At 39.4% G+C, this 57,671-nt stretch carries 61 protein-coding genes and 1 riboswitch (2 of these 62 only partly in view); of the genes, 58 read left to right on the forward strand and 3 right to left on the reverse strand.

Translation table 11 applies throughout. From position 1 onward, the window contains the following. A protein-coding gene (locus tag DKZ56_RS09460; RefSeq protein WP_208649766.1) for a pyridoxal-phosphate-dependent aminotransferase family protein crosses the window boundary here: on the forward strand, positions 1-874 show its 3' portion. It extends 383 nt beyond the left edge of the window; the window shows 874 of its 1,257 coding nt (coding positions 384-1,257); its start codon lies off the left edge, out of view; it ends in the stop codon at positions 872-874. Next, on the forward strand, positions 867-2,177 hold the full coding sequence (gene allB / locus DKZ56_RS09465; RefSeq protein ID WP_245989400.1) for an allantoinase AllB: 1,311 nt from the start codon (positions 867-869) through the stop codon (positions 2,175-2,177). Before DKZ56_RS09460 ends, allB begins: the two co-directional genes overlap by 8 nt. Before the next feature lie 98 nt (positions 2,178-2,275). On the opposite strand, the gene DKZ56_RS09470 is transcribed toward allB, so the two are convergent. Then, entirely contained in the window at positions 2,276-3,208 is a 933-nt protein-coding gene (locus DKZ56_RS09470; RefSeq protein WP_208649768.1) for a DUF1385 domain-containing protein, read from the reverse strand. Positions 3,209-3,341: 133 nt separating this feature from the next. On the opposite strand from DKZ56_RS09470, the gene DKZ56_RS09475 reads away from it, so the two are divergent. The 28 genes from DKZ56_RS09475 (at position 3,342) to DKZ56_RS09610 (ending at position 27,433) form a co-directional block, all read left to right on the forward strand. Beyond that, entirely contained in the window at positions 3,342-3,794 is a 453-nt protein-coding gene (locus tag DKZ56_RS09475; RefSeq protein WP_208649769.1) for a hypothetical protein, read from the forward strand. 34 nt (positions 3,795-3,828) lie between these two features. Next, complete coding sequence (gene aroQ / locus DKZ56_RS09480) at positions 3,829-4,275, forward strand: type II 3-dehydroquinate dehydratase (protein ID WP_208649770.1); 447 nt, start codon at positions 3,829-3,831, stop codon at positions 4,273-4,275. Continuing rightward, complete coding sequence (locus tag DKZ56_RS09485; protein WP_208649771.1) at positions 4,272-5,333, forward strand: M24 family metallopeptidase; 1,062 nt, start codon at positions 4,272-4,274, stop codon at positions 5,331-5,333. Before aroQ ends, DKZ56_RS09485 begins: the two co-directional genes overlap by 4 nt. A gap of 16 nt (positions 5,334-5,349) precedes the next feature. Continuing rightward, positions 5,350-5,910, forward strand: a complete 561-nt coding sequence (efp, locus tag DKZ56_RS09490; RefSeq protein WP_208649772.1) for an elongation factor P — start codon at positions 5,350-5,352, stop codon at positions 5,908-5,910. A gap of 151 nt (positions 5,911-6,061) precedes the next feature. Beyond that, positions 6,062-6,265, forward strand: coding sequence for a hypothetical protein (locus DKZ56_RS09495; RefSeq protein WP_016837737.1), 204 nt, complete (start codon positions 6,062-6,064; stop codon positions 6,263-6,265). A gap of 3 nt (positions 6,266-6,268) precedes the next feature. After that, on the forward strand, positions 6,269-6,646 hold the full coding sequence (locus DKZ56_RS09500) for a hypothetical protein (RefSeq protein WP_208649773.1): 378 nt from the start codon (positions 6,269-6,271) through the stop codon (positions 6,644-6,646). A gap of 11 nt (positions 6,647-6,657) precedes the next feature. Then, the gene (locus DKZ56_RS09505; protein WP_208649774.1) at positions 6,658-7,569 is read left to right on the forward strand and encodes a stage III sporulation protein AE; all 912 of its coding nucleotides are present in this window, start codon (positions 6,658-6,660) and stop codon (positions 7,567-7,569) included. Beyond that, positions 7,566-7,703: a hypothetical protein gene (locus DKZ56_RS09510; RefSeq protein WP_208649775.1), complete on the forward strand. Its 138-nt coding sequence runs from the start codon at positions 7,566-7,568 to the stop codon at positions 7,701-7,703. Before DKZ56_RS09505 ends, DKZ56_RS09510 begins: the two co-directional genes overlap by 4 nt. 69 nt (positions 7,704-7,772) lie before the next feature. After that, positions 7,773-8,171, forward strand: coding sequence for a hypothetical protein (locus tag DKZ56_RS09515; RefSeq protein ID WP_208649776.1), 399 nt, complete (start codon positions 7,773-7,775; stop codon positions 8,169-8,171). Next, positions 8,168-8,710, forward strand: coding sequence for a SpoIIIAH-like family protein (locus DKZ56_RS09520; protein ID WP_208649777.1), 543 nt, complete (start codon positions 8,168-8,170; stop codon positions 8,708-8,710). The genes DKZ56_RS09515 and DKZ56_RS09520 overlap by 4 nt, the downstream gene beginning before the upstream one ends. A gap of 175 nt (positions 8,711-8,885) precedes the next feature. Further along, entirely contained in the window at positions 8,886-9,413 is a 528-nt protein-coding gene (accB, locus tag DKZ56_RS09525) for an acetyl-CoA carboxylase biotin carboxyl carrier protein (protein WP_208649778.1), read from the forward strand. Positions 9,414-9,433: 20 nt separating this feature from the next. Beyond that, entirely contained in the window at positions 9,434-10,810 is a 1,377-nt protein-coding gene (accC, locus tag DKZ56_RS09530) for an acetyl-CoA carboxylase biotin carboxylase subunit (protein ID WP_208649779.1), read from the forward strand. Positions 10,811-11,059: 249 nt separating this feature from the next. Next, the gene (locus DKZ56_RS09535) at positions 11,060-12,049 is read left to right on the forward strand and encodes an LLM class flavin-dependent oxidoreductase (RefSeq protein ID WP_208649780.1); all 990 of its coding nucleotides are present in this window, start codon (positions 11,060-11,062) and stop codon (positions 12,047-12,049) included. Positions 12,050-12,160: 111 nt separating this feature from the next. Then, entirely contained in the window at positions 12,161-12,574 is a 414-nt protein-coding gene (locus DKZ56_RS09540; protein WP_208649781.1) for an Asp23/Gls24 family envelope stress response protein, read from the forward strand. A gap of 142 nt (positions 12,575-12,716) precedes the next feature. Then, complete coding sequence (gene glpK, locus DKZ56_RS09545) at positions 12,717-14,207, forward strand: glycerol kinase GlpK (protein WP_208649782.1); 1,491 nt, start codon at positions 12,717-12,719, stop codon at positions 14,205-14,207. Positions 14,208-14,263: 56 nt separating this feature from the next. Then, entirely contained in the window at positions 14,264-14,404 is a 141-nt protein-coding gene (locus tag DKZ56_RS09550; RefSeq protein ID WP_245989402.1) for a YfhE family protein, read from the forward strand. A gap of 210 nt (positions 14,405-14,614) precedes the next feature. After that, positions 14,615-15,001 (forward strand): transcription antitermination factor NusB, encoded by a 387-nt coding sequence (gene nusB, locus DKZ56_RS09555; RefSeq protein WP_208649783.1) that lies wholly within the window; start codon positions 14,615-14,617, stop codon positions 14,999-15,001. A gap of 48 nt (positions 15,002-15,049) precedes the next feature. Next, a complete protein-coding gene (folD, locus tag DKZ56_RS09560; RefSeq protein ID WP_208649784.1) occupies positions 15,050-15,904 on the forward strand; it encodes a bifunctional methylenetetrahydrofolate dehydrogenase/methenyltetrahydrofolate cyclohydrolase FolD in 855 nt (284 codons plus the stop codon). A 108-nt stretch (positions 15,905-16,012) separates the two neighbouring features. Then, entirely contained in the window at positions 16,013-17,368 is a 1,356-nt protein-coding gene (gene xseA / locus DKZ56_RS09565; protein WP_208649785.1) for an exodeoxyribonuclease VII large subunit, read from the forward strand. After that, positions 17,361-17,588 carry an exodeoxyribonuclease VII small subunit gene (locus tag DKZ56_RS09570; RefSeq protein ID WP_208649786.1) on the forward strand — a complete coding sequence of 76 codons (228 nt, stop codon included), beginning with the start codon at positions 17,361-17,363 and terminating at the stop codon, positions 17,586-17,588. The genes xseA and DKZ56_RS09570 overlap by 8 nt, the downstream gene beginning before the upstream one ends. Positions 17,589-17,592: 4 nt before the next feature. Beyond that, on the forward strand, positions 17,593-18,477 hold the full coding sequence (locus tag DKZ56_RS09575) for a polyprenyl synthetase family protein (RefSeq protein ID WP_208649787.1): 885 nt from the start codon (positions 17,593-17,595) through the stop codon (positions 18,475-18,477). Positions 18,478-18,568: 91 nt separating this feature from the next. Continuing rightward, complete coding sequence (gene dxs / locus DKZ56_RS09580; RefSeq protein ID WP_208649788.1) at positions 18,569-20,476, forward strand: 1-deoxy-D-xylulose-5-phosphate synthase; 1,908 nt, start codon at positions 18,569-18,571, stop codon at positions 20,474-20,476. Then, positions 20,473-21,291, forward strand: a complete 819-nt coding sequence (locus DKZ56_RS09585) for a TlyA family RNA methyltransferase (protein ID WP_208649789.1) — start codon at positions 20,473-20,475, stop codon at positions 21,289-21,291. The genes dxs and DKZ56_RS09585 overlap by 4 nt, the downstream gene beginning before the upstream one ends. A 103-nt stretch (positions 21,292-21,394) precedes the next feature. Then, positions 21,395-21,844, forward strand: a complete 450-nt coding sequence (ahrC, locus tag DKZ56_RS09590; protein WP_208649790.1) for a transcriptional regulator AhrC/ArgR — start codon at positions 21,395-21,397, stop codon at positions 21,842-21,844. Between the two features lie 15 nt (positions 21,845-21,859). After that, positions 21,860-23,563, forward strand: coding sequence for a DNA repair protein RecN (gene recN, locus DKZ56_RS09595; RefSeq protein WP_208649791.1), 1,704 nt, complete (start codon positions 21,860-21,862; stop codon positions 23,561-23,563). Between the two features lie 129 nt (positions 23,564-23,692). Then, positions 23,693-24,643, forward strand: a complete 951-nt coding sequence (locus DKZ56_RS09600) for a SpoIVB peptidase S55 domain-containing protein (protein ID WP_208649792.1) — start codon at positions 23,693-23,695, stop codon at positions 24,641-24,643. Positions 24,644-24,896: 253 nt separating this feature from the next. Continuing rightward, positions 24,897-25,688, forward strand: a complete 792-nt coding sequence (gene spo0A, locus DKZ56_RS09605) for a sporulation transcription factor Spo0A (protein WP_208649793.1) — start codon at positions 24,897-24,899, stop codon at positions 25,686-25,688. Positions 25,689-25,864: 176 nt separating this feature from the next. Continuing rightward, positions 25,865-27,433, forward strand: a complete 1,569-nt coding sequence (locus tag DKZ56_RS09610) for a flagellar assembly protein A (RefSeq protein WP_245989403.1) — start codon at positions 25,865-25,867, stop codon at positions 27,431-27,433. Positions 27,434-27,483: 50 nt separating this feature from the next. Here the strand turns inward: DKZ56_RS09610 and DKZ56_RS09615 are convergent, their stop codons facing one another. Then, positions 27,484-27,744, reverse strand: a complete 261-nt coding sequence (locus tag DKZ56_RS09615; RefSeq protein ID WP_208649794.1) for a DUF2627 domain-containing protein — start codon at positions 27,742-27,744, stop codon at positions 27,484-27,486. Positions 27,745-28,032: 288 nt separating this feature from the next. Here DKZ56_RS09615 and DKZ56_RS09620 point away from each other — a divergent pair, with 288 nt between their 5' ends. The 9 genes from DKZ56_RS09620 (at position 28,033) to DKZ56_RS09660 (ending at position 39,496) form a co-directional block, all read left to right on the forward strand. Continuing rightward, complete coding sequence (locus DKZ56_RS09620; protein WP_208652223.1) at positions 28,033-29,133, forward strand: Glu/Leu/Phe/Val dehydrogenase dimerization domain-containing protein; 1,101 nt, start codon at positions 28,033-28,035, stop codon at positions 29,131-29,133. 38 nt (positions 29,134-29,171) lie between these two features. Next, positions 29,172-30,599 (forward strand): dihydrolipoyl dehydrogenase, encoded by a 1,428-nt coding sequence (lpdA, locus tag DKZ56_RS09625; RefSeq protein ID WP_208649795.1) that lies wholly within the window; start codon positions 29,172-29,174, stop codon positions 30,597-30,599. 28 nt (positions 30,600-30,627) lie between these two features. Beyond that, complete coding sequence (locus DKZ56_RS09630; RefSeq protein ID WP_208649796.1) at positions 30,628-31,623, forward strand: thiamine pyrophosphate-dependent dehydrogenase E1 component subunit alpha; 996 nt, start codon at positions 30,628-30,630, stop codon at positions 31,621-31,623. Between the two features lies 1 nt (position 31,624). Then, positions 31,625-32,608, forward strand: coding sequence for an alpha-ketoacid dehydrogenase subunit beta (locus tag DKZ56_RS09635; protein WP_208649797.1), 984 nt, complete (start codon positions 31,625-31,627; stop codon positions 32,606-32,608). Between the two features lie 10 nt (positions 32,609-32,618). Continuing rightward, positions 32,619-33,896, forward strand: coding sequence for a dihydrolipoamide acetyltransferase family protein (locus DKZ56_RS09640; protein ID WP_208649798.1), 1,278 nt, complete (start codon positions 32,619-32,621; stop codon positions 33,894-33,896). A gap of 131 nt (positions 33,897-34,027) precedes the next feature. Further along, positions 34,028-35,719 carry a methylmalonyl-CoA mutase family protein gene (locus DKZ56_RS09645; RefSeq protein WP_208649799.1) on the forward strand — a complete coding sequence of 564 codons (1,692 nt, stop codon included), beginning with the start codon at positions 34,028-34,030 and terminating at the stop codon, positions 35,717-35,719. After that, positions 35,716-37,863, forward strand: coding sequence for a methylmalonyl-CoA mutase (gene scpA, locus DKZ56_RS09650; RefSeq protein WP_208649800.1), 2,148 nt, complete (start codon positions 35,716-35,718; stop codon positions 37,861-37,863). The genes DKZ56_RS09645 and scpA overlap by 4 nt, the downstream gene beginning before the upstream one ends. Further along, complete coding sequence (meaB, locus tag DKZ56_RS09655) at positions 37,860-38,948, forward strand: methylmalonyl Co-A mutase-associated GTPase MeaB (protein ID WP_208649801.1); 1,089 nt, start codon at positions 37,860-37,862, stop codon at positions 38,946-38,948. The genes scpA and meaB overlap by 4 nt, the downstream gene beginning before the upstream one ends. A 110-nt stretch (positions 38,949-39,058) precedes the next feature. Then, positions 39,059-39,496 carry a BrxA/BrxB family bacilliredoxin gene (locus tag DKZ56_RS09660; RefSeq protein ID WP_390260893.1) on the forward strand — a complete coding sequence of 146 codons (438 nt, stop codon included), beginning with the start codon at positions 39,059-39,061 and terminating at the stop codon, positions 39,494-39,496. A 226-nt stretch (positions 39,497-39,722) separates the two neighbouring features. Here the strand turns inward: DKZ56_RS09660 and prli42 are convergent, their stop codons facing one another. After that, complete coding sequence (gene prli42 / locus DKZ56_RS15970) at positions 39,723-39,818, reverse strand: stressosome-associated protein Prli42 (protein WP_208649803.1); 96 nt, start codon at positions 39,816-39,818, stop codon at positions 39,723-39,725. A gap of 125 nt (positions 39,819-39,943) precedes the next feature. On the opposite strand from prli42, the gene mce reads away from it, so the two are divergent. The 19 genes from mce to DKZ56_RS09760 all read left to right on the forward strand — a co-directional run. Beyond that, positions 39,944-40,360: a methylmalonyl-CoA epimerase gene (gene mce / locus DKZ56_RS09670; RefSeq protein ID WP_208649804.1), complete on the forward strand. Its 417-nt coding sequence runs from the start codon at positions 39,944-39,946 to the stop codon at positions 40,358-40,360. Next, positions 40,360-41,907 (forward strand): acyl-CoA carboxylase subunit beta, encoded by a 1,548-nt coding sequence (locus DKZ56_RS09675; protein ID WP_208649805.1) that lies wholly within the window; start codon positions 40,360-40,362, stop codon positions 41,905-41,907. The genes mce and DKZ56_RS09675 overlap by 1 nt, the downstream gene beginning before the upstream one ends. Before the next feature lie 216 nt (positions 41,908-42,123). Then, positions 42,124-42,302, forward strand: a riboswitch (cobalamin riboswitch). A gap of 130 nt (positions 42,303-42,432) precedes the next feature. Continuing rightward, a complete protein-coding gene (locus DKZ56_RS09680) occupies positions 42,433-43,182 on the forward strand; it encodes an energy-coupling factor ABC transporter permease (RefSeq protein WP_208649806.1) in 750 nt (249 codons plus the stop codon). After that, entirely contained in the window at positions 43,183-43,476 is a 294-nt protein-coding gene (locus tag DKZ56_RS09685) for an energy-coupling factor ABC transporter substrate-binding protein (RefSeq protein WP_208649807.1), read from the forward strand. It begins immediately after the preceding gene. Beyond that, positions 43,473-44,255: a cobalt ECF transporter T component CbiQ gene (cbiQ, locus tag DKZ56_RS09690; protein WP_208649808.1), complete on the forward strand. Its 783-nt coding sequence runs from the start codon at positions 43,473-43,475 to the stop codon at positions 44,253-44,255. The genes DKZ56_RS09685 and cbiQ overlap by 4 nt, the downstream gene beginning before the upstream one ends. Next, complete coding sequence (locus DKZ56_RS09695) at positions 44,256-45,110, forward strand: energy-coupling factor ABC transporter ATP-binding protein (protein ID WP_208649809.1); 855 nt, start codon at positions 44,256-44,258, stop codon at positions 45,108-45,110. Between the two features lie 8 nt (positions 45,111-45,118). After that, a complete protein-coding gene (gene cobJ / locus DKZ56_RS09700; protein ID WP_208649810.1) occupies positions 45,119-46,714 on the forward strand; it encodes a precorrin-3B C(17)-methyltransferase in 1,596 nt (531 codons plus the stop codon). A 9-nt stretch (positions 46,715-46,723) separates the two neighbouring features. Beyond that, complete coding sequence (locus tag DKZ56_RS09705; protein WP_208649811.1) at positions 46,724-47,653, forward strand: sirohydrochlorin chelatase; 930 nt, start codon at positions 46,724-46,726, stop codon at positions 47,651-47,653. Continuing rightward, positions 47,650-48,426 carry a precorrin-6A reductase gene (cobK, locus tag DKZ56_RS09710; RefSeq protein WP_208649812.1) on the forward strand — a complete coding sequence of 259 codons (777 nt, stop codon included), beginning with the start codon at positions 47,650-47,652 and terminating at the stop codon, positions 48,424-48,426. Before DKZ56_RS09705 ends, cobK begins: the two co-directional genes overlap by 4 nt. Continuing rightward, positions 48,423-49,061 (forward strand): precorrin-8X methylmutase, encoded by a 639-nt coding sequence (locus DKZ56_RS09715; protein WP_141600765.1) that lies wholly within the window; start codon positions 48,423-48,425, stop codon positions 49,059-49,061. The genes cobK and DKZ56_RS09715 overlap by 4 nt, the downstream gene beginning before the upstream one ends. Positions 49,062-49,066: 5 nt before the next feature. Then, the gene (locus DKZ56_RS09720; protein WP_208649813.1) at positions 49,067-50,176 is read left to right on the forward strand and encodes a cobalt-precorrin-5B (C(1))-methyltransferase; all 1,110 of its coding nucleotides are present in this window, start codon (positions 49,067-49,069) and stop codon (positions 50,174-50,176) included. After that, the gene (gene cbiE, locus DKZ56_RS09725) at positions 50,166-51,374 is read left to right on the forward strand and encodes a precorrin-6y C5,15-methyltransferase (decarboxylating) subunit CbiE (protein ID WP_208649814.1); all 1,209 of its coding nucleotides are present in this window, start codon (positions 50,166-50,168) and stop codon (positions 51,372-51,374) included. The genes DKZ56_RS09720 and cbiE overlap by 11 nt, the downstream gene beginning before the upstream one ends. Further along, positions 51,367-52,071: a precorrin-2 C(20)-methyltransferase gene (gene cobI / locus DKZ56_RS09730; protein ID WP_141600762.1), complete on the forward strand. Its 705-nt coding sequence runs from the start codon at positions 51,367-51,369 to the stop codon at positions 52,069-52,071. Before cbiE ends, cobI begins: the two co-directional genes overlap by 8 nt. Further along, positions 52,068-52,847, forward strand: coding sequence for a precorrin-4 C(11)-methyltransferase (cobM, locus tag DKZ56_RS09735; protein WP_141600761.1), 780 nt, complete (start codon positions 52,068-52,070; stop codon positions 52,845-52,847). The genes cobI and cobM overlap by 4 nt, the downstream gene beginning before the upstream one ends. Next, positions 52,844-53,992: a cobalt-precorrin 5A hydrolase gene (locus DKZ56_RS09740; protein ID WP_141600760.1), complete on the forward strand. Its 1,149-nt coding sequence runs from the start codon at positions 52,844-52,846 to the stop codon at positions 53,990-53,992. The genes cobM and DKZ56_RS09740 overlap by 4 nt, the downstream gene beginning before the upstream one ends. Continuing rightward, on the forward strand, positions 53,992-55,353 hold the full coding sequence (locus DKZ56_RS09745) for a cobyrinic acid a,c-diamide synthase CobB (RefSeq protein WP_208652224.1): 1,362 nt from the start codon (positions 53,992-53,994) through the stop codon (positions 55,351-55,353). The genes DKZ56_RS09740 and DKZ56_RS09745 overlap by 1 nt, the downstream gene beginning before the upstream one ends. Before the next feature lie 68 nt (positions 55,354-55,421). Continuing rightward, positions 55,422-56,204, forward strand: a complete 783-nt coding sequence (gene cobA / locus DKZ56_RS09750; RefSeq protein ID WP_208649815.1) for a uroporphyrinogen-III C-methyltransferase — start codon at positions 55,422-55,424, stop codon at positions 56,202-56,204. A gap of 19 nt (positions 56,205-56,223) precedes the next feature. Beyond that, positions 56,224-56,820, forward strand: a complete 597-nt coding sequence (locus DKZ56_RS09755; RefSeq protein ID WP_208649816.1) for a cob(I)yrinic acid a,c-diamide adenosyltransferase — start codon at positions 56,224-56,226, stop codon at positions 56,818-56,820. A gap of 14 nt (positions 56,821-56,834) precedes the next feature. Then, positions 56,835-57,671 carry the 5' portion of a cobyric acid synthase gene (locus DKZ56_RS09760; RefSeq protein ID WP_141600757.1) on the forward strand. Its footprint extends 687 nt past the window's final position, so 837 of the gene's 1,524 nt are visible here — the first part of the coding sequence; its start codon is at positions 56,835-56,837; its stop codon lies beyond the right edge, outside the window.

Here is a 57,671-nt window from a genome sequence, read left to right on the forward strand (position 1 = left end):
TGCCAAAGTAAAGGAAGTAAAGCCGAAAATCGTTGCCATTGTACATGGCGAAACCTCTACAGGATGTATGCAGCCGCTCAATGAACTGGGGCCTGCATGCCGCGAATTAGATGTACTATTAATTGTCGATGTGGTGGCATCCATTGGAGGGGCCAATGTAATGGTGGATGAATGGTGTTTAGATGGAGTGATTGGCGGCACGCAAAAATGTTTATCTGTTCCATCGGGCATGGCACCGATTACTTATAATGACCGCATCGAAAAAATTATTTTATCCCGAAAAAAAGTCGAAGCGGGCATTGCAACGGCAGAGGATATAGCATTGGGAAACAAGAAGAACCGTATCCATAGCAACTACTTCGATTTGGCCATGCTGCAAGATTATTGGAGTCCGAGAAGATTAAACCATCATACGGAAGCAACATCGATGCTTTACGCACTGAGGGAAGGGCTTCGACTTGTATTAGAAGAGGGTTTATATGAACGATTCGGCCGCCACCAATACCACGAAAAGGCGCTTATAGCAGGGTTGAAAGCGATGGGGCTTGAAATATTTGGCGATGAACATCATAAACTTCCGACGGTCACTTGCGTCAAAATACCTCTTGGAATCGATGGAGATTGGGTGCGGCAAATGATGCTTGAGCAGTTTGGCGTTGAAATCGCTTCTTCTTTCGGGCCTTTACATGGTAAAATTTGGCGTATCGGAACGATGGGTTACAGCTGCCGAAAAGAAAATATATTATCCGTATTATCTGCACTGGAAGCTTGTCTAATACGTGCGGGGGCAACTATACATCGGGGTGAAGGATTGCAGGCAGCCCTTGATTATTATGAAGCCCCGATTGCGGCAAAGGAGAATGCCAATGTTTGATTTGTTAGTGAAAAACGGAAAACTTGTTTGTGAGAAGGAAGTTATTTTGGCCGACTTAGCTGTAAAGGATGGGGCCATTTGTGCGATTGGCAAAAATTTAGGGGAAGCTGTCCAAACAATCGATGCTCAAGGAAATTTGATTTTCCCGGGCGGAATTGATGTGCATGTGCATTTCAATGAACCCGGAAACGAAGAATGGGAAGGATTTGAGACTGGTTCCCGCTTACTTGCAGCAGGCGGCATTACCCGTTATTTTGAAATGCCGCTAAACAGCAATCCCCCGACTATTGATGTTGGAGCCCTTCGTTTAAAGAAAGAGCTAGCAAAGGAAAAGAGCATTATTCCTCCTTACTTTTGGGGAGGCCTTGTCCCGGGAAATGTCCAGCAGTTGGCAGCTCTTGCGAAAGAAGGGGTTGTTGGATTTAAAGCGTTTTTATCCAATTCCGGCTTTGAACCTTTTCCGTCAGTGGAAAAGGAAACATTGCTTGAAGGTATGCGTGAAATTGCCCGCCTCGGAAAAATTTTAGCATTGCATGCGGAAAGCAATGAATTAACGGATTTTATGCAGCGGGAAAAACGGAAGAAAGGAAAAACAACGCCTCAAGATTATGCGGAGTCGCGTCCTATTATAGCTGAAGTGGAAGCGGTCCATCGTGCGCTCTATTTTGCAGAGTTGACAGGATGTTCCCTACATTTTGTTCATATTTCTAGCGCTAAAGCAGTGGAATTGATTCAAGAGGCAAAATCACGCGGAATGGATGTGACGGTTGAAACATGCCCCCATTATGTATGGTTTAATGATGAAGCATTGAACGAGCGCGGAGTACTAGCAAAATGTGCGCCTCCTTTACGGCCGGAAAAGGAGCGCAAACAATTGTTGGATTGTCTCTTGAATGGCCAAATCGACATGGTTGCATCCGACCATTCCCCATGTCCCCCTTGGATGAAAGACTTAAAGAATCAGAATTTCTTTGAAGCATGGGGAGGTATCAACGGTGGACAATTTACACTTCTTGCCTTGTTGACATTATGCGACCAACATCAAGTTTCCTATGTCAATGTAGCCAAGTGGCTGAGTGCTAATCCAGCAAAACGTTTTCAACATGAAAGGGTAGGCCGTTTAGAAGTCGGGTGTGATGCGGATTTCACCATTGTGGCAAAAAAGCCGTTTACAGTGACACAGGAAAATCATTTTGCGAAACATAAAGCGACCGTTTATGAAGGTGAAACATTTCACCATACGATTGTTGCAACCTATTGCAAAGGGCGATGTGTTTATGAGGAAAGTGGGCATCCTATTTAACTTTTGTATGATGACACAACACACTTAGAAAAGTGGGTGTTGTGTTTTTTTTATTAAAAAAGCTTAGAAGCTGAAAAATCAACTTCTAAGCCTTTTTCTTAGTCATGGTGAAGCTCTGTAATGATTTCTGGATTTTTCTCAATTTCATGAAGCTTTTTAAATGATGCGATGGATACTTCCACCATATCGTCTTCCGGTTCCTTTGTCGTTAATAATTGAAGCCATAATCCAGGATAGCCTAAATAGCAAAGCACCGGAACATCTCTTAAAGAATTGGTAAATTGCAGCACTTCATAAGAAACGCCGATGACAACCGGAATCAGCAAAATGCGAATGACGACGCGGAACCATAATGGGTCAACCGGGAAGAATAAATAAATGAACATTCCGATGATGACCGTAAACAAGATAAAGCTGGAGCCGCAACGGTAATGCAATCTGGATTGTTTTTGAACGTTTTCAACGGTCAATTCAAGGCCGTTTTCGTAGCAATTAATCACTTTATGTTCTGCGCCGTGGTATTGGAACACTCGGCGAATAATTGGAGTCAATGAGATTAAATATAAATAAACAAGAAGCAAAACAAGTTTAAAGCCTGTTTCTAAAAAGATTTGCGGGTATTTTCCAGTAACCCATGGCGAAAATAATTCCGCAAGAAATACCGGAACGAGCGTAAAGACAAATTTTCCAAACAGAAAGGAAAGGACGCCGACAATAGCCACACCAAAAATCATTTCCAGTTTCGATAACTCTGCGCCTTCTTGTTCTTCCCCCGGATCTACGTCATAGCGTTCGCTTGCAAATTGTAAATGTTTTGAACCAATTCCTGCCGATTCAATGATGGCAATATTGCCTCGTATAAAAGGAATTTTTTTCAACTTCTGCATCCAAGGTTTTGTTTCTTTTTTCGCATAGTAATATTCGATGGATTGATCGTTTCGGCGAATGGCAGAAACGGTATGTTCTTTTCCCCCAAACATGACACCTTCCAAAAGTGCCTGTCCTCCATATATAGGTGTTTGATTGCTCAATGCTGACACCACTCTCTAACAAAATTTCATTCTACTAACTTTTTCATTTTACTAAATTTTCTTCAAAAGTACTACGGTTACGCATAGGAAAATTCCATAATGGAAAAAATATATAAAAAAAGGAGTGGGAATTATGTTGTATTTGGCCTTCATTACTAGTTTGTTCGGTTCCATTTTTCTTACAGCGAGTATAAAAATGCTATCCGTATTCCATTTCATAGACTGGAATCCTATTGGGTTTGCAAAAAAGTATTATCTGTTTGAAGAAAGCCACCCCTTTATTAGTTGGCTGTTTTTGGCCGTCGTAATTTTTCTGATCAATTTTATTATTTACTTAATCATGCAATATGTTCATCAAGTGCCTGCATTTATCACTTCCTTAGTTATTGGAGGGTTGATTGCTGTCATTGCAGAATGGTTCATCTATGATTTGCCTGCCGAATTATACTCTTTTAAAAAACTATCAATTCCTTTTATTGTCATGGTGGTTATCACCGCAAGATTTATTTTTGAAACGGCTTCCTTCCATTATCAAGCGCAACTGGAACGAAATAGGTTGCCGTACAAGGAGTCTGTGATAAAATAAAAATGGAATTTTCTTAAAAAAAGGGGACTTGTGCATGAAATTATTAGTGTTGAACGGGCCGAATTTGAATCGGCTGGGCAAACGGGAGCCTGAAATTTACGGAACGGAAACGCTGGAAGATGTAAAAGAACGATGTGTTGCCTTGGCGAAAGAATTCAACGCAGAGATTGAATTTAAACAGTCCAATCATGAAGGGGAGTTAATTGATTGGATTCATGAGGCGGAAGATGTTGGAATCGATGGCATCGTTTTTAATCCGGGAGCCTATACGCATACAAGCATTGCCTTAAAAGACGCCATTGCAAGCGTAAAGGTCCCGGTTATTGAAGTTCATATTTCCAATATACATAAAAGGGAAGAATTTCGTCATAAATCCCTTCTTGCAGCCGAATGTATCGGACAAATTTGTGGGTTAGGAACTTTTGGATATGAATTGGCATTGCGCAAGTTTTTACAAGATAAGGAAGGAACAATAGGATGAAAAGAATTGAAAAATTAAGAAAAGAATTAGAAAGCCGTCAAGTGGATGCAATGCTTATTACAAATCCGTACAACCGCCGTTATATGACAGGGTTTACTGGAACAAGCGGGGCAGCCGTTGTATCCAAAAACGATGCGGTATTCATTACGGATTTTCGCTATACAGAACAGGCAAAAAAACAAGTGAAAGACTTTCGCATTATTCAGCAGGAATCTTCCATACTAAAGGAAGTAGCGAAAATTGCAGATGAATGGAAAATCAAAACTTTAGGTTTTGAAAAAGATACAATGACTTACGGAGAATTTGAATCCTATGAAAAAGTATTAAATGTGGAACTTGTCCCATTATCCGGTGTAATTGAAAAAATTCGCTTGATTAAGACCGATGAAGAGATTAAGATTATAAAGGTTGCATGTGAAATTGCTGATGCTGCATTTTCACACATTTTAAACTTTATTAAACCTGGCGTAACTGAGCTAGAAGTATCGAATGAGCTGGAATTTTTCATGCGCAAGCAAGGTGCATCGTCTTCTTCCTTCGATACCATTGTGGCAAGTGGTCTACGAAGCGCATTGCCTCACGGTGTTGCCACAGATAAAGTGATCGAAAAAGGCGATTTTGTCACCCTCGATTTCGGTGCAATATATAACGGCTATGTTTCCGACATGACGCGAACAATTGCCGTTGGACAGCCAAGTGCAAAATTGGTTGAAATGTATAACGTGGTGTTAGAAGCCCAATTGTTGGCTATTGAAAAAATCAAACCGGGCATGAAAGGCATCGAAGCGGACAAAATTGCAAGGGATTATTTGGCAGAAAGAGGCTATGGTGAGGCTTTCGGCCATTCTACAGGTCATGGAATAGGTTTAGAAGTCCATGAAGGTCCGAACTTGTCTTACCGTTCCGAGCAAGTTTTAGAGCCGAATATGGTAGTGACGGTCGAACCGGGCGTTTACTTGCCGGGTATTGGTGGAGTAAGAATTGAAGACGATATTGTCATTACGGAAACTGGCAATGAAAGATTGACTCATTCGCCGAAAGAATTAATTATCTTATAATGATGGAGGAATATTGATGATTTCAGTGAACGATTTTCGCACAGGGTTAACAATCATTGTTGATGGAGAATTATATCGTGTACTTGACTTCCAACACGTAAAACCTGGTAAAGGTGCAGCTTTTGTCCGCTCCAAATTGCGCAACTTGCGCAACGGGAACGTTGTAGAAAAAACGTTCCGCGCTGGTGAAAAAGTGGAAAAAGCGATGATTGAAAACCGCAAAATGCAATATTTATATGCACAAGGCGAATCTCATGTTTTCATGGACATGGAATCTTATGAACAAATCGAATTAAATGCGAACCAAATCGACTATGAGTTGAAATTCTTAAAAGAAAATATGGAAGTTTACATCATGACTTATCAAGGCGAAATGCTTGGGGTTGAACTTCCAAACACAGTAGAATTAAAAGTGGTTGAAACAGAACCAGGCATTAAAGGAGATACAGCTTCAGGCGGTTCAAAACCTGCTACTCTTGAAACTGGTCTTGTGGTGCAAGTGCCATTCTTCGTTAACGAAGGCGATATATTAGTGATCAACACTTCTGATGGCTCTTATGTATCTCGTGCCAACTAATGGAATGCAATGTTCAAGGACGCGCTCTTTGCGTCCTTTTTTTATTGGGGATGAAAGATTTTGTGGACGTGAAAAGCACGTCCATTTTTTTTAGGTTCTTGGTCTATTTAATTGAACAAGCTCATATATTGCTTTCACAAGGAGGAGTCAAATGGAATTACAGGACGTATTAAGGGTGGCAGGAGTAGGACTAATCATAGCACTGCTGCACGTCTTTTTCGATCAAGTAGGGAAGAAGGAATTTACGTTCTATATATTCTTCATCGCATATTTATATATGGCTGCAGAACTGATCAGATTCTTACGGCTTTTTTTCGGCGAAATAATGTTATTTTTCCAGTGGCTGACGAATTAAGCGATGACGATTTTAGTGTATGCCGTAATTTTACTACTGATTTTAATACTGATTAAAGAAACGGTTCCAAAACTTTATTCACTCATTGCCATCATTTTCTTCTTTATTATATTGCATTTTCTTATATCCCAATCTGTACTTCCATTAATTGGACAAATCCTCTCCTATGTAAATTCAGTGCCCTATGTTCCTCAACTCGTCTATTCAGCTCTGTTCTATCAATTAGGGATATTTTTTAAAATGCTCTTCGAAGAACGGGAGCATGAGACGATGGGGGAATTTGTGATGTTTTCGGTCCGGATCGTATTGCTCACTTATTGGGTTAATGAATTTGCAAAAGTGCTGTCAAGCTTTACCTCAATATTAGATAAGCTTCAATAAGGGGCTTTCACATGGATGAACTATTAAATATTTTTCTCGATCCATTAAAAATTGCAGGCAAATCGATCATATTGGTCCTCACCTATTCCATATTGTTTCTCACTTTGGAAGCCTTTGTACCGCAATTTAAAAAATGGGGAGATACTTTATTCATTGTTGTCCTCGTGTTGACACTTGGACAAACTGTAATGGAAGCGTTCAGTTTAATGGGAGATATTGTGAATATTGCGAGTGACTTCTTTTTATCTATCACTCCAATCTTAATGTCGATTATCGTTGTGTTAAATGCAGTGTTTTCCTTTATTGCTTGGAGCCCGATTGTCATTGCCATTTTTGAATTTTTGATATTGCTTTGCCAAAAGGTATTGCTTCCGGGAATTGTAATCGCCATGTTGCTTGACTTTTGTACAAGATTTATTGGGGAAATGTCCTTCTCAAAAGCTTCGGATTTAATCCGCGGCACGGTAATGACGCTAATTACCGCATCGCTTCTATTGTTAGTTGCCTTTTTATCCTTTGCGGGAGTGGCCTTTTTTACGGTGGATAAAGCCATTGCAAGCCCTGTAAAAAAGGTGATTGAACAGACAATTCCGATTGTTGGTTCATTAATAGTGGAAGGATTTTCAATATTCCAAAAATACCAATCGGCAGCAACTACTTTTGCAGGATTCAGCGCTATGACCGCCTTTTGGATGGCTGCTTTTTATCCTGCTGGAAAGCTTTTGATTCACGCCATGACTTTTAAAATTTTGGCTGCCATTGTAGAGCCATTTTCAGGAGGAACGATCAGTGGGTTTCTTGATGATATTGGAAAGTCGCTGCTCATCTTGTGTGCATCCGCCATTTTGTTGGGGATTGCCTTCGTCTTCATGTGGCTCATCTTTATGATTATCTTGCAGCTAGGGGTGGGGAAAAGTTTTTGATCAAATTAATCGCCATTATATTAATTGGAAAATGTTTGCTGCTGCTCGCTGGTGAAAGTGAGATTATGGTTTATGTCAAACTAGCAACCTTTTTAATCGTCATCACCACTTTGTTAGATTTTCTAAATCTATAAAGCATAGAGCTTGTACTTTCTTCATACAATGTTTTGAACATTAGGGAAAGGGGGCGCTAAGAACGTGAGGTGGAAAAGAAATGGACAAAGTTAAACTTCTTAATCATTCCGATTGCAGTTCTAGCGTTCATTCTGTACATTTCATCAACAAGTGATTCTGCCAGCGGGTTTGAAACTCTTTCGCCTGAAGGTAGACTTGAACAAGCTTTAAGTGAAATAGAAGGTGTTGGAAAAGTAAAGGTTTACTTTCATTATGATGAAAACCCATCGAAATCCAATGAGACATTAAGCAACTATTTCCGCTCAACCAATCAAACCACTACTATATCAGGATTGCTCATCGTTTCGGAAGGGGCCAAAAATCCAGCAATTCAAAGGCAGCTTCTTGAAACGGTCAGCAAAGTCATGCAAATGCCTGCTCATCGAATTATGATTGTACCGATGGAAAGTAAAGGAGATGAACAATGAAGGTTAAAAGAAGAACAGTATGGCTATTAACATTATTAAGTTTAGCGGCTGTGATTTCAGTGTATTATGTATTTGAACCAAATCGCAATGTGAATTTAATGACTATCTTTACGGATGGAACACTTGAAGAAACAACATTGACAAGCGTTGATAAAGAAGAAACAACAACGACTACTGTATCAGAAAGCCATTTATTTGAGGATTTGAGAATGGAAATTGCTAATGAACGAAGCCAATTAAGAGAGCAGTTGACACAAAAAATTGCATCCGATGATTTAAGTACAGAGGAAAAGAATGAAGCTTTTAATGAAATGAATGAGCTCATTAAGAAAGAATCAGCAGAAGCAATGCTGGAAATGCTTATTGAATCCTTAGGCTATTCCGATGCATTAGTCCATGTTCAGGATGATAAAGTGACAGTAACAGTGTTATCAGATGAAATTTCAAAATCTCAAGCAGATGAAATTATTTATCTTGTTCGCCAAAAAGTAGAAGATATTAGTAATGTGACAGTAAGTGTTCAATCAAATTATTATTAAAATAATAATATTGATGAAAAGTATGTTCTATAACAGAAGGCGCGCAGTGCTTCGTTTACGCAACGAATGCACTGTTTTTTGCGCGTTTTATAGAAAAATTAAAAATATTGTTTCAAATTTTGTCGAAAGGATATAAAATGTTTATTGTACTGAAAAAAAAGAAGGGGTGTCTATCTTGTTTAAAGTACAAGAACTTCGTGAGATTATTAAACTCGTTGACTCATCATCTCTTGACGAATTTGTTTATGAAGTAGATGGTGCAAAATTGAAATTAAAGAAAAATAAAGGTGTTGTGACAGAAGTTATTACTCCACAAGCACCGGCTGTTGTACAACAAGCTCAGCCACAAGCAGCACCACAACCAAAAGAAGAACCAAAAGCTGAACCAAAAGTGGAAGTAAAACAAGAAGAAAAAGCAGCTGCTCCAGCTGAAAAATCAAGCAAATTAGATGATCCTACACTATATAAAATTACATCTCCAATGGTAGGAACATTCTATCGTGCTCCATCTCCAGATTCACCTCCATATGTACAAGTAGGTGACAAAGTAGAGCCAGATACAGTGGTTTGTATCGTTGAAGCAATGAAACTATTCAACGAAATCGAAGCAGAAGTAAAAGGCGAAATCGTTGAAATCCTTGTAGAAAACGAACAACTTGTTGAATTTGGACAACCACTATTCCTAGTGAAACCTACAGAGTAATGTAAGGGGTGCCTACCTAAATGTTAAAAAAAGTATTAATCGCTAACCGTGGCGAGATTGCGGTTCGAGTTATTCGCGCTTGTAAAGAATTAGGAATTCAAACAGTAGCTGTTTATTCTGAAGCTGACCGGGATGCTTTGCACGTAAAACTTGCGGATGAAGCATACTGCATTGGTCCAAAATTATCAAAAGATTCCTACTTGAGTTTTCCAGCTGTATTAAGTGTTGCTGAAAAAACAGGTGCTGATGGAATCCATCCGGGTTATGGATTCCTTGCTGAAAATGCTGACTTTGCGGAAGCATGTGAAAATGCGGGAATTAAATTCATTGGACCTTCTTCTAAATCCATTCACATCATGGGTATAAAAGACGTTGCCCGAGCGGAAATGCAAAAAGCTGGAGTGCCTCTTGTTCCTGGTACAGGCATTGTTCCTGATATTGAAACAGGTAAAAAATGGGCAGCTGAAATAGGCTATCCAGTCATCATTAAAGCAACTGCTGGCGGTGGCGGTAAAGGTATCCGTGTTGCTCGTACGGAAGAAGAATTAGTAAAAGGTATTGAAATTACTCAAAAAGAAGCTCAAGCAGCTTTCGGAAATCCTGGTGTATATTTGGAAAAATACATCGAGTTCTTCCGTCACTGCGAAATCCAAGTATTGGCAGATGCGTATGGAAATGTAATCCATTTAGGAGAACGTGACTGTACAGTACAACGCCGTATGCAAAAATTAGTAGAGGAAGCTCCATCTCCTGCCCTTTCACCAGAAAGACGTGCTGAGATGGGTGAAGCGGCAGTAAAAGCGGCAAAAGCTTGCGGCTATGAAGGTGCTGGTACAATCGAATTTATTTACGATTATAAAGAGGACAAGTTCTACTTCATGGAAATGAATACGCGTATCCAAGTAGAACACCCAGTTACTGAAATGGTTACTGGCATCGATCTAGTAAAACAACAATTATTAATTGCTTCTGGCGAAAAATTAACAATTAAACAAGAAGATATTCAATTAAAAGGATGGGCAATTGAATGCCGCATCAATGCAGAAAACGCATACAAAAACTTTATGCCAGCTGCTGGTACAGTTGAAACATATATTACACCTGGCGGCCCTGGAGTGCGCATTGACTCTGCGGTGTATCCTGGCTACACAATCCCGCCATACTACGATTCCATGGTGGCAAAATTAATTGTCCATGCGGATACTCGTGAAGAAGCAATTGCCCGCATGAAACGTGCATTAAGCGAATTTGTTGTGGAAGGACCTGGTATCCATACAACAATTCCTTTCCATTTAGCATTAATGGATAACGAAGTGTTTAAATCAGGAAAATTCAATACGAAATTCCTTGAAGAAAACGATGTGCTTAATGTGAAAAAAGAAACAATGAAAAACTGATGGTAATAGAAGAGTCTTCCTAAGGGAGGCTCTTTTTTTTTGCAAATAAACAGGAAATTCTAGAAATTACTAAAACTATGTCATCAACGATTGCAGTTAGAATATTTGCTCCATCATTCTCCATAATCTAAAATGGATTTGCTAGTAGATTATAAGCGCAATCAGAAATTTTCCTTTATTGGAAAAATATTAGTCAAAAGAATTGGATAAGTTTATACTTTTGTTATGCATAGAAAGGAAGTGGAATAGATGTCTCCAAAATTTTCCGTCCTTGATTTGGCTCCTGTTTTGGAAGGTGAGACTCCGGCGGATGCTTTTCGCCACAGCCGGGATTTAATACAAGTAGCAGAAAAATGTGGATATTATCGGTATTGGGTGGCAGAACATCATAATATGGAGGGCATTGCCAGTTCCGCCACAGCGGTTCTCATTTGCTACTTGGCGGGGGCAACGAATAAAATCCGCGTCGGTGCAGGAGGTATCATGCTTCCTAACCATTCACCTTTAGTTGTTGCGGAACAATTTGGAACATTGGAATCCATGTTCCCGGGAAGAATCGATTTAGGATTGGGCCGGGCTCCTGGAACGGATATGTTGACTGCAAGAGCGTTAAGACGGGATGAAGCGGGCGCCTATCAATTTGATCAATTGGTGGATGAATTGATGAGCTATTTTGAAGATGAAGAGCGGGCAGTGATTGCCGTGCCGGGCAAAGGCTTAAACATCCCTATTTGGCTGTTGGGTTCCAGTTTATACAGTGCAAGACTTGCCGGCATTTTAGGGTTGCCTTTTGCTTTTGCCAGCCACTTTGCACCAGACTTATTAGATGATGCCATTGATTGCTACCATCGCCATTTTACACCTTCAGAATATTTACAATCCCCTTATACGATGGTCAGCATCAATGCCATTGTAGGAGAAACGGATGAAGAAGGGGAATTTTTGGCAAGCACCCTCTATCAGCAATTTTTGCGAATGATTCGGGGTAAAAAAGGGAAAACGCCTCCTCCTGCCAATATGGAATTATTATGGAATGATTATGAGAAACAACAAGTGATGCACACATTGAAATATACCTTTGCTGGTTCAAAAGAAACCGTTTTTCGCAAAATTATGGACTTTTGTTCCGAAAGAAACAAACCGATTGATGAAATTATGGTGAACTGTCCAATCTTTGACCAGAAGAAAAGACAGCAATCTTTAGAATACCTTGCCCAAGTTTTCAAGGAACATTCATAGAAACTTCTATGAATTCCTTTGTTTCTGTACAGGTATGTGAAAAAATTTTGTATAATAATAAACACAATGGTTTTAGTGCCAGTTTTGAAAAGAAAAGAGAGGATGAAAGAGATGGCTGAGAAGTCTGGAAAAGCGTTTGTACAACCTGCTCCTTCCGGAAAAGAAGAACTTGGAACAATCGAAGTGGCCCCTGAAGTAATTGAAGTGATTGCAGGGATTGCCACCAATGAAGTTGAAGGGGTTGCATCGACTCGCGGCAATTTTGCTTCTGGCGTTGCGGAGCGTTTCGGCAAAAAAGTGCATTCCAAAGGTGTGAAAGCGGCGATTACGGATGAAGGCGAAATCATTATCGACGTTTATTGTACGGTAAAATTCGGCTATTCGATTCCAAAAGTGGCAAAAGACATTCAAACAGCGATTCGACAAGCGATTTATAATATGACTTCCATCGAAACAAGCGAAGTCAACGTCCATATTACAGCGATTCAATTTGAAACAAATGCTGAAGAGGAATCTTCCATATAAAAATAAATTTCAAACAACATCAAGGATGACCTTTTCTGGAATCCTTTGATGTTTTTTATTTTTTCTTTTCCGAAAAGGAATATGAAAAATCATCGAGAATAAAATACATAAATCTAAAGGAAATGGCGGAAGGAGAAACTTTATGGAGAACTATATTTTGGCTCTTGACCAGGGGACGACGAGCACAAGGGCGATTTTATTTAATCAAAAGGGGAAAGTTGTCCATATTGCTCAACAGGAATTCAAACAATATTTTCCGAAAACTGGATGGGTGGAACATGATGCGAATGAAATTTGGAGTTCTGTCCTGGCTGTTATTGCGCAAGTTTTAACGGAAAAAAACATCCAGCCTGAACAAATCGCTGCCATCGGAATTACTAATCAAAGGGAAACAACCGTTGTATGGGATCAAAAGAGCGGCAATCCGATCTACAATGCCATCGTTTGGCAATCAAGACAAACAGCTGAAATTTGCGATAAGTTGAAGGAAGATGGGCATGCTGAACTTTTCAGAAACAAAACAGGTTTATTAATAGACCCTTATTTCTCCGGTACGAAAGTGAAATGGATTTTGGATCATGTGGATGGTGCGAGGGAAAAAGCGGAGAAGGGCGAATTATTGTTTGGCACTATTGATACATGGATTATTTGGAAACTGACGGAAGGGGCAGTGCATGTAACGGATTATTCCAATGCTTCCAGAACTTTAATGTACAATATTTATGATTTAAAATGGGATGAGGAATTGCTAGAATTATTAGATGTGCCAATTGCCATGCTTCCTAAAGTGAGGCCATCTTCCGAAATTTATGGTTATGTTTCCAAAAAGAATTTTTTTGGCGTTGAGGTGCCCATTGCCGGCATTGCTGGGGATCAGCAAGCAGCCCTTTTTGGCCAAGCCTGCTTTACACCTGGAATGGTCAAAAATACATACGGTACAGGCTGCTTTATGTTGATGAATACCGGAGATAGAGCAGTAAAATCGAAGCACGGTTTACTGACAACCATCGCATGGGGAATTGATGGAAAAGTGGAATATGCTTTGGAAGGAAGCATTTTTGTAGCGGGTTCTGCCATTCAATGGTTAAGGGACGGACTGCGCATGTTCCAGCATTCCAGCGAAAGCGAAAAATATGCAGAAAGAGTCGATTCGACTGAGGGCGTTTATGTCGTACCAGCTTTCGTCGGACTCGGAACACCGTATTGGGACAGCGATGTGAGAGGTGCTGTTTTCGGGTTGACCCGGGGAACAACGAAAGAGCACTTTATTCGTGCAACACTGGAATCATTGGCTTATCAAACGAAAGATGTGTGCAGCGCCATGGAAACGGATTCAGAAATTCAATTAAAGTCTTTGCGGGTGGATGGCGGAGTGGTAAAAAACAATCTGCTCATGCAGTTCCAGTCCGATATTTTAAATGTGCCTGTTGAGCGGCCATCTGTCAATGAAACAACCGCTTTAGGAGCCGCTTATCTTGCCGGCATTGCTGTTGGTTTCTGGAAAAACAAAGAAGAGATTGAAAAACATTGGAACTTGGAACGCAGATTTGAGCCGACGATGAGCGCAGAAAAACGGGAAGAATTGTATCAAGGCTGGAAAAAAGCAGTCAATGCAGCAAGAAGTTTTAAATAATATCTCTCCAAATGAAGCTCAAACTAATGAGGAAACCATTTGAAAGGAGAGAGATGATGAAAAAGCCGATTCATGAAAGATTGACGGAGAAAAACAACGGGCTTACAAAAGCGCAAGAAGTGCTTTATCAAAGAGATTTTAAACAGGCAAAAGAAACGGCAAAAAATATTGAGCATGAAAACAAAATCAATATGTAATTTGTTTTTTAAGCTCCATTTGTCCAAAAAGACGGATGGAGCTTTCCACTGCTCAATTTAAAATTTTTTATCAATACTAACAGAACTCTTTTTTGTAGTCATGTTATAATAGTAAATGTTGTATTTCTAAGAAATTGTGATTTACTAATGTATTTTTTGAAAACAATAGTTATAATTAGGTACGAATGTTAGAAATGAAGGAGTTATAATATGAAGCGGCACGAAATTCGTGAGAAAGCGTTGCAAGTTTTATTTCAACTTGATAATACAGATTTAACTTTAGAAGAAGCTATCAGCCATATTTTTGAAGAAGATCAGGAATTGAATCCTTTTTTCAAAACGCTTGTCTATGGCGTGGCAAAAAATCTTGAAGAAATTGATGAACGATTGAAACAAAAATTGGAAAATTGGTCTTTATATCGTTTGCCAAAAATCGAAAGAACGATTTTGCGAATGGCATTATATGAACTGAAGTACATGGAAGAAACGCCGCCAGCAGTAGTATTGGATGAAGCCATTGAACTTGCCAAAACTTATGGAGATGAAAAATCCAGCAAATTTGTCAATGGTGTGCTCTCAAAATTTGTTGAACAATAATTTTAATATATATGTTTTTCAATTCTCTGATATTGGGAGGAAATAAGAATGGCTCAACTCATTAATGGGAAAGAAATCGGACAACAAATTCGAAAAGAAATTGCAGAAAAAGTGGCTGAATTGAAGAATAAGGGAGTCACACCAGGGCTTGCGGTCATTTTAGTTGGTGAAGATCCTGCTTCTCAAACATACGTTCGCAACAAACATCGTTCCTGTCAAGAAATCGGAATTTATTCCGAAGTAATTAAATTGCCAGAGAATACAACGGAAGAAGAATTGTTGGAACAAATCCAGACGTTAAATGAGCGCAAGGATATCCATGGAATTTTAGTGCAATTGCCACTTCCAAAACATATTAATGAAGATCACGTGATTGCTGCGATTTCACCGGAAAAGGATGTAGATGGTTTTTCTCCGGTGAGCGTTGGGAAAATGATGCTTGGACAAGATACATTCTTGCCATGCACTCCATTTGGCGTAATGAAGCTATTAGAATATTCCGGAATTGAAATAGCAGGCAAGCATGCGGTCGTTGTAGGTCGCAGCCATATCGTGGGCAAACCAATGGGGCAACTGTTACTGCAAAAAGATGCAACGGTTACATATACCCATTCTAAAACGAAAGATTTGCCTTCCATTACAAAACAAGCAGATATATTAGTGGCGGCAGTTGGACGTCCAAAATTTATTACAAAAGAGCATGTAAAACCGGGAGCTGTTGTGATTGATGTAGGCATCAACCGGGATGAAAACAACAAATTGGTTGGAGATGTGGATTTTGAAGAGGTAGAACCAATTTCTTCCTATATCACACCAGTGCCAGGTGGAGTAGGCCCAATGACGATTACAATGTTATTGTATAATACTGTAAAATCAGCTGAAAAAACTTTAGGCGACAAATAAAGATGAAACAGGTACAATAAATGTGGAAGCTGTTTTTCTAGGAAAACAGCTTTTCTATTGGTTGTAATATTTGTACTATAACAGCCATTTAAAAAGGAGAGATTCTTCATGCCATCTTCTTATTTAACGGTCAAAGCTTTAACAAAATATATTAAGAGAAAATTTGATGCGGATCCCCATTTGCGCGACGTCTATGTGAAAGGTGAATTATCAAACGTGAAAATTCATCCATCCGGCCATATTTACTTCACCTTAAAAGACGATGCTGCTCGAATCAATGCGCTCATGTTCCGCTCTCAAGCAAGCCAATTAAAGTTTAAACCAGAAGATGGCATGCAAGTGTTTATACGTGGAGATGTCAATGTTTACGAGGCTCAAGGTTCTTATCAATTATATGTACTTTCCATGGAACCAGATGGCATTGGAAGCCTTTACATCGCCTTCCAGCAATTAAAAGAAAAATTACATAAAGAAGGTTTATTTGATCCTAGATTCAAGCAGCCGATTCCAAACTTTCCAAAGACAATAGGTGTTTGTACAGCAACTTCTGGTGCAGCCATCCGGGATATTTGCACAACTATTAAAAGAAGATATCCCTTGGCAGAAATCATCATCTACCCGACCCTCGTTCAAGGGGTTGGGGCGGCTGAATCCATTGCCAAAAATATTCAGCTGGCAAATAAGCATGGTCTTTGCGATGTGTTAATTGTCGGCAGGGGCGGAGGATCCATTGAAGACTTATGGGCTTTCAATGAAGAAATCGTAGCAAGAGCCATTTTTGAAAGCCGAATTCCGATTATCAGTGCTGTGGGGCATGAAACCGACACAACGATTGCTGATTTTGTGGCTGATCTCCGCGCCCCGACGCCAACTGCTGCAGCAGAACTTGCTGTACCGAACATTCAAGAGTTGTATCAACGGATTTTAAGCATTCAATCCCAGATGCATCAAATGGTTAGAAGCAGGCTGATTTATGAAAGAAATCGGCTCAAGAAGCTGCAAGAATCTTATCCTTTATCTCATCCTGAGAGATTGTACCGCCCTTTTACGGAGCGGCTCATTCAGGCGGATATGAATTTGCAGAGAGCAAGCCAAATGTACTTGATGAAAAAGAGAAATGAATTGTCACAATTGGATGGCGCATTAAAAATTCATTCTCCTTTAAATTCCATTGTCTATTATAAAAAACAAGTGGAACAACTATCGAATATGTTATCCCGGTCAGCTTTTCAACTGCTGAATCGAAAAAAAGACCATTATTTATATGCCATTCGAACCTTGCAAGCTCTAAATCCATTGACAATCATGGAGAGAGGCTTTAGCGTTACATATAAAGATGGTATGGTCGTTAAATCAATATCTCAAGTGAAGAAGCAAGATGAAGTTTCCGTTCAGTTCCATGATGGCTTTGTGGAAGCCAAAGTAATTGAAATTCGAGAAAAAGTTGGTGAAAATGATGACTAAACATACTTTTGCCGAGGCAATGATTGAATTAGAAGAGATTGTGCGAAGATTAGAACAGGGAGATGTTCCGTTAGAGGAAGCCATTGATTTGTATAAAAAAGGAATGGAACTATCGAAATTTTGCCACGAAAAACTGCAGCATGCAGAAGAACAATTGATTTCAATTGTCAATGAAAACGGCGAGAAAAAGCCTTTTGAACCAACTAATGGAGAGGAATAAACGAATGAGCAATCGATTAAAGCAATTTATCAACGAACATCTTGAAGCGATTAACCGGGAGATTGTTGACCAAGTGGAGCGGCTCCATGCACCGCAAGCATTGAAAGATTCAATGTTATACTCGTTAAAAGCAGGAGGAAAACGAATCCGCCCACTTTTTGTCGTTGCGGTTTCAGAAATGTTTCATAATAAACAAAAGGAAGTCTATACAGTCGGGGCTGCTGTGGAAATGATTCATACATATTCCCTGATCCATGACGATTTGCCAAGCATGGATAATGATGAATTGCGCCGCGGCAAACCGACAAACCATGTTGTATTTGGTGAGGCGCTGGCAACCCTTGCAGGAGATGCTTTAAACACATTAGCTTTTGGCGTGTTAGCCAGAATGGAAAATGTCTCCCCAGAGAAAAAAGTGGAGCTCATTAACTTATTAAGCATTGCAAGCGGTGCGGAAGGCATGGTTGGTGGACAAGTGCTAGATTTAGATGGGGAGAATCGAGAGTTGAATTTATCGGAACTGGAGCAAATTCACCGCAATAAAACGGGCGCCATTTTAAGATTCAGCATTGAATCAGGAGCAATATTGTCCGATGCAACTAAAGAAGCAAGAGAAGCGTTAATAGAATATGCCCATCATATTGGAATCGCATTCCAAATTCAAGATGATATTTTAGATGTGGAAGGCACTTCTGAACAATTGGGAAAAACGGCTGGAAAAGACGAAGAAAGCAATAAAAGCACATATCCGGCATTGCTTTCGCTGGATGGAGCAAAACAAAAATTGCAGGAACATTACCAATTCGCATTGAAAGCATTGAATCGTTTATCAGAAGATACAACGCTTTTAAGAGAATTTGCCAACTATATTGTTTCACGAAATCATTAAATGCAAAATGAATTGCTTTTGCCACACAGTTTCCCTTGTTATAATAGTGAAAACTTCTACGTGAATAAACTGAAGAAAAGGTGTGTGAGAGATGGATTTAACGACAATTACTGGTCCATCCTTTTTAAAAAAGCTGAATAGACAACAGCTGGAAGAACTTGCTCAAAACATTCGAGATTTTTTAATTGAAAAATGCTCAAAAACCGGCGGACATATTGGACCAAATTTAGGTGTTGTAGAATTGACGATTGCATTGCATCGAGCTTTTAATAGCCCTTTTGATAAATTGTTATGGGACGTTGGACACCAAGCTTATGTGCACAAAATATTGACAGGAAGGGCGGGGCAATTTGATACCCTTCGTCAATATAAGGGATTGAGCGGGTTTCCGAAACGGGCGGAAAGCGTCCACGATGAGTGGGAAACGGGCCATAGCTCCACTTCCCTCTCTGCTGCGATGGGCATGGCTGTTGCGCGGGATATCAAAAAGGAAAATAATTATATTGTGCCCATTATCGGAGACGGCGCCTTAACTGGCGGTATGGCATTAGAAGCGTTGAACCATATCGGCCACGACAAACGAAGAATGATTGTCATCCTAAATGACAATGAAATGTCCATTGCACCAAATGTAGGGGCATTGCACAATATTCTAGGTCGTTTGAGAACTGCCAAGGAATATTCAAAGGCAAAAGAAGAGTTGGAATCATTAATGAAGCGTGTTCCAGTTTTCGGAGGAAAACTGGCTCAAGCCGCTGACCGTGTAAAAGACAGTTTAAAATATTTAGTCGTTTCCGGCGTGTTTTTTGAGGAAATGGGCTTTAAATATTTGGGTCCGATTGATGGCCATGATTTCGACGCTTTAGAAAAAACGTTGGAGTATGCAAAAAAAGTAGAAGACCGCCCTGTGCTTGTCCATGTTGTCACGAAAAAAGGGAAAGGGTACAAGCCGGCGGAAGAAGATAAAATCGGAACATGGCATGGGACGGGGCCATATAAAATTGAAACAGGCGCTTTTGTAAAGAACAATGCCAAAGGCCCTTCTTGGTCTAGCTTAGTTTCAGAGACGGTCAGAAAATTAATGAAGGAAGACAAACGAATTGTTGCCATTACCCCTGCGATGCCAGTAGGTTCTAAAATGGAAGGCATTCAAAAAGATTTCCCTGACCGCTTTTTTGATGTAGGCATTGCAGAACAGCATGCAGCGACAATGGCGGCGGGGCTTGCAACACAAAAAATGAAGCCGTTTCTAGCGATTTATTCCACATTTTTGCAACGGGCTTATGACCAAGTTTTGCATGATATCGCACGCCAAAAATTGAATGTGTTCATTGGCATCGACCGGGCAGGGCTTGTTGGTGCAGACGGCGATACCCATCAAGGTGTATTTGACATCGCCTTCTTGCGGCATATTCCGAATTTAGTCATTATGATGCCAAAAGATGAAAATGAAGGTCAACATATGGTGAAAACGGCCATTGAGTATAATGATGGACCGATTGCTCTTCGATATCCGCGCGGGAATGGTCTTGGGGTTCCTCTAGATGAAGAATTGCAAACGATTCCAATCGGCACATGGGAAGTGTTGAAAGAAGGAAAAGACGCAGCTATTATAACGTTTGGTACAACCATCCCTATGGCAATGGAGGCGGCGGCGGAACTCGAAAAGCAAAATATCCACGTAAAAGTGATAAATGCAAGATTCATAAAACCGTTGGATGATGAAATGCTTCATGATCTCATGAGGCAAAATATCCCGATTTTAACGATTGAAGAAGGGGTTTTAAACGGCGGTTTTGGCAGTGCTATATTGGAATTTGCCAGCGATAATAAATACAATCATGTTGAAATTGAACGGATGGGCATCCCTGACCGTTTTGTCGATCACGGCAGCGTTGATTTATTGCTCGAAGAACTGCACATCACGAAAGAAGAAACGATTGCCCGCATTGAATATTTAGTGAAAAATCAAAAGAGATTAGGTAAGAAAACAGTATGACAAAGACGCAAAAAGAACGAGTAGATGTGCTGCTTGTGGAACGGGGATTATTTGAAACCCGTGAAAAAGCAAAAAGAGCAATTATGGCGGGCATAGTTTTTTCAAAGGAAGTTCGGATTGATAAGCCGGGGGAAAAAATCCCGATTGATGCGCCTTTGGAAGTAAAAGGGGAGCACTTAAAATATGTAAGCCGCGGCGGGTTGAAGCTGGAGAAGGCATTAAAAGAATTTGATTTAAATGTGGAAGGAAAATTAATGTTGGACATCGGCGCTTCCACAGGAGGATTTACTGATTGCGCTCTTCAAAATGGTGCAAAACATTGCTATGCCTTGGATGTAGGATCAAACCAACTCGCTTGGAAATTGCGGAAGGATGAACGGGTTACAGTAATGGAGAAAACCAATTTCCGCTATTCCAAACCGGAAGATTTTACAAAAGGCTTGCCGGATTTTGCGACGATTGACGTATCTTTTATTTCTTTATCGCTGATTTTGCCTGTTTTATATAATATATTGCTTCCGGATGGTGATGTGGTAGCCCTTGTCAAACCGCAATTTGAAGCAGGAAAAGAAAAAGTCGGCAAAAAAGGCATTGTACGCGATCCAAAGACCCATCTTGAAGTGTTGGAAAACACGGCAAAAATGGCAACAGAAACAGGATTTGTCGTGAAAAATGCAACTTACTCGCCGATTACAGGTGGAGAAGGCAATATTGAATTTTTATTCCATTTGAAAAAAGCGCAGGATGGACACGAAATCACGCCATTTACAGACTATAAAAAAGTCGTAGAATTGGCGCATCAAGAATTGAAATAAGCAAAGCAGGGAATGGCATCGGTCATTCCCTATTTTTACTTGAGGTATTATAAAATATAATGTTAGTATAAATATACATTTATATTCATTAAGAGGTGTATCTATGAGCAAAGGTCAAAGGCATATGAAAATTCGTGAAATCATTGCGAATAATGAAATTGAAACGCAAGACGATTTAGTGGAAGCTTTAAAAGAAGCTGGATTTAATGTGACTCAAGCAACGGTTTCAAGAGACATAAAAGAACTTCATTTAGTAAAAGTTCCGCTTCCAGATGGCCGATATAAATACAGTTTACCTGCTGACCAACGATTCAACCCATTGCAAAAATTGCAAAGAGCATTAACCGATTCTTTTATCAGCATCGACGGGGTGGACCATTTTTTAATGCTAAAAACTCTTCCAGGCAACGGCAATGCGGTTGCAGTATTAATTGATCATCTGGAATGGCCGGAAGTCTTAGGGACGCTATCAGGAGACGATACGATTTTAATTATCGTCAGGGAAGTGGAACATCGAGAAGTTATTAAGCAGCGAATTTTAGATTTACTGTAATTTGAGGTGGTCCGTTTGTTAAAAGAATTAAATATACGAAATTTCGCCATTATTGAAGAATTGACTGTGCATTTTGAAAATGGCTTAACCGTTCTTACGGGAGAAACCGGGGCAGGAAAATCCATCATTATCGATGCGGTTCATCTCCTTTGCGGCGGACGAGCCAGCCAGGAATTTGTTCGACATGGTGCGAAAAAGGCAGAACTAACCGGACTATTTTTTGTTCCTGACCATCATCCTGCCTTTGAAAAATTGACGGAAGCAGGAATTGAACAAGAAGAAGGAACCATCATTTTGCGAAGGGATATTAATGATAATGGAAAAAGCATCTGCCGTGTGAACGGAAAATTGGTGCCATTATCCATTTTGCGGGAAATCGGCTCAACTCTTGTGGACATTCACGGCCAACATGAAAACCAAGAATTGATGGATGAAAAGCGCCACATCGATTTGCTGGATCAATTTGCCGAGAAACAATTGCAGCCGATTAAAGAAAAATATCAGCGTTTATATGAAGAATATCGGGCATTAAAAAAAGAAATGAACGCCATTAATATAAATGAACAACAAATAGCCCAACGCATTGATTTATACCAATTCCAAATTCAAGAATTGGAAGATGCCAAATTATCGGTAAAAGAAGAAGAAGAGCTGCTCGAAGAACGGAAGCGGCTTCAAAACTTCCATAAAATATACGAACATGCCATCAATGCCTATGAAGCCATCTCCGGTGAAATGAAGGGGCTTGATTGTATTGGAGATGCCATGAGCGCTTTAGAAGATATCGTTCCGTTAGATGAACAGTTCAGCGATTCTTTTGAAGCGGTCTCCTCTTCCTTCTATGCCCTGCAGGATGCTTCTTATCAAATAAAAAATATTATTGACGAACTTGAATTTGATCCGGAACGTTTAAATGAAGTGGAATCCCGTCTTGCTCAATACCAATTATTAAAAAGAAAATACGGAAGCACGGTAGAAGAGATTATTTCATATTATGAGAAAATCAAGGAAGAATTAAATACCCTTTTACATCGTGATGAGGCCATTCAGCAAAAAGAACAGCAGCTGAGAAAAATGGAAGCGGAATTAGACTATTTATGCGATGAATTGACAAAAGTGCGGAAAAAATGTGCAGCAGTATTAAGTGAAGCGATTATGAATGAACTTCGTGATTTACATATGGAAAAAGCGAAATTCATCGTCCAGTTCGAGCGTTTACATAATTTCGACATCAATGGGAAAGACTATATATCATTCTATATATCCACCAATGTTGGCGAACCGCCTAAATCTTTGCCAAAAATTGCTTCTGGTGGAGAATTGTCGAGAATGATGTTGGCATTAAAAACGATTTTTTCATCTAAATCACAAATTACATCTATTATTTTTGATGAAGTGGATACTGGTGTGAGCGGAAGAGTAGCTCAAGCAATCGCTGAAAAGATTGCCAATATTTCTTTAAACTCTCAAGTATTATGTATTTCCCACTTGCCGCAAGTAGCCGCTATGGCAGACCAGCATTATTTAATTTCAAAACAAGTGGATCATAACCGTACCTTCACAACAGTTGAAAAAATTGAAGAAGAAAAACGCGTCGAGGAAATTAGCCGCATGATGAGCGGTGCTGAAATTACGGAATTAACCCTTCAACATGCTAAGGAATTATTGCAATTAGCAAGCGAAAAGAAACGTACAATTCGCCAATTGGCATCCAATTAAGTTCCGGCTGAATGAAAATCGTTCACCTTTTTACTGAATTTGAAAGTACCTAAGCGACAAATATTTACCTCACATTATTAAAAGGCCAGCTACACATAGTAATGTTACAAACAATTTAGGAGGTGGACTATGAAATGCCGTTTGCGTAACTTGCTTGCTTATCTATTGTTGATGTTCGCCCTTTTATCACCTTCTGCTGTAGCTGAAGCCAAAAAATTAATACCAATGGGTGAATCGATTGGAATACAAATGGAATTGCCATTTGTCTATGTTGCCCACGATGTGTTGCTGCCAAATGGCCAATGGCTGAAAAAAGGGGATATTATAAAAGAAGTCAACGGCAAAAAGATTGATTCGCTGGAAAAGTTTGAGGAATTCATATCAGGAGAAGAAATCACCCTGACCATCGAAAAAGGTACCAATCAAAGCAGAACGATTAAACTGACGAATGATCAGGCAAATAATATTCTTCCCTTTCTAAAAGATGAAACGGATGGCATTGGGACATTGACCTTCATCGATCCTGAGTCGAAAGAATACGGAGCATTAGGTCATCAAATTATCGATGGTGTTTTAAACAGGCCACCTGAATTTACAGATGGTTCTATTTTTTTAGCTTCCATTGAGCAAATCAAAAAGTCCAGCCCAGGGAACCCCGGTTATAAAATATCAGTCATCAATACGGATGATATTCGCCTTGGAAATATTGACTCGAATGAATTGTACGGCATTTTTGGCCACTGGGAATCTGATATAAATCAAATTATGCGTAAACCTATAGAGATTATGTATGATGACGAAATTCAATTAGGAAAAGCTGAACTATTAACTGCCATTGAAGGGTCAAAGGTCGAATCCTTTCAAATAGAAATCGTAAAAATTGAAGACAATTATTTGCAGTTTGAAATAACGGATCAAAACCTGTTATCTAAAACCGGCGGCATTTTGCAAGGGATGAGTGGAAGTCCGATTTTACAAAATGGAAAGTTTGTAGGCGCTGTAACCCATATGTTTGTCGAACAACCTGCTAGAGGTGCAGCCATTACCTTATCAGAAATGCTAAAGAAGAAACCGGATTAGTATTGAAAGACTACATCAGCGGTATCTGATGTAGTCTTTTTTTGATTTTTTTATTGAAATTATACGATGGAAAATTTTCTAAAAGAACAAAATTTGTCAAATCTGAGAGAATCTTTACGACTACTTGCTTATTTTTCTGTTTGATGGAAGGTATTACTAAAAAAATGTCGAAAAGAATATTGTCAAAACTATGACATATTGATGTAATAAAAATGCATTTTTTGGGAGAAGGTCTAATAAGGGGGAATTTGCATTGTCAAAAATTAGGGTTGCTATTGCCGATGATAATCGTGATCTAGTAAAAACAATGGAACAATATTTCGAAAATCATTCAGACATTGAAATTGTTGGGACTGCATCGAACGGGAAATTGTGTCTAAATATGTTAGAAGAATGCAAACCGGATATTTTATTGCTGGATATCATTATGCCTCATCTGGACGGTTTAGGAGTACTTCAAGAAATGCATAAAGATGATTGTTTCCTCGATACACAAGTGATCATGTTGACGGCTTTTGGACAAGAAGACGTCATGAAACAAGCCGTTACATACGGAGCTTCCTACTTTATGTTAAAACCTTTCGAGTTTGAACAACTTGTACAAAAAATATTGCATTGTGCAAATCAAAAAAGAGAATCTATCAAAAGACATAGTGTTTTACAGCCTGAAACAACAGGAAAAGTCAATCAGCGACAATTGGATACAACCATTACATCCATTATTAAGGAAATTGGCGTTCCAGCGCATATCAAAGGCTATGCTTATTTAAGAGAAGCGATTCAAATGGTCTATCACGATATAGATTTATTAGGTTCTGTAACGAAAATTTTGTATCCAGAAATTGCGAAAAAATTTGGAACAACACCATCTCGAGTGGAGAGAGCCATTCGTCATGCTATTGAAGTGGCATGGAACCGTGGAAATTACGAGTCCATCTCTCAAATGTTCGGATATACTGTCCACCATTTAAAGTCGAAACCTACGAATTCAGAATTCATTGCAATGATTGCTGATAAAATTCGCCTTGAATTAGTAGCTTCATAAAATGTTTCAAACCGTATTATGTGTCTTTTCACCTAAAGAAAGCGAGAAATGTTTCAAATTAAATTTTTAAGGGGTACTTTTTGCTTATGGTCACCTCTTTTTTGGGGTGACTTTTTGCTTTTCTAAAAATGACGATTTTATATTATATTAAAAGCAAGGAAATATGAGGTGACTTTATGGTGCGAATATTTTCTAATGAGTATTTCGAATTGGTTCAAGAAAACGAAAAAGTCTTTATTCGAACCTTTCAGAAAGGTTTTCCCTTAAAAGATTTTGATAAAATCATTCGAATGGTCGCAAGGTTTAAGTTAACAAATTTTTCTAACTTAAAAAATGCATTGCAAGATGAAACACAGACATTGATGGAAATCGGGATATGGCTGCCGCCAATGGAAATCGATATTTCCAAAGATAAAATGAAAGCATATTTAGTTGTACACGATTCCGAAATTTTAAAAAATGAAAAAGAATTTTTAAAAAATTTAAACGATTTACTTGAAAAAAATAAAATTGTTTATGGCATTAAAAATATTGATATTAGTTCAATTGTTCCCGGCAAAGCGATTCTTATTGCAGAAGGAACCGAACCAGTTAAAGGTGAAGATGCCAAAGTAACTTATTTAAAGTTGCCAGAAAGAAAACCGGTCATTCGCGAAGATGGGCGTGCAAATTATTTTGATATGAATTTCATTTTTGAAGTTAATGAAAATGATTGGTTAGGAGAAAAAATTCCAGCAAAACCGGGGATTACTGGAAAGAATATTTATGGTGAAGAGATACCTGCACCACCTGGAAAAGATAAGCCCTTAAAATATGATCGTCATTCTGCTTATGAAGTGGAAGAAGACGGAAAAATTGTCATCCGTGCTTTAAATAAAGGGGTAGTAGAAGAAAAACAAGGATTATTATATATCAATAATCATTTGCCTATTTATGGCGATGTTGGATTGGAGACGGGAAACATCAATTTTGATGGTTCCATCACGGTTAGAGGAACAATCCAAAGAGGCTTTTCATTAGTTGCGACCGGCGATATTTCCATTGAAGGATTAGAAGGAGTGACAGGTGCAAAACTCATTGAATCCAGAAATGGCGATATTTACATAAAAGGAGGCATCTTTGGATTAGGCGAAACAAAGGTAATAGCTGGCGGGAATATATATGTAAAACACGTTAATGAAGCCAGTTTACGTGCCAAAAAAAATATTGTCATCGGATTGTATTCTTTAAACTCCCATTTGCAAGCGGATTCAATTTTATTAGATGAGGGAAAGGGCAAAATTATTGGCGGAACTGCAGTTGCCAAAAATCGAATCGTGACAGCGATTTCTGGAAACCGCTTCGAAAGGCGCACCGAATTAATTGTTCAAACGGTCAATCGGCAGGAAAGTTATAAAATCATGCAACAAAAAGCAGCATTATTAAAATCAATGCAGGAAGAAATACTGAAATTAACAGAGAAAATTGAAAAATTTTCCGCTTTAAAAGAACGCATGACCCCAGTTCAATTAAAGAGGGTGAAGGAATTACAGGAAGTATTGGAAGACAAAAAGCAACAAATGATGCAGGTCGAACATGAAATTCAAGAGTTGATTGAAAGTTTAAAGTCAACAGGGACTGGAGAAATTATTGTTAAAAAGGAAGCCCATCCAGGCACATTTATTCAAATAGGAAATAAATCATCATTATTAACCCATTTGACAAAAGGCCGATTTATGCTGGAAAAGGGCGAATTAAATGTATAAAAAAGCGTTCAGGGAAGAAGCTTTCTTTCTTTGAACGCTTTTTTTGCCATTTATTGTTTCATTTCTTTTGTTTCCTCTTTCTTTTGGAATCTCGGTGCTACCCTTCCTCTTTTACGGTCTCTATGCAATAAATAGCCCGCAAAAAAGCCAATTCCAATAACGCTGAAGATGACTCCTGCTAAAAATTGGAGCCATAACCATGGAAATGGAGATATTAAATTGCCGTACAATGTATCTCTCATAAATTTAATCCCTGCACCTGCGATCAATGCTGGGATTAATAAGACGATAAATGCTATTAAACGGGCCATGAAATTAACCTCCTTCGCAATTACTTCAATTTTACATTGTAAAAAAATCCTGTCAAGTTTCGACAAAAAAACGCCCATAATTTATTGGAGTGATTCATATAAATTATATTAGGAATATATTTCCTAAAAAGAATGAATAATCAGAAAATTGGGAAAAGAAGGTTTTCAATATTTCTAGTTGATAAATAGCAAAATTAAAAGTATTGTAAAGAAAAAAGATGTTACAAAATAGAAAATTTTAAAACGAAGCAGAATTTTTTGTTCATTGTGTATTTGGAGGGGATAATGATGGAAATTTTTAAGTACATGGAAAAGTATGATTACGAACAATTGATTTTCTGTCATGATAAAAATTCTGGTTTAAAAGCAATTATTGCCATTCACGATACAACTCTAGGCCCAGCTTTAGGCGGAGCACGAATGTGGCCTTACAAGTCAGAGGAAGAGGCGATTGAAGATGCTTTGAGGCTCGCCCGGGGAATGACCTATAAAAATGCAATAAGCGGCTTAAATCTCGGCGGAGGAAAAACAGTCATCATCGGCGATCCGGCGAAGGATAAAAATGAAGAAATGTTTCGTGCACTAGGCCGGTATATACAAAGTTTAAACGGCCGCTATATTACAGCAGAAGATGTGGGAACAACTGTAGAAGATATGGATATCATTTATGAAGAGACCGATTATGTAACGGGTATTTCACCGACTTTCGGCTCATCCGGTAACCCTTCTCCTGTAACCGCTTACGGCGTGTATTTAGGGATGAAAGCGAGCGCCAAAGTAGCCTTTGGAAGCGACAGCTTAAAAGAAAAACGCATCGCTGTGCAAGGTTTAGGAAACGTTGCTTATCATTTATGTAAGCACTTACATGAAGAAGGTGCAAAGCTGATTGTGACAGATATTAATCAAGAAAGAGTGGAACGGGCAGTCAAAGAATTTGGCGCTATTGCTGTAGAACCGAATGAAATTTACGAACAAGAAGTGGATATTTTCTCCCCATGCGCCCTTGGAGCGATTATCAACGATGAAACAATTCCGCAATTGAAAGCGAAAGTCATTGCCGGTTCTGCCAACAATCAATTAAAAGAATCCCGCCATGGGCAAATATTGCATGAAAAGGGCATTATTTATGCACCAGATTACGTCATCAATGCAGGCGGTGTCATCAACGTAGCGGATGAATTATACGGCTATAACAGAGAACGGGCGATGAAGCGGGTGGAAACAATTTATGATACTTTGATGAAGATTTTTCAAATGTCAAAAGAAGAAAATATTCCAACTTATCTAGCAGCCAATCGCATAGCAGAAGAGCGAATCAACAGCGTATTAAAATCTAGAAAACAATTTTTGCAAAGAGAAAAAAATATTTTAAGCAAAAGAACATTATAAGTGCTTAACGAGATTGATTTTGATTTGGAGGGGTGGCTATGGCTAGAGAATATGATTTGGTGATTATTGGTGGAGGAACGGGAGGATATGTGGCGGCAATCCGTGCTGCGCAATTAGGTCTAAAAACAGCTGTTGTTGAAAAAGAAGATTTAGGGGGCACCTGCCTTCATAAAGGTTGCATCCCGACGAAAACCTTCTTAAGAAGCGCTGAAATCTACAGAAATGCAAAAAATGCGGAACTTTTCGGAGTGGAAATTTCCAGTTTCCATTTGAATTTAAAGCAAATGCAGGAGCGCAAAATAAACGTAATAAACCAGCTCCATCAAGGAATCAAAGGGCTGATGAAAAAAGGAAAAATCGATTGCTACTATGGTACGGCAAGGCTTTTAGGCCCATCGATTTTTTCTCCCATTGCAGGGGGAACGGTTTCCGTTGAAATGAATGACGGTTCTCCAAATGAAATGCTCTTGCCAAAATACATCATCCTGGCCACAGGAGCCAAGCCACGCCCTTTCCATGGTATAGATTTTGACGGTAAAAGGATACTCAATTCCGATCAAATGCTCGATTTAGAAGAGCTTCCGAAATCCATGCTTATTGTCGGAGGCGGCGTAATCGGTATTGAATGGGCTTCGTGTTTAAGCGATTTTGGCGTGGACGTAACGGTACTGGAATATGGAGATCGTATTTTACCTCAAGAAGATGCATCTATATCAAAAGAACTGGAAAAACAGATGAAAAAAAGAGGTATTCAAATTGTTACCAATGCAGAGATAATTCCTTCCTCCATTGAAAAAAATATCCATTCAGTAAAACTTATTGCAAAAGTCAAAGGTGAAGAAACACATTATGAAGGGGAACAAATGTTAATTTCCATTGGACGGATTGGAAATATTGAAAATCTTGGACTTGAAAATACCGAGATTGAAACCGAATCTTCCTTTATCAAAGTGAATGATGTTTATCAAACGAAAGAAAAACATATTTACGCAATAGGAGATTGCATTGGCGGCATGCAGCTCGCCCATGTGGCAACGAGCGAGGCGATTGCTGCCGTGGAACATATTGCTACAGGGAAGAAGAAAACTGTAAATTACCGCAATATTCCCCGCTGCATCTATTCCTTCCCAGAGGTCGCAAGCATCGGGTTAACCGAAGAAGAGGCAAAGAACCTTGGAGCAGATGTCAAAATCGGCATTTTTCCATTCCAAGGTGTTGGGAAAGCGGTTGTTTATGGTGAAACAGAAGGCTATGTCAAAATCATTGCCGACAAACAAACGGATGATTTGCTTGGTGTACACATGATTGGGCCGGACGTGACAAATTTGATTTCTGAGGCATCCCTTGCATTTCTATTGGATGCGACGCCTTGGGAAATCGGTGAGGCAATCCATCCGCATCCGTCCTTGAGTGAAGTGTTTTATGAAGCAGCATTAGCGGCGGAGGGGAAAGCAATTCATTTTTAACTTTGTTCCGTGAAAGGGGAGTATGTCAATGAATGATTTGCATCATAAAGAACTGGGCTTGACGGACGAAGACGTGATAAAGATGTATGAAACAATGCTTTTAGCCCGGAGATTAGATGAACGAATGTGGCTGTTAAACCGCGCCGGTAAAATCCCTTTTGTAATTTCTTGCCAAGGTCATGAAGCAGCTCAAGTAGGTGCGGCCTTTGCTCTAGAACCAACAAGGGATTATATTGCTCCATATTACCGGGATATGGGCGTTGTACTGCATTTCGGTATGACGCCGAGGGAATTGATGCTATCAGCCTTTGCAAAAGGGGAAGATCCAAATTCAGGCGGAAGGCAAATGCCGGGCCATTTTGGCTACAAAGCAAAGCGCATTTTAACCGGCTCCTCGCCTGTGGCTACCCAAGTTCCACATGCAGTGGGAGTGGCGTTGGCAGGAAAATTGCAAAATAAAAACTATGTTTCCTTTGTAACCTTAGGCGAAGGTTCAACAAACCAAGGGGATTTCCATGAAGGAGCGAACTTCGCCGGCGTTCATAAATTACCTGTCATCATGATGGTTGAAAATAATCAATATGCCATTTCCGTACCAGTGGATAAACAACTTGGAGGGAAAGTGGCTGACAGAGCTCTTGGATATGGAATGTATGGGGCTTCTGTAGATGGCAGAAATCCTTTAGCCGTTTATAAAGTGATGAAAGAAGCGGTGGAAAGAGCCCTTAAAGGGGATGGGCCAAGTTTGATTGAAGCGGTGACCTATCGATTGACGAGCCATTCTTCCGATGATGATGACAAGTACCGTTCCAGCGAGGAAGTGGAGAAAGAAAGAGCCAATGATCCGCTTTTGCTTTTTGGAAAGTACTTAACGGATGCAAATGTGGCGACAAAAGAAACCCTTGAAGAAATGAATGCCAAAGTGATGGATATCGTAAATGACGCAACCGACTATGCCGAAAAAGCACCTTATGCACCCCCAGAACATGCGTTGAAATATGTTTATTGGGAAGGGGATGAATAAAATGGCGGTATTATCCTTTATTGAAGCAATCCATTTGGCGATGAAGGAAGAGATGGAGAGAGATGAGCGGGTTTTTATTTTAGGGGAAGATGTCGGCAAAAAAGGGGGCGTATTTAAAGCGACTCAAGGATTGTACGAACAATTTGGAGAATGGCGCGTACTGGATACCCCCCTATCAGAGAGCGCCATCGCTGGTGTAGCCATTGGCGCTGCGATGGTGGGAATGCGTCCCATTGCGGAAATGCAATTTGCCGATTTCATTTTGCCGGCTGTAAACCAAATTGTATCGGAAGCGGCAAAAATTCGTTATCGTTCAAACAATGATTGGAATTGCCCGATTGTAGTTCGAGCGCCTTTTGGTGGGGGGATTCACGGCGCGTTATACCATTCCCAGTCTGTGGAAGCTCTTTTTGCCAACACGCCAGGGCTGAAAATTGTCATTCCTTCCACTCCATATGACGCAAAAGGATTGCTTAAAGCGAGCATCCGTGATGAAGATCCGGTTCTATTCTTTGAACATAAAAGGGCCTATCGGTTAATTAAAGGGGAAGTGCCCCTCGATGATTATGTGCTTCCAATCGGAAAAGCGGATGTGAAAAGAGAAGGAGAAGATATAACTGTCATTACTTATGGCCTTTGCGTCAATTACGCCCTCCAAGCAGCAGAACGCCTTCAAGAGGATGAAATCAGTGTGCATCTATTAGATTTGCGCACCGTATATCCTTTAGATAAGGAAGGGATTATAGAAGCTGCAAGCAGAACAGGAAAAGTGCTTCTTGTGACGGAAGACAATAAAGAAGGCAGCGTAATGAGCGAAGTAGCGGCCATTATTGCAGAACACTGTTTATTTGAATTAGATGCACCTATTATGAGACTCGCTGGACCAGATGTTCCGGCAATGCCTTATGCGCCGACAATGGAAAGATTTTTCATGATCAGTCCTGAAAAAATTGAGCGGGCGATGAGGGAATTAGCCGCATTTTAGGGGGGATTTTATGTCAGTGGAAAAAGTTTTGATGCCTCAATTGGGAGAAAGTGTAACAGAAGGAACAATTGAAAAATGGCTCGTCAAACCTGGAGAGTTTGTAAAAAAATACGAGCCGTTAGCGGAAGTGTTGACAGATAAAGTGAGCGCCGAAATTCCCTCTTCATTTACGGGTACGGTGAAAGAAATCCTCGGAAAAGAGGGGGAAACATATCCTGTTGGAGCGGTCATCTGCACGATTGAAACAGCTGAGGAAAAGTCATCGAACATCAGTGAAGCGATTCGCAATGCGACAAAATCTACTGTAAAAGTAAAATACAATGAATCAGGTTTTAGCGAATTCATTCCAAAACAAAAAAGCCGTTATTCTCCGGCGGTATTGAAACTGGCGAGCGAACATCAAATCGATTTAGAAAAAGTTGCAGGGACGGGACTCAATGGCCGAATTACAAGAAAAGATATTTTAAAATATATCGAATTGAAAAAAGAGGAAGGTAGTGTTGCAGTTCACAATCCAACAGCGGAAACGGTTCAATCCCAGCCATCAATCCCTGCACCATCAAAACCAATTGAAATCGAAGCAAGCGCTGGCGATGTGGAGATTCCAGTATCGGCTATTCGCCGCACGATCGCCAATAACATGGTTCAGAGCAAAGAAGAAATTCCCCATGCTTGGATGATGGTGGAAGTGGACGTAACGAATTTAGTGAAATATCGCGAATCCATCAAGACGCAATTTAAAGAAAAAGAAGGATTCAACCTCACGTATTTTGCCTTTTTTATCAAAGCTGTTGCACAAGCATTGAAGGAATTTCCGATGCTCAATTCTGTTTGGGCGCAAGACAAAATTATTCAAAAAAAGGAAATTAATATTTCCATTGCCGTAGCAACAGACGATGCCCTTTATGTGCCGGTCATCAAAAACGCCGATGAAAAATCCATTAAAGGAATTGCAAAAGAAATCCATGAACTCACGCAACACGTGAAAAATGGCACATTAAAAAGCGAACATATCCAAGGGGGAACATTTACGGTCAATAATACCGGAACTTTTGGTTCTGTCCAATCGATGGGTATTATCAATTATCCACAGGCAGCGATTTTGCAAGTGGAAGCCATTGTAAAAAGGCCGGTCATCATCGATAATATGATAGCCATCCGGGATATGGTGAATTTATGCTTATCGATCGACCATCGAATTTTAGATGGATACGTTTGCGGAAAATTTCTTAATAGAGTAAAAAATATTCTCGAAAAAACAAAATATTCCGAAAAAACAGTTTATTAATAATTTAAAGAAGCCTTGTAAATCAAGGCTTTCTTTAATTTTTGTACTTTATTGGACAAGGTTTCTAATGTATTATAAGAATTATAAAAATTATAATAAAGAAAAAAGGGGGAAGCTGTTTAGCGACAACTATGTCAAACAACATGAATGAAATTGAATTTCCTACTGTTCGATATGACGAGTGGAAAGAAACAGCAATTAAAGCATTAAAGGGGAAGCCTTTTGAATCACTTTTCACAAAAACAATTGAAGGCATCACACTGCAACCGTTATATACACAAGAAATGCTGATCGAAAAATTAGGGGATGAGTTGGAGAAACAAGTTTCTACAATCCGTTCGTTAAAAGCCTCTGATTCTATACAGGCAGCTCAAACAATTTACGGCGATAATGATGAACAGTTTTTTGCTCATTTAAAAGACAGCGTTGAAAGAGGGAACGGCATCGTTACAATTGACAGCCGAGTGCTTGAGTGGAATGATGAAAATTTAAACGAACTCGCTAAATATTTGGTGGAATATCCATTTAAATTGTTTGTTCACGAAAACCGTATATTAGATGTATTTTCAATAATTCCATTCGAAGTACGCGAAAAAGTAAAAGGATATATTGTTTCAAAAGAAGCAGTTGAACTTTCGGATTATCCAAATGTCCGTACATTTGGAGCAGATACAGTTCCATACCATTATGAAGGTGCCCATGTTGTACAAGAATTAGCTCTTAGTTTAGCTCAGGCTGCAAAATATGCGGAGAAGTCTGAATCCTTTGAATCCTTTGCCAATAAATTTTTCGTTCATTTCGCGATTGATACACATTTCTTCCAAGAAATTGCAAAATTAAGAGCGTTCAAAGTATTATGGAAAGCCTTTTCCAAAGCTTACAATGCGGAAGCCGTTCCAGTTCCAGTGCTTGCTGAAACTTCCCTTCGCAGCTTCTCAAAATATGATATTTATGTAAATCTATTGCGCGCTGGCAATGAAGCGTTTGCTGCATTGATCGGCGGAGCGGATGCAATTACTGTATACCCATATGATGTATTGACTAAACCTACGGAACAATCCATCCGCATCGCAAGAAACGTTGTACTTGTATTAAAAGAAGAATCTTTTGTAGATGATGTATTAGATCCTGCAGGCGGTTCTTATTTCATTGAAACATTAACGAGAGAATATGTGGAAAAAGCTTGGGAGTTATTCCTTCAAATTCAAGAAGCAGGCGGCATTGACGAATTCGAACAATCCGGCAAACTACAATCAGCATTAGAAGAAGTTTACAAAACACGCATCCAACAAGTGGAAACAAGAAAACATTCATTAATCGGCACAAATATTTACGCAAACCCAGCGGATGCATTGCAAACGGTAACAAATCCGCTTTATGCAGACATTAAACGCCTTGCTATACCATTTGAAACTCTTCGCGAACAATATGCGGGTGCAAATGTGAAAATCGGCATTTTAACTTACGGCAAATTAAAAGACTTCAAACCGCGCGCTGATTTCGTGGAAGGATTCTTTGCTACTGCTGGAGTTGTGCCAGTTAAATCCGGTGAAATTGAATCCATTGAGGATGCGAAAAAATGGCTTGCTGAAACAGATGCTGATTATGTAGTGATTGCTGCGACAAATGAACAAACAAAAGAAATCGTACCTGCATTATTAGAAAGCAAAAAAGAAAATCTCATTTTGGATGTGGCAGGCAAATTCCCTGAAGAAGAACAAGAATGGTTATCTAAAGGGTTAAACGGATTTATTTATCTAGGTCAAAATATCGTGGAAAAGCTCTCTGCACTTCTTGAAAGCTTGAAGGAGGTACAACGATGAAAGCCAACTTTGAAACAGTCAATATCCATGAAGTTTTGGAAAACGAACAGCTTCAACCTTCCCATACCTTTACAACAAATGAAGGAATTGAGGTAAACGAATTCTATACAAAAGAAGACATTAAAGACTTAAAGCATTTAAAAGATTATCCTGGTATCGCGCCAAATACCCGCGGACCATACCCAACGATGTATGTGGGACGTCCTTGGACGATTCGCCAATATGCAGGGTTTTCTACAGCGGAAGAATCCAATGCCTTCTATCGCAGAAATTTGGCAATGGGGCAAAAAGGATTATCTGTTGCCTTTGACTTGCCAACTCACCGCGGATATGACTCCGACCATCCTCGCGTAAAAGGGGACGTGGGAAAAGCGGGCGTTGCCATTGACTCTGTGGAAGATATGAAAATTTTGTTTGATGGCATTCCGCTTGACCAAATGTCCGTTTCTATGACGATGAACGGGGCCGTTATTCCAATCATGGCCTTCTACATTGTAGCGGCTGAGGAGCAGGGAGTAACGCCGGAAAAACTTGCTGGTACAATCCAAAACGATATTTTGAAAGAGTATATGGTGCGTAATACGTACATATATCCTCCAGAAATGTCGATGAAAATCATTGCGGACATTTTCGAATATACAAGTAAAAATATGCCGAAATTTAATTCTATTTCCATTTCCGGTTATCACATCCAGGAAGCTGGGGCAACAGCTGATATTGAGTTGGCTTATACTTTGGCTGACGGACTTGAATATGTCCGGACAGGATTAAAAGCTGGCATCGACATCGATTCCTTTGCGCCACGGCTTTCCTTCTTCTGGGGAATCGGTATGAACTACTTCATGGAAGTAGCAAAAATGCGTGCAGCTCGCCGCATTTGGGCGCAAATGATGAGCACATTCAATCCGAAAAATCCAAAAAGTTTGGCATTAAGAACACACTCCCAAACTTCCGGTTGGTCTTTGACAGAACAAGATCCGTTCAACAACGTAACTCGTACGTTAATTGAAGCGAATGCTGCGGCAATGGGTCATACGCAAAGCTTGCATACAAACTCTCTTGATGAAGCTATTGCGCTTCCAACAGACTTCTCAGCTCGCATTGCCCGCAATACGCAATTATTCTTGCAAGAAGAAACATTGATGACAAAAGTTATCGATCCATGGGGCGGATCTTATTATGTAGAAAAATTAACAGATGAGTTAACGAAACGCGCTTGGGAATTAATTAAAGAAATCGAAGACCTTGGCGGCATGGCAAAAGCCATTGAAACAGGCTTGCCAAAAATGAAAGTAGAAGAATCTGCTGCTAAACGCCAGGCAAAAATTGATTCAAAAGAGGAAACAATTGTCGGCGTAAACAAATATACATTAGACTATGAAGAACCAATCGATATTTTGGATATCGATAATACTCTCGTACGCCAAAAACAAATTGAACGTATTCAAAAAATTAAAGCAGAACGTAATGAAGAAGAAGTGCAAAGACATCTTGAGCGCTTAACGAAAGCGGCTGCCACTGGAGAAGAAAATATGCTTGCGGTTGCAGTAGATGCAGCTAGAGCCCGTGCAACACTTGGAGAAATTTCCGACGCCATCGAAAAAGTATGCGGACGCCACCAAGCAGTGATTCGCTCCATTTCTGGCGTATATTCATCCAATTTCTCCGACAATGAATTAATTGAACAAGTGAAACAAATGACAGATGAATTCTTAGAAAACGAAGGTCGTCGTCCACGTATTTTAATTGCGAAAATGGGTCAAGACGGACATGACCGCGGTGCGAAAGTAGTTGCTACGGGTTATGCAGACCTTGGCTTTGACGTGGATATTTCGCCATTGTTCTTAACACCTCAAGAAGCGGCTCAAATGGCAGTAGAAAACGACGTTCATTGCGTCGGCGTTTCTTCCTTGGCTGCGGGTCATAAAACATTAGTGCCTGAATTAATTGAAGAATTGAAAAAATTAGGAAGAGAAGACATTATCGTCGTAGTTGGCGGGGTTATCCCTGCACAAGATTATCAATTCTTATATGACAATGGCGTATCAGCAATCTTTGGACCAGGAACAGTAATTCCTGTTGCTGCAATTAAAATCATTGAAGAAATTTATCGACGCTTAGGATACGAGGAAGTGTCTGAATGAGAGATGAAAAGAGCGCTGAAGAGACAGCTTTACATGTCATGAAGGGCATTGAAAGCAAGCATGACGGAATGACGTATGTTGCGCCAAAGAAGTTCCGAAAAAAGCAAAAACAACAAATTGATCTACCTCAATTAGCGAGTGAAGTGCGGGAAGGGAACCGCACTTCACTTTCCAAAGCAATCACGTTGATTGAAAGTTCCAACCCGGATCATAAAGTGTTAGCCCAAAAACTATTGCAAGACCTTTTGCCGTATACAGGCAATAGTATTCGTATCGGTATTACCGGTGTTCCGGGGGCAGGTAAAAGTACATTTATTGAAGCCTTTGGTACAATGCTTTGCGACATGGGAAAAAAGGTGGCTGTACTTGCCATTGACCCAAGTTCGACCATTTCTGGTGGAAGCGTTTTAGGAGATAAAACGCGGATGGAAAACTTAAGCCGCCATGAAAATGCCTTTGTCCGCCCATCGCCAAGTGCAGGAACTCTCGGCGGGGTTCATAAGAAAACAAGGGAGACAATGCTGCTTTGTGAAGCAGCGGGCTATGATGTAATTCTTATTGAAACGGTTGGCGTTGGGCAAAGTGAAACGTATGTGCGCGGGATGGTAGACTTTTTCTTGCTTCTTGTTTTAACCGGTGCAGGAGATGAACTGCAAGGCATGAAAAAGGGAATTATGGAGCTGGCGGATGGGATTGTAGTTCATAAAGCGGATGGCGATAATGTGGAAAAAGCCAAAAAAACCGTTAGCGAATACAAGAAGATTTTGCATTTGTTGCAGCCAGCAACGCCGGGATGGCTTTCTCAAGCCCTTGCGGTATCATCTTATGAGAAAATCGGGCTAAAGGATGTTTGGGAAATGATTGGATCCTTTGAAAAACAGATGAAGGAATCCGGTTATTGGTATATCCGTAGAAAGGAACAAACGAGCGATTGGTTTTATTCCATGATTCATGACCATTTAATCGATTCATTTTTTGGCAAGAAAGAAAACAAAGAGTTAGTGAAACGATTAGAAGAAGAAATTTTACAAGGGAAGCTTACGGTCACTCAAGGAATTCACCAACTATTCCCTGAAAATGGCTAAATTGAAACCGTAATCCATTGAATGGGTATTTCATTTCTTCCTTTTCGAATTTGCTATGAACTCTTTTGTTCACTATGCTAAAATGAATAATTGAAAGGAGAATGAATAACATGATGGATTACGATTTATTTATGCAAGAAATTATCACAACAGCCCGTGCCGAAATGGAAGCGGCGGGATATGAGCAGCTAAGAACGCCTGAAGAGGTGGAAAAAGCTTTTGCACGCCCTGGGACAACCCTTGTTATGATCAACTCTGTATGCGGTTGTGCGGGTGGAATTGCACGTCCTGCAGCAGCTAACGCCATCCATTATGATAAACGGCCAGATCATTTAGTAACCGTTTTCGCTGGACAAGATAAAGAAGCAACAGCAGCTGCACGCGCGCACTTTGGAGATGAGCACATTCCTTCCTCTCCAGCCTTTGTCTTATTGAAAGATGGTAAAGTGGTGGCGGATATCCCACGCCATGAGATTGAAGGGCATGATGTAATGTCTGTCATCACGAATTTGCAGGCTTATTTTGAAGAATATTGCGATGAAGTTTAATGAAATGAAGAATCCGCATACTAATTTTCTCCGCAATAGTATGGCGGATTCTACATTTTGTCTTTTTATAGATTCAGAGCCAATTCTATTTTCTGAAATCATAAAATTTTATCAGTATCCTGAATATTATTTCTAAAATCTGTTATGATACAGTTTAAAGGGCTAAAAAATGTTTTTTTAACAAAATAAAAAATAGCGATTACTTAATCGTAACCGCTGTTTGCTGTTAGAAAAATGTCGCTAATCCAAATGCGATTGTGGATAGTAACATAATTGCAATCATCGCATACACAACTATTTTTTGAAATTTTTTATTGCTCATTTTCTCGCTCTCTCCTTTTTTTCATAGATTTAGTTTATCAAATTTGAAAAATTTCTCAAGTACGTAGCGTAATTTTCGCAAATTCGCTACAATAGGTTATGTACTATAACAGAAGGGGTGTCATCATGGAAAAAGTCGATCATATAGGGATAGCCGTAAAAAACCTAGACGAATCAGTGAAATATTATACTGAAGTGTTAGGTTTAAAACTAGAAAGAATTGAAGAAGTTCCAACTCAAAATGTGCGTGTAGCGTTTATTGATGCCGGAAACGTACATATTGAATTGTTGCAGCCATTAAGCGAAGAAGGAGCCATTTACAATCATATTCAAAAACGTGGCGAAGGAATTCAACACATTTGCTTCAAAGTGGAGAATATTCGTGAAAAAATGGCGGAATTAAAAGAAAAAGGGGTTCGCCTCCTTTCAGAAGAACCGATTCCTGCTGCCGGTGGTGCAGAAGCTTGCTTTATTCATCCAAAAGATAGTTTTGGAGTTTTATATGAACTATATGAAAAAAATGGAAAAGGGGTTAATGAATAATGGATATGCTAGATAAAATTGATGAAATGTATGACCGAAAAAGGGAGATTTACTTAGGCGGCGGCGACAAACGCATTGCAAAGCAGCATGAAAAAGGCAAACTCACTGCCCGTGAGCGAATTGATTTATTGTTAGATGAAGGTACTTTTGTCGAAATTAATCCATTTATTACTCACCGTGTTACAGATTTCGGCATGGGTGAACAAAAAGGGCCTGGTGACGGCGTTGTAACAGGTTATGGTAAAGTCAACGGCCGCCCTGTATATTTATTTGCTCAAGATTTCACAGTGTTCGGTGGTGCATTAGGCGAAATGCACGCGAAAAAAATTGCGGCGGTAATGGATTTAGCAGCGAAAAACGGTGCCCCATTCATCGGCATCAATGACTCTGGCGGCGCCCGCATTCAAGAAGGCGTACTTTCATTAGACGGCTATGGCCACATTTTCTACCGTAACTCCATTTATTCTGGAGTAATTCCGCAAATCTCTGTAATCATGGGTCCATGTGCAGGTGGAGCAGTATATTCACCAGCGATTACTGACTTTATTTTAATGGTGGACAAAACTTCTCAAATGTTCATTACGGGTCCAAAAGTAATTGAAGCGGTTACAGGAGAAAAAATATCGTCAGAAGATTTAGGCGGTTCAAAAGTGCATAACTCTATCAGCGGTAATGCCCATTTCCGTGCTCCTTCTGAAGAAGAAGCGATTCAACAAATTAGAAGATTATTAAGCTACTTACCGCAAAACTATAAAGAAAAACCAATTCGTTTGCCACGTCCAGAAGGCGATGATTGGCGTCCTGAATTAATTGACGTTGTGCCAATCGAACCAACTCGTCCATATGATGTTCGTAAAGTAATTGAGCAAGTGGTGGATGAAGGTTCCTTCATGGAAGTGCATTCAGAATTTGCGAAAAACATCGTCGTTGGATTTGCACGCATTGGAGGTTATTCAGTAGGGCTTGTATGTAACCAGCCTAAAGCTTTAGCTGGAGGACTTGATATCGATTCATCCGACAAAGCGTCCAGATTCATTCGCACTTGCGATGCATTCAATATTCCAATCATTACATTTGAAGACGTGTCAGGATTCTTCCCAGGCGTTAAACAAGAACATGGCGGTATCATCCGTCACGGTGCAAAAATCTTGTATGCTTATTCTGAAGCAACAGTGCCAAAAATTACTGTAATTTTACGTAAAGCATACGGCGGTGCATACGTGGCATTGAACTCTAAATCCATCGGTGCCGACCTTGTATTTGCTTGGCCAAATGCAGAAATCGCTGTAATGGGTGCTGCGGGTGCGGCAAATATCATCTTTGCAAACGAAATTGCCAATTCCCCAGATCCAGAAAAAACACGCCAAGAAAAAATTGAAGAATATAAAGAAAAATTCGCAAATCCTTACGTTGCTGCTTCACTTGGAATGGTGGATGACGTCATCGATCCAAGAGAAACGCGCATTAAGTTAATTCAAGGATTAGAAATGCTTGAAAATAAAGAAGAATCAAGACCTAAGAAAAAACACGGAAATATTCCGCTATAATCCAATGCATACGAACATTTGTAGTACAAGCCAATCCCGGTTTGTACTACTTTTTTTCTAAAAATTTTAAATAGGTTATCTATTTTGATACAAAAGAAAGCAAAAATCTTCATTTTGTAATGGCTGAAAGAAAAAATGAGTTGTCAAATTTTTAATTCTATTTAGAAAGATATAGAAATTTTTGAATCTATATGCTACAATGCTATTAAATTTCAACAATTGAATATTCCATACGGTGCTAATGAAAATTAGCTTAATAGGGAAACTAGTGAAAATCTAGTGCGGTCCCGCCACTGTGAAGAGGAGCTCAAAATCAAATGCCACTGTGAAAATGGGAAGGCGATTTTGAAGCGATGAATCTAAGCCAGGAGACCTGCCGTATGGAGTGGATGGTAGTGTCCTACGAGGATAGGTACACGAATAGGCATCATACTAGCATTATGCGTATCGTTATGCCTTGTTGTGGGACACTGCTATTTTAGCAGTGTTTTTTTATTATTCATATATTTTTTTAGGAGGGTTTTTATGAACATTTCGTTTAAAAAGCCAATTTATTTTTTAGCATTATTGTTGTTGGTTCCTAAGCCTGCCTTTGCTATGCACATCATGGAAGGTTTTTTGCCGGCAGAATGGGCTGTCTTTTGGTGGCTCGTAACATTACCTTTTCTAATAATAGGGTTAAAGAAAATAAGCAATCTTATAAAGGATCATTCTGAGACAAAATTATTGCTGGGTTTATCCGGAGCATTCGCATTCGTTTTATCCGCTTTAAAAATTCCTTCCGTTACAGGGAGTTGTTCTCATCCTACCGGGGTGGGTTTAGGAACGATTTTATTTGGTCCTTTTGTAATGAGTGTTCTAGGTAGTATTGTTTTGCTGTTTCAATCATTGCTATTGGCGCATGGGGGGTTAACGACGCTTGGTGCCAATGCATTTTCTATGGCTGTTGCCGGTCCTTTTATTGCATATGGAGTATTTAAGGGGGCGCAAAAGATCGGTCTAACGTTTACATTTGCAGTCTTTTTGGCTGCCTCATTAGCTGATTTAGGCACTTACGTCATTACATCTATTCAACTTGCACTTGCTTTTCCCTCTGAAGTGGGTGGTATATTTGCTTCATTTGTCAAATTCGCTAGCGTCTTTGCAATTACTCAAATTCCTTTAGCGATTGTAGAAGGGTTGCTTTCAGTCATGGTGATGAATTTCTTGGTGAAATATAACGTAAATGAATTAAAGTTGCTTCAAGTGTTAAACAAAACTCAGGAGGCGAAATAGATGTTAAAAAATAACGCATTTATCTTATTTATTACGATAGCTTTGATTTGCATTCCGCTGATGTTCAATGGAAATGCAGAATACGGCGGTGCAGACGGGGAAGCGGAAGAATTGATCACAGAGCTGAACGAATCCTATAAACCTTGGTTTTCTAGTATATGGGAACCTCCTAGTGGTGAAATCGAAAGTTTATTATTCGTCTTGCAAGGAGCTGCCGGTGCTGGGTTTATCGGTTATTTTATAGGATATATGAGAGGCCGGAATAGGGGCGGAAATGCTGAGATACCGAAATGAGAATGCTGGAATTTTACGCTTATCATTCACCATTAAGAAACATACATCCGATTGAAAAAATAGTATTTGCATTGATTCCTTTAATACTTAATATCCTGTTTCAAAATATATACACGTCTTTATTCATATTTTTCATCATGGTTGTGATTACCATAATTTTTGGCAAAATTCCTGTTCGTATATATTGGAAGTTATTGTTAATTCCCGTCACTTTTTTATTATCAAGTATACTGGTTATTTTACTCAGCTTTACCGAAAGCCCTTTAGAAGGAGCAATTTTTCAATCCATCATTGGTCCCGTTGTTATTTCAATCATGAAGGAAAGTATTGAAAAGGCCTTGACTTTATTTTCTGTTTCCTTATCGAGTATCAGTTGCTTGTACTTCTTAATCTTAACGACAACCATTCAGGATGTTCTGTTTGGTTTACAGTGCTTGAAAGTTCCGCAGGTTTTGTTGGATTTAATCGCATTAATCTATCGATTTATATTTTTATTTCTGGATTCAAGCAGGACAATATTTCTTGCACAAAAAGCAAGATTGGGACATGGTTCATCTATCAAAACGATAAAGTCGATTGGACTTATTATTAGCGCTTTATTTGTTAAGGTATTCCATGAAATGAAAGATTTAAACAACGCAGTCAATGCAAGAAGTTTAAATAGTTATATGGCTGTTATTGCAAGAACAATTCCATTTTCAAGAAGCCGTTGGATATTCATTATGTTAATCAGTATATTGATTATCGCTTTTAATTTCACCGTTGGGAGAGCTGGTTGAATGAGTACTACTATTTTCGAACTGAGCGAAGTGTACTACCGTTATGAAGATGGGACTGAGGCTTTAAAAAATATCAATCTACGAATTGAACGAGGAAAAAAAATTGCTCTTTTAGGCAGCAATGGTGCAGGAAAGTCCACATTATTATTGCATTTAAATGGGTTGTTAAAACCAACATCCGGCACAATTTGCATCGATGGACAACCATTAACCTATTCGAGGAAAGAGTTGATCAATTTAAGACGTCGGGTAGGAATCGTTTTTCAAAACCCTGAAACCCAGTTGTTTAATGGGACGGTTCGAGATGACATATGTTATGGACCATATAATTTAAAGTTGCCGGAACGGGAACGAAAGACGTTAATTGAGAAAGCAATTGTTCTGACAGACGTAGGTGAGTTGTTAGATAAACCGATTCATTTTTTAAGCGGTGGACAAAAAAAGCGGGTTTCCATCGCAGGTGTGCTTGCTATGGATCCTGAAGTCATCCTTTTTGATGAACCAACTGCATCTTTGGATATTTATTACACAAAGAAAATAAGGAAACTATTAGATGAACTTCATCGTGATGGGAGAACACTTATTCTTTCTACTCACGATATTGATTTTGCCTATGAATGGGCTGACGAAGCAATTGTGATGCATCAAAGTGAAGTGTTATTTCAAGGTAATTTCTCTCAACTGTTTGAAGAACACAAAGATATTATTACTAAAGCAAATCTGGAAACATCAATAATATTCGAAATAGCGCAAATATTGAAAAATGGAGGGGTGAATTTAAATACAATTGATTACCGTTCAAAAGAACAATTATTGGAAATTCTTAAAGATTATTTATTGAAGGTAACAATATAAATGGGGTGATGTCTTTGAGAGGAAAGCTATACATTGTCGGTTTTGGTCCAGGGGACGCTAATCACATTACATATCGGGCAGTGGAAGCGATAAAAGCAAGTGATTATATCATTGGATACAAAACTTATGTGGAATTAATAAAAAATTTATTAAACGTCAAACAAAAAATTATAAGTACTGGGATGACGGAAGAAGTTTCACGTGCACAGGCTGCGGTAAAACTTGCGGAAGAAGGGCACCAGGTAGCGGTCATTTCTAGTGGAGATTCCGGTGTATATGGCATGGCCGGTCTCATTTATGAAGTACTCGTTGAACAAGGTTGGCATAAAGAGTCAGGGGTTGAAGTGGAAGTCATTCCCGGAATTTCTGCCATCAATTCTTGTAGTTCCCTACTCGGTGCCCCGATTATGCATGATTCATGCACAATCAGCTTAAGTGATCATTTAACACCATGGACAATTATCGAAAAAAGGCTTGAAGCAGCGGCAGCAGCTGATTTTGTGATTGCTCTATACAATCCGAAAAGCGGAAGAAGAACAAAACAAATCGTGGAAGCAAGACGGATATTACTAAAATATCGGTCACCGAATACACCGGTGGGACTTGTAAAAAGTGCTTATCGCGAAAGACAAACGATTGTGATTACGACGTTGGATAATATGCTGGAACACGAGATTAGTATGCTCACAACAGTGATTATTGGAAACACCTCCACATTTGTATATGATGACTTAATGATTACGCCGAGGGGGTATCAACGAAAATATACGCTTGATCGCGAGGTACAACCATTGAAACCTCATGAACGATTGAAAAAAGAAGCAGAACCTTGGTCTTTGGAAAATTTGGAATCGAAGAAAAGAGAGTCAAAAAAAACCCCTTTTCAACTAGCATGCGAAGCAATTGCAATGCTGGACCGAAAGCCAAATTTCGTTGTTGAAAAAACAGACTATAAACCAGTTTTTGAGTTTGCCATAAGTCCTGGAGTGGCAAATAAACGATTCACCCCTGAGCAATTTAAGCTATTGGCTGAAGTTGTTGGTCATGAGGGAAGGATGGACTATTCAAGGGATCATCAGTTGCGGATAAGTATTCCAACTAATCATCCAGAACAAATTGTAGAACAATTATCAAATGTTGGTTTGCTGGTGATGCCTGTAGGAGATGTCATTACGGTGAAGGCTTGTGATTTTTGTGATGGTGAAAAAAAGGATTCGATACCGTACGCTGAAAAGCTGCAACAGAGATTTGGAGGAAAAGCTGTGCCGAAAGAATTAAAAATCGGCATTAATGGATGTGGGATGGCATGTTACAACGCCGTTATGGAAGATATCGGAATCGTATATCGAAAAGGAAAATTTGATGTGTTTTTAGGTGCAAAACCGGTAGGACGCACCGCACATCCGGGTCAATTGATTGAAGAGGGGTTGGAAGCTGAAAAATTAGTCGAATTAATCGAAAAACTGATTGTTGAATATAAAGAAAATGCTCATCCAAATGAACGATTATTTAAATATTTTAAACGGAAAAAAGTGCTGGCAGGGTACAAATATCAAGATAATGAGCCAAAGCTCAATTTGCAGCCGATCCCTTGTGCAGATTAGGAGGATAACATGACGAAAGCTATTTTATTTGTAGGACATGGAAGTAAGCTTGAAGCAGGGAATGAAGAAGTAAGAGAATTTGTAAAGCAAACAAGAGAATTAATTGATTCAAGTCTACTAGTAGAAACATGTTTTTTAGAATTTGCTGAACCAACGATTTCTCAAGGTATTAAGATTTGCATCGAAAAAGGTGCCAGTGAAATCTATGTAATGCCGATCATCTTGCTCCATGCAGGACATTCTAAAATTCATATTCCCGCAGAAATTGTAGAGGCGCAAGAAAAATATCCCCATGTGAAATTTACTTATGGTGAAGTTGTGGGAATTCATGAAGATATTTTTCAAATTTTACTGGAACGTCTACAAGAAATCGGTTTTGATACCCAGGCAAAACATGAAGATACAGCCATTTTATTAATTGCCCGGGGAGGAAGCGATGAATATGCCAATGGTGATTTTTTCAAGATTACAAGACTGCTATGGGAGAAGTTAAATGTTCAAGTAGTGGAAGGAGCTTTTATGGGAGTGACAGAACCATTGGTTGAAGAAGGGATTGAACGATGTATAAAGCTTGGTGCTAAAAAAATCATCATGCTTCCATATTTTCTATTTACGGGCATATTAATGGAGCGGATGAAATCCTATTGTGAACGCTTCAAAGAACAATATCCCGAAATAAACATTGAAATTGCCCATTATTTTGGATACCATCCCCGATTAAAATCTGTCATTATTGAACGAATGGTACAAGCATTATCCGGGCATTCGAACGGTGATAAAGATATACAAAATGTTCAAAAGTTAATGGAAAAGGGGCTCATTTCCCACCATCACCATCATCATGAGCATGAACATGAACATCACCATGGTCATAAACATCATCATGATTACAAAGGTTGTAACGTCCAACTTGATGAAAAAATGGAAGTGAAACCATGATTTTATTTCTTGCTGGGACAAGTGATGCACGTGAATTGGCTGTTTTGTTAAAAAAGGAAGGCTTCCCCCTAATGGCTACCGTAGTAACAGAATCTGCAGCCAAAAGTCTTGTTGATAAAGGCATAGAAGTAAAAGTTGGTAGATTAAATTATGAAAAAATGTACGAATTTTCAAGGGAAACCGGGGTGACAATGATTGTAGATGCCAGTCATCCCTTTGCCGAAGAAGCACATAAAACGGCAAAATGGGTTGCCGAACAATTAAATATCCCCTATATCCGCTATGAGAGGGAAAAATTGCAGCTTGAACAGGATTTTATCAAATTTGTTTCATCCTATGAAGAGGCAGCGGAACTTGCAGCAAAGAAAAAAGGAGTTGTCATGCTCACAACAGGCAGTAAAACGCTGGAAATCTTCGCAAATAAATTATTGCCGCTGAATGATGTTCGCGTGATTTGCAGAATGCTTCCCCGAATCGATAATATGCAAAAATGCGAGCAGCTCGGCTTCCCCCAAAAAAATATAGTGGCAATGCAAGGCCCTTTTTCAAAAGAGTTGAATATTGCCTTATTTAAGCATTTCGGTGTGACACTCATGATTACAAAAGAAAGCGGCAAAGTTGGTGCGGTCGATGAAAAAATAGAAGCTGCAAAGGAACTTGGGATTGAAACGATTGTCATTAAAAGACCAATTATAGAATTTGGTCATGTATTTAGTGAAATGGAGGAAATTGTAAATTGGATAAAAAATCAAAGAAATGAGGGTGCATTATGAATTTTAAACCGATTACGGTAGATCCGGATAAGATTTATGATTATAGTTTTGCCATTATCGAAGAAGAAATGGGAGAACATCACTTTTCAGACATGGAATGGCAAGTTGTTCGCCGAATCATTCATGCTTCGGCTGACTTTGAATTAGGAAGAAGTGTTGTATTTTCACATGGTGCTGTTGAAGCGGGCATTAAAGCAATCCGGGAAGGAAAACATGTAATTGCCGATGTCCAAATGATTGTCAGCGGCTCAGGACGGAAACGATTCCAAAAATATGGCGGAGATCTGCATTGTTATATCAGTGATGAAGATGTGTCACAAGAAGCGAAAGAAGAGGGAGTTACTCGGGCTATTATGTCAATGAGAAAAGCCGCTCGTGAACATGAAGGAGGTATATATGCAATAGGCAATGCACCGACTGCATTGTTGGAATTAATTCGTCTTGTTAAGGAAGGCATTGCAAAACCTGACTTAATCATCGGGATGCCTGTTGGCTTTGTTTCAGCAGCTGAGTCGAAGGAGGAGCTGTTGAAACTCGAAGGGATTCCATATATTACGAATATCGGCCGTAAAGGCGGCAGCACTGTAACCGTAGCTGCTTTAAATGCTATTTCAATATTAGCTGATCAGGTGTAAGGGAAATGCAGAAAACAAAGAGAAAGAGTACATCTGAACTACGGGAAGGTTATACAACGGGTTCTTGTGCAACAGCTTGTGCAAAAGCGGCACTAATTGCTTTAATCACAAAACAAGTACAAAAGAGGGTAATGATACATCTGCCAATTGGAAAAGATGTTGAATTTCTAATAGAAGATTGCAACATGGGAGACTTTGAAGTGACGTGTTCAACAATTAAAGACGGCGGGGACGATCCTGATGCAACCCATGGCGCTATTATTCAAGCAACAGTTTCTTGGAGAGAGGACGGGGAAATTTTTATCGATGGCGGCAAAGGAGTAGGCAGGGTCACAAAACCCGGATTGCCGATTGAAGTGGGACTTGCAGCCATTAATCCCGTTCCACGGAAAATGATTCAAACGGAAATTGAAAACGTATTAAAACATTTTGAGATTGAAAAAGGGGTAAATATTATCATTTCTGTTCCCGATGGTGAAGAAATTGCCAAAAAAACATTAAATAGCCGTCTCGGAATCATTGGAGGAATTTCAATATTGGGAACAAGAGGAACAGTTGTTCCTTTTTCTAATGCTGCTTATATGGCAAGTATTGTACAAGCTATATCAGTGGCCAAAGCATCCGGTTGTGAGCATCTTGTTTTTACAACAGGTGGACGAAGCGAAAAATTTGCTATGAGCATGTTTTCCGATCTTCCTGAAGTTGCTTTTATTGAAATGGGCGATTTTGTGGGTTTTGCAATGAAACATTGCAAAAAAATCGGCATTCCAAAAGTTTCTTTGGTTGGAATGATGGGAAAATTTTCAAAACTTGCCCGAGGTTCGATGATGCTCCACTCAAAAGGTTCTCAAGTAAGTTTTGAATTTCTTGCTTCCATTGCTAAAGAATGTGGAGCTGCAAATGAAAGCATCGTAAAAATTCTTCAAGCGAACACAGCGAATGAAGTTGGGGAAATCATGAGAGAACTAGGATGCAAGACCTTTTTTGACAAAATATCGGAACATTGCTGTAAAGAAGTAATTAAACATGTGGAAGGCGGATTGATTGTTTCGACTGCGATTTATTCAATGAATGGAGAATTATTAGGAAAGGCGGAAAATATTGATGCCTATTAAATTGATTGGAATTGGAGACAACGGTGTACATGGACTTCATCCCCAATTAATTGAGTGGATTGAAAATGCGGAAGTTCTTGTTGGAGGAGAAAGACTCTTATCATTTTTCCCAAATTTTAAAGGTGAAAAAATCGTATTAAAAACAAAAATAATGAGGATAGTTGAACAACTTGGAAAAAGGAATCAGAACATTGTGATTCTAGCTTCCGGAGATCCCTTGTTTTATGGTATAGGCGGACTTTTATCAAAAAAAATCCCGGTTGAAATCTATCCCTATATCAGTTCAATACAACTTGCAGCGGCAAAATTTGGAATCAGTTGGCAAGATGCCTATTTTGTCAGCATACATGGACGCCCAATAAAAGGCCTTGCTCAAAAAATCGATGGAAAAAAGAAAGTGTTTATATTAACAGATGAAAATAATTCTCCAAATACTCTAGCAAAATATTTGCTAGAGTTTGGTATGACTGAGTATGAAGCTTATATTGCTGAAAACTTGCAAGGGGAAGAGGAGCGTTGCAGAAAAATGACGTTGGAAGAAATGGAGAAATCCAGTTTCTCTCCATTAAATGTTGTGATTTTAGTTCAAACTCAAGAAGCAAAAAAATGGCCGCTTGGCATTGAAGATGAAGAGTTTTATCAACGAAAGCCGGAAAAAGGATTAATAACGAAAAAGGAAGTTCGTGTATTATCCGTTAGCGCTTTGAATATAAACGCACAAAGCGTTGTGTGGGATATCGGGACATGCACCGGTTCTGTCGCGATTGAAGCTGGGAAAATTGCAAAAGAAGGAAAGATATATGCCATTGAAAAAAATGAAGAAGACATCGCAAACTGTCTCCGTAATCAAAAAAAATTTCGGGTGGATTTCACGGTAGTACACGGAAAAGCGCCGGGAGGCCTTGATGAGTTTCCCGATCCGGATGCCATTTTCATTGGTGGTACAGGCGGCAACATGGAGGAATTATTAACTGTATGTTGTCAAAGGTTGAAAAATGATGGACGCATCGTGTTAAATCTAGCAACAATCGAAAACTTATATGAATCAATCAAGATATTGAACAGATTAGGATTCCATACAGAAGTTACCCAAGTACAAATCGCAAGAAGTAAACCGATCTTATCATTGACCCGGTTAGCTCCATTAAATCCCGTGTTTATTGTAAGTGCAAAACGAAAGGAAGATGGAAATGAATAAAGGGACTCTATACGGAATAGGTGTTGGACCTGGAGATCCTGAATTAATTACTTTAAAAGCTTTTCGCACACTTCAAGAATGTCCAGTCATTGCTTATCCAAAAAAAATGCGAGGTTCAAAAAGTTATGCATACAAAATTGCAGAAGTTTTTATACGGCCTGAAGAAAAGGAAATGTTGGGCCTAATATTTCCAATGACGAAAGATGAAGAAGTATTAAAAAGGGAATGGAATAAAGCCGTTGATGAAATCTATGGGAAAATTGCCAATGGAAAAGATGTGGCGTTTGTTACGGAAGGGGATCCGCTATTATATAGCACTTTTATTCATTTAATGAAGTTAATGAGCGAAAAATATCCAGATGTCAAAATTCAAGCAGTTCCTGGCATTTCCTCTATTAACGGTGCAGCTTCCTGTCTAAACATTCCTCTGGCTGATGGTGATGAACAAGTCGCGATTATACCTGCAAATGATGATGTCGATAAAATGAGAAAAGCGATTGAAACCCATGATGCTGTTGTATTTATTAAAGTTGCAAAGGTCATAGATTTGATGCTGGAAATTCTTCGGGATTTGGGCTTGGAAAACAAAGCACACGTAGTGACAAAAGTAACATCTGAAGAAGAAATAATCTGGAGCATCGATGAATTGGACGGTGCGGATTTAAATTATTTAACGTTAATGGTGGTGCGAAAATGAAAAAAATATGGATTATTGGAGCTGGTCCGGGCGATCCCGATTTAATCACGGTGAAGGGTTTACATATTTTGCAACAATCAGATTGTATTCTCTATACAGACTCTCTTGTGAATGAAGAGTTAATTGCCAAAGCAAAGAAAGAAGCAGAAATAATAAAAACGAGCGGAATGAATTTGGAAGAAATTGTATCAATCATTGTAGATCGGGTGGACCGTGGGAAAAAAGTTGCACGTGTTCATACCGGTGATCCATCGTTGTATGGTGCTATTGCAGAACAAATCGCATTACTAAAAAAAGAAGGCATTGAAGTTGAAATCATTCCGGGTGTGAGTTCAGTTTTTGCTTCAGCAGCAGCAGTACAAGCAGAACTGACAATTCCCGAATTAACTCAAACTCTGATTTTAACCCGAGCAGAAGGACGAACGCCTGTACCGGAAAAAGAAAAATTAAAAGATTTGGCAAGCCATCATTGTACAATCGCTCTTTTCCTCAGTGCCACTTTAACGAAAAAAATCATGAAGGAATTGAAAGAAGCAGGCTGGCAAGATGATACGCCTGTAGCTGTTATTCAAAAAGCTACTTGGCCAGATCAAAAAATCGTTCGAACGACACTTGCTCAACTTGATGAAGCAATGAAAGAAAATGGGATTCGCAAACATGCCATGATATTGGCTGGATGGGCACTTGATCCAAACATTTATGAAAAGAATTCTTATCGTTCGAAACTTTACGATGCCGAGTTTACCCACGGCTATAGGAAAGGAGTTTCAAAGTGATTCAACTAGCGGAGGAGGAAATTCCGAAAATCAATCAAAAGAATGATTATGCGATTGTAGCGATTACAAAACATAGCGCAGAAATTGCGAGAAAATTAAGAGGACTTTTTCCAAATGGCGACTTGTATTATCCGCATAAGTTTGCCAAAGGTGATGAAGAGGGTCTGGGAATTCAGTTATATGATGGCAATGTTCGGATTCTGCTTTCAGCCATTTTTTATAAATATAAAGGTCTCATTTTGTTTATTTCTCTTGGTGCAGTTGTTCGCATGATTGCACCACTATTAAAAGATAAAAAAATCGATCCGGCAGTCGTTGTCATCGATGATCGGGGTAAAAATGTAATCAGTGTGCTTTCAGGCCATTTAGGTGGTGCGAATGAATTAACGAGAGAAATCGCCGCATTGCTTCACGCAAATCCCGTTATTACCACAGCATCTGATGTTCAACAAACCATCGCCGTAGATTTATTTGGCTCCAGATTCGGATGGGTTTGGGATTCCGAAGAACATTTGACCAAGGTAAGTGCGGCTGTCGTCAACGAAGAACCAGTTGCCATAGTGCAGGAAAGTGGAGAGCGTTCTTGGTGGTTATATGATCATCCATTACCGAAAAATATCATGTTATATCCGACAATTTTGGACGCAATCGATGCGAAGCCAAGCGGTGCTTTAATAATCACGCATCGCTTACTTGCCCCGGAAGAAAAATCAATATTGCAATGCGGTATTATTTTTAGACCAAAAGTGATCGTAATAGGCATCGGTTGTAATCGCGGAACAAGCGGGGAGGAGATTCAGTCAGTCATTGAAGAGACGTTGCTTGAGTTGGGATTTTCTTCAAAAAGTATAAAAGCGATATGCACCATTGACTTAAAGAAAGATGAAGAAGGTTTATTAAAAGTGGTGGAAGAACGAAAAGTGGAATTTTGTACGTATACAGCCAAGGAACTTAATGAAATGCATATCGAAGAACCATCAGAAACGGTTTATAAATATACAGGAGCATATTCCGTGAGTGAAGCAGCAGCGAAACGGTATTTACAATCGGATTCCCTTGTCCTTGTCAAAAAGAAAAGCGGCAATGTAACGATTTCTGTAGGGGTTCTAGAACATAAGGAGGATTATCCGTGGCAAAAAGAGTAATGATTGCAGGTACATCGAGCGGTGTTGGAAAAACAACTTTAACAATCGGAATTATGGCTGCACTGAAAAAGAGAAATTTAGTCGTCCAAGGCTTTAAATGCGGTCCTGATTATATCGATCCATCTTATCATACTGCCGTTACAAAACGAGTTTCCCGAAATATCGATAGCTGGATGTTAAGCCGCGAAGTAATCCGTGATATTGTAGAACGGTCTGGCCGCGATGCAGATATTTCAATTATCGAAGGGGTGATGGGGTATTTTGATGGCAAAAGTCCATTGGAAAATACCGGATCCGCTGCTGAAATCGCTGTCATTACTGAAAGTCCAGTTCTGCTGGTGGTGGATTGCTCAGGCATGGCAAGAAGTGCAGCAGCAATTGTCAAAGGTTTTCAAACTCTGCATGAACCATCGCAAATCGTTGGTGTAATTGCCAACAGAGTTGGAAGCGAGGGCCATTTTAACATTGTAAAAACAGCCATTGAACAAGAATGTAAAATTCCGGTAATCGGCTATATGAAGAAAAACAATGATCTCCATTTGCCAAGCAGGCATCTCGGATTAATTCCGGCTATTGAAAGGGGAGAATTGGATTCTTATTTTGATTCGCTGGCACAAGAAGTAGAAAAAACCATTGATCTCAACCGGCTATTAAGCATTTCTGAAACGAACAATTTACAAGAAGTTGAAAATTCTATTTTTCACGAAGATCCAAAGGTAAATGTAATAATCGCCGTTGCAAAGGATGCGGCCTTTAATTTTTATTACGAAGAAAATATACAATTACTTAAATCGCGAGGGGCTGAAATTCAATATTTTTCCCCATTAGCGAACGAACCGGTACCTGAAGATGCAGATGGATTATATATTGGCGGGGGCTTTCCGGAAGAATTCGCAGAACAGCTTGCAAATAATGAAGTTTCAAAACAATCCATTAAAGAACTGATTGAAAACGGGCTTCCAACAGTGGCTGAATGTGGAGGGTTCATGTACTTGACAAAATCCATCCAGTCAACTGAAGGTATAAGCTATCCAATGGTCGGGATCATTGATGGAAACGTTATGATGCAACCTAAACTTGCAGCTCTTGGTTACCGGGAAATTGTTGGAGTAAACAACAATTTCCTCATGGGAGAAGGAGAGGCGGCAAAAGGCCATGAATTCCATTATTCCACTTTTATACCAAATACAGAGCAGGTGCCGGCTTATGTATTGAAAAGTCGATTTGGACAAAAACAGGATGGTTGTGTTGTCCATTCATTAATTGCAGGATATGTCCATTTCCATTTCGCATCCAATCCGAAGCTGATCGATAACTGGTTGAATGCTTGTTTAAAATATCAACAACAGAAACGGAAATAAAACTATTATACTATTAAATAATTTTCAATTCAGTAAACAACAATGCAACTTTGTTCCGGGAGGGAAATATGAGCAAAGGAAAAGTATATTTAGTAGGAGCTGGACCTGGAGATGAAAAATTGATCACAGTCAAGGGGCTCGAATGCATACAGCAATCAGACTGCATTGTGTATGATCGGCTTATAAATCCATCATTGCTAGGGTATGCTCCCAAAAATGCAGAACGCATTTATTGCGGTAAATTGCCTGGAAAACATATGCTCATTCAAGAGGAAATTCATGAAATTCTTGTACAAAAAGCATTGGAAGGAAAGATTGTTACGAGATTAAAGGGAGGGGATCCCGGTATTTTTGGAAGAGTAGGAGAAGAAGCCAGTGTCCTCAAGCAGCATGGGATTCCCTTTGAAATTGTGCCTGGCGTTACTGCAAGTGTTGCAGCAGCCGAGTATGCCGGGATTCCATTAACCCATCGCGAATATGCATCCAGTGTTGCCCTTGTTACAGGACACGGATGTAAAGAAAATGGTTCTGATCATTTAAATTGGAGAGCACTCTCTGGAATCGATACGATTGCTTTTTATATGGGAGTTGGGAATTTACAGAATATTTGCCGTCAATTAATGCAAAATGGCAAAGCCCCCGGTACTCCGGTCGCGATTATCGAAAATGGTACGACGAAGGTACAACGAACCATTTCTGGAACATTAGATACGATTTCCCAATTGGCTGCGAGCGAAAAGATTACAAATCCTGCCATGATCATTGTGGGTGAAGTTGTAAAGGTAAGAGAACAAGCAATGTGGTTTGAAGATACCTTATATAAAACAAAAAACAATACCAATACACAATAATGGAAGGAGGAGAATGACAATGAAACATAAAGGACTCACTTTAATATATACTGGTGATGGAAAAGGGAAAACGACTGCAGCGTTGGGACTAACATTGCGTGCAATTGGCCGTGGAATGAATGTCTGTTTTTTACAGTTCATTAAATCGAAACAACGTATTTACGGTGAAGCCATTGCCTTAGAAAAATTAGGAGTTGCAATGGAACAATTAGGCCTCGGTTGCATTAGCCAAGGCGAAGAAGGGAAAGGCTCCGTTAAGGTTGAACAATTAGGAATCGGATTTACATGGACGAAGACACCGGAAGAGCATCGGGAAGCTTTGAAAAAAGGGTGGGAAATTGCAAAACAAGCCCTCCAAGATCCAACGATTGATTTATTAGTGTTGGATGAACTAAACAATGCTCTCAGTATTACAAACTTTCCGGTTGATGACGTAATTCCTCTTGATGAAGTGATCACAGCACTTCAAAATCGTCCAACACATATGAATGTCGTGATTACAGGCCGTAATGCGAAACAAGAATTGATCGACATTGCAGATTTGGTTTCGACTATCGATTGTACGAAACATTATTATAATGAAGGAATTTCGGCGGTAAAAGGCCTGGAATTTTAAAGGAGAGAAAATATTTGCGTGCAAGTTCAATTATGATACAAGGAACGTCTTCTGATGTGGGGAAAAGTGTTCTTTGTACGGCACTTTGCCGCATCTTCTCCAATGCAGGATACAAAGTTGCCCCTTTTAAGTCTCAAAATATGGCATTGAATTCCTATGTTACCCAGAATGGGGAAGAAATCGGCCGAGCTCAAGGGGTGCAGGCAGAAGCTGCCAGGATAATCCCTAATTCAAAAATGAATCCGATTTTGCTCAAACCGAAACAAGATATGGTTTCGGAAGTCATCGTTCATGGGAAGCATTTTATGGATATGGGTGCAACAAATTATCGAGAGAACTTTACGCTGCAAGCAATACCAATTGTGGAAAAAGCCATCCATGACTTGGAACAATCCTACGATATTATTGTGGCAGAAGGTGCCGGCAGCCCTGCGGAGATTAATTTAAAAGACCGCGACATTGCGAATATGCGGGTAGCAAAAATGCTGGATGCCGATGTGTTCCTCGTTGCAGACATCGACCGGGGCGGAGTTTTTGCTTCAATTGTCGGCACGCTTGCATTGTTGGATGAAGAAGAACGGAAACTTGTAAAAGGTATCATCATTAATAAATTTAGAGGGATGATTGAATTACTTCAGGATGGCATACAATGGCTTGAAAACTATACCGGAATTCCCGTTATTGGGGTTATCCCTTATTTAGACTGCCAGATTGAAGCTGAAGATTCTTTAGCCCTCGATACTTTAAAACTAAAAAACCCTAAAAAGAAATGCCCTATTGATGTGGCTTGTATTCAATTGCCGAGAATATCTAATTTTACAGACTTCGATCCGTTGTTTGAGGAGCCTGAC

Source organism: Ureibacillus thermophilus (assembly GCF_004331915.1).
Taxonomy (GTDB): domain Bacteria; phylum Bacillota; class Bacilli; order Bacillales_A; family Planococcaceae; genus Ureibacillus; species Ureibacillus thermophilus.

Bases quoted from the DNA above. Each gene is read 5' to 3' on its own strand.
- allB (WP_245989400.1), top strand. From the start codon at position 867: ATGTTTGATTTGTTAGTGAAAAACGGAAAACTTGTTTGTGAGAAGGAA.
- DKZ56_RS09475 (WP_208649769.1), top strand. From the start codon at position 3,342: ATGTTGTATTTGGCCTTCATTACTAGTTTGTTCGGTTCCATTTTTCTT.
- aroQ (WP_208649770.1), top strand. From the start codon at position 3,829: ATGAAATTATTAGTGTTGAACGGGCCGAATTTGAATCGGCTGGGCAAA.
- DKZ56_RS09485 (WP_208649771.1), top strand. From the start codon at position 4,272: ATGAAAAGAATTGAAAAATTAAGAAAAGAATTAGAAAGCCGTCAAGTG.
- efp (WP_208649772.1), top strand. From the start codon at position 5,350: ATGATTTCAGTGAACGATTTTCGCACAGGGTTAACAATCATTGTTGAT.
- DKZ56_RS09495 (WP_016837737.1), top strand. From the start codon at position 6,062: ATGGAATTACAGGACGTATTAAGGGTGGCAGGAGTAGGACTAATCATA.
- DKZ56_RS09500 (WP_208649773.1), top strand. From the start codon at position 6,269: ATGACGATTTTAGTGTATGCCGTAATTTTACTACTGATTTTAATACTG.
- DKZ56_RS09505 (WP_208649774.1), top strand. From the start codon at position 6,658: ATGGATGAACTATTAAATATTTTTCTCGATCCATTAAAAATTGCAGGC.
- DKZ56_RS09520 (WP_208649777.1), top strand. From the start codon at position 8,168: ATGAAGGTTAAAAGAAGAACAGTATGGCTATTAACATTATTAAGTTTA.
- accC (WP_208649779.1), top strand. From the start codon at position 9,434: ATGTTAAAAAAAGTATTAATCGCTAACCGTGGCGAGATTGCGGTTCGA.
- DKZ56_RS09535 (WP_208649780.1), top strand. From the start codon at position 11,060: ATGTCTCCAAAATTTTCCGTCCTTGATTTGGCTCCTGTTTTGGAAGGT.
- DKZ56_RS09540 (WP_208649781.1), top strand. From the start codon at position 12,161: ATGGCTGAGAAGTCTGGAAAAGCGTTTGTACAACCTGCTCCTTCCGGA.
- glpK (WP_208649782.1), top strand. From the start codon at position 12,717: ATGGAGAACTATATTTTGGCTCTTGACCAGGGGACGACGAGCACAAGG.
- DKZ56_RS09550 (WP_245989402.1), top strand. From the start codon at position 14,264: ATGAAAAAGCCGATTCATGAAAGATTGACGGAGAAAAACAACGGGCTT.
- nusB (WP_208649783.1), top strand. From the start codon at position 14,615: ATGAAGCGGCACGAAATTCGTGAGAAAGCGTTGCAAGTTTTATTTCAA.
- folD (WP_208649784.1), top strand. From the start codon at position 15,050: ATGGCTCAACTCATTAATGGGAAAGAAATCGGACAACAAATTCGAAAA.
- xseA (WP_208649785.1), top strand. From the start codon at position 16,013: ATGCCATCTTCTTATTTAACGGTCAAAGCTTTAACAAAATATATTAAG.
- DKZ56_RS09570 (WP_208649786.1), top strand. From the start codon at position 17,361: ATGACTAAACATACTTTTGCCGAGGCAATGATTGAATTAGAAGAGATT.
- DKZ56_RS09575 (WP_208649787.1), top strand. From the start codon at position 17,593: ATGAGCAATCGATTAAAGCAATTTATCAACGAACATCTTGAAGCGATT.
- dxs (WP_208649788.1), top strand. From the start codon at position 18,569: ATGGATTTAACGACAATTACTGGTCCATCCTTTTTAAAAAAGCTGAAT.
- DKZ56_RS09585 (WP_208649789.1), top strand. From the start codon at position 20,473: ATGACAAAGACGCAAAAAGAACGAGTAGATGTGCTGCTTGTGGAACGG.
- ahrC (WP_208649790.1), top strand. From the start codon at position 21,395: ATGAGCAAAGGTCAAAGGCATATGAAAATTCGTGAAATCATTGCGAAT.
- DKZ56_RS09600 (WP_208649792.1), top strand. From the start codon at position 23,693: ATGAAATGCCGTTTGCGTAACTTGCTTGCTTATCTATTGTTGATGTTC.
- DKZ56_RS09610 (WP_245989403.1), top strand. From the start codon at position 25,865: ATGGTGCGAATATTTTCTAATGAGTATTTCGAATTGGTTCAAGAAAAC.
- DKZ56_RS09615 (WP_208649794.1), bottom strand. From the start codon at position 27,744: ATGGCCCGTTTAATAGCATTTATCGTCTTATTAATCCCAGCATTGATC.
- DKZ56_RS09620 (WP_208652223.1), top strand. From the start codon at position 28,033: ATGGAAATTTTTAAGTACATGGAAAAGTATGATTACGAACAATTGATT.
- lpdA (WP_208649795.1), top strand. From the start codon at position 29,172: ATGGCTAGAGAATATGATTTGGTGATTATTGGTGGAGGAACGGGAGGA.
- DKZ56_RS09630 (WP_208649796.1), top strand. From the start codon at position 30,628: ATGAATGATTTGCATCATAAAGAACTGGGCTTGACGGACGAAGACGTG.
- DKZ56_RS09635 (WP_208649797.1), top strand. From the start codon at position 31,625: ATGGCGGTATTATCCTTTATTGAAGCAATCCATTTGGCGATGAAGGAA.
- DKZ56_RS09640 (WP_208649798.1), top strand. From the start codon at position 32,619: ATGTCAGTGGAAAAAGTTTTGATGCCTCAATTGGGAGAAAGTGTAACA.
- DKZ56_RS09645 (WP_208649799.1), top strand. From the start codon at position 34,028: ATGTCAAACAACATGAATGAAATTGAATTTCCTACTGTTCGATATGAC.
- scpA (WP_208649800.1), top strand. From the start codon at position 35,716: ATGAAAGCCAACTTTGAAACAGTCAATATCCATGAAGTTTTGGAAAAC.
- meaB (WP_208649801.1), top strand. From the start codon at position 37,860: ATGAGAGATGAAAAGAGCGCTGAAGAGACAGCTTTACATGTCATGAAG.
- DKZ56_RS09660 (WP_390260893.1), top strand. From the start codon at position 39,059: ATGATGGATTACGATTTATTTATGCAAGAAATTATCACAACAGCCCGT.
- prli42 (WP_208649803.1), bottom strand. From the start codon at position 39,818: ATGAGCAATAAAAAATTTCAAAAAATAGTTGTGTATGCGATGATTGCA.
- mce (WP_208649804.1), top strand. From the start codon at position 39,944: ATGGAAAAAGTCGATCATATAGGGATAGCCGTAAAAAACCTAGACGAA.
- DKZ56_RS09675 (WP_208649805.1), top strand. From the start codon at position 40,360: ATGGATATGCTAGATAAAATTGATGAAATGTATGACCGAAAAAGGGAG.
- DKZ56_RS09680 (WP_208649806.1), top strand. From the start codon at position 42,433: ATGAACATTTCGTTTAAAAAGCCAATTTATTTTTTAGCATTATTGTTG.
- DKZ56_RS09685 (WP_208649807.1), top strand. From the start codon at position 43,183: ATGTTAAAAAATAACGCATTTATCTTATTTATTACGATAGCTTTGATT.
- cbiQ (WP_208649808.1), top strand. From the start codon at position 43,473: ATGAGAATGCTGGAATTTTACGCTTATCATTCACCATTAAGAAACATA.
- DKZ56_RS09695 (WP_208649809.1), top strand. From the start codon at position 44,256: ATGAGTACTACTATTTTCGAACTGAGCGAAGTGTACTACCGTTATGAA.
- cobJ (WP_208649810.1), top strand. From the start codon at position 45,119: ATGTCTTTGAGAGGAAAGCTATACATTGTCGGTTTTGGTCCAGGGGAC.
- DKZ56_RS09705 (WP_208649811.1), top strand. From the start codon at position 46,724: ATGACGAAAGCTATTTTATTTGTAGGACATGGAAGTAAGCTTGAAGCA.
- cobK (WP_208649812.1), top strand. From the start codon at position 47,650: ATGATTTTATTTCTTGCTGGGACAAGTGATGCACGTGAATTGGCTGTT.
- DKZ56_RS09715 (WP_141600765.1), top strand. From the start codon at position 48,423: ATGAATTTTAAACCGATTACGGTAGATCCGGATAAGATTTATGATTAT.
- DKZ56_RS09720 (WP_208649813.1), top strand. From the start codon at position 49,067: ATGCAGAAAACAAAGAGAAAGAGTACATCTGAACTACGGGAAGGTTAT.
- cbiE (WP_208649814.1), top strand. From the start codon at position 50,166: ATGCCTATTAAATTGATTGGAATTGGAGACAACGGTGTACATGGACTT.
- cobI (WP_141600762.1), top strand. From the start codon at position 51,367: ATGAATAAAGGGACTCTATACGGAATAGGTGTTGGACCTGGAGATCCT.
- cobM (WP_141600761.1), top strand. From the start codon at position 52,068: ATGAAAAAAATATGGATTATTGGAGCTGGTCCGGGCGATCCCGATTTA.
- DKZ56_RS09745 (WP_208652224.1), top strand. From the start codon at position 53,992: ATGATTGCAGGTACATCGAGCGGTGTTGGAAAAACAACTTTAACAATC.
- cobA (WP_208649815.1), top strand. From the start codon at position 55,422: ATGAGCAAAGGAAAAGTATATTTAGTAGGAGCTGGACCTGGAGATGAA.
- DKZ56_RS09755 (WP_208649816.1), top strand. From the start codon at position 56,224: ATGAAACATAAAGGACTCACTTTAATATATACTGGTGATGGAAAAGGG.